Raw genomic sequence first — 56494 nt, 5'->3', positions numbered from 1 at the left:
GCTTTGCTGATGAGCAACACCGTATTGACGATCATCAACTATATTAATCACCGGAACAGAAGCAGACGGAAAAAATGAGCAGCTATCGCATCCAGGGCGCAACCGGCGAGTGGGAGGTCGTGATCGGCCTGGAAGTCCATGCGCAGGTGACGTCGAACGCCAAGCTCTTCTCCGGCGCCGCCACGGCCTTTGGAGCGGAACCGAACACGCAGGTCAGCCTGGTCGACGCGGCCATGCCCGGCATGTTGCCCGTGCCCAATCAGGAATGCATTCGTCAGGCGGTGCGCACCGGCATGGCGATCGACGCGCAGATCAACAAATGGTCGCGCTTCGACCGCAAGAATTATTTCTACGCCGATCTGCCGCAGGGCTATCAGATCAGCCAGCTCTATCACCCGATCGTGGGCGAAGGGCAGGTCGAGATCGTGCTGGACGAAAAGAACCCCGACACCAGCACCAAGGTCATCGGTGTCGAGCGCATCCATGTCGAGCAGGATGCCGGCAAGCTGATGCATGACCAGCATCCCACCAGTAGCTATGTCGACCTCAACCGGTCGGGCGTGGCGCTGATGGAAATCGTGTCGAAGCCCGACATGCGTTCACCCGCCGAAGCCGGGGCGTATCTGGCGAAGCTGCGGACGATCCTGCGCTATGTGGGTAGCTGCGACGGCAATATGGACCAGGGGTCGATGCGCGCCGACGTCAACGTGTCCGTGCGCAAGCCCGGCGAGGAATTTGGCACCCGCACGGAGACGAAGAACGTCAACTCGGTGCGCTTCGTGATGGCCGTGGTCGAGCATGAGGCGAACCGCCAGGTGGACGTGCTGGAAGCGGGCGGCAAGATCGTGCAGGAAACGCGGCTGTATGATCCCGACCGCAACGAGACGCGGTCGATGCGGTCGAAGGAAGATGCGCATGATTATCGCTACTTCCCCGATCCCGACCTGCTGCCGCTGGAACTGGACGATGCGTTTCTTGAGGCGTGCCGGGCTTCGTTGCCCGAACTGCCCGACGTCAAGCGCAAGCGGTACGAGCAGGCGCTTGGCCTGTCCGCCTATAACGCCGCGACGCTGACCGCGGACGCCGACACGGCGCGCTGGTTCGAGACGCTGGTGAGCGAGGCCGCGCGCATCCAGGGCAAGGGCGAGAGCGACGTCGCCAAGGCGTCGGCCAACTGGCTATTGTCAGAACTCTATGGCGCGCTCAACCGGCTGGGCAAGACGTTGGACACCAGCCCGGTCGGCCCGACCGACGGCGCGGAACTGCTGGCGCTGGTCGCCGATGGCACGATCAGCGGCACGATCGCCAAGCAGGTGTTCGAGATCATGCTCGAAACCGGCGACAAGCCCGGCAAGATCGTCGAGGAAAAGGGGCTGAAGCAGACGTCCGACACTGGCGCGATCGAGGCGGCGGTGGCTGAGGTGCTTGCCCGGAATGGCGACAAGGTCGAGCAGTATCGCGGCGGCAAGGAAGCGCTGTTCGGCTTCTTCGTGGGACAGACGATGAAGGCGATGCAGGGCAAGGCGAACCCACAGGTCGTCAACGAACTGGTGAAGAAGGCGCTGGCGGGCTGATGCTCCGGCGTCGCACCGCCACATTCTGACTTGAGTAGACGCTGAAATTGGCTTTCATGGTCCTGGGCGCGGAGGGACCATGAAATTTCTATCATGCTTAGCATCGGTCGCGCTGGTTCATGCTGCAAGCGTGGAAGCGCGACCTAATTCGGCCGAAGGGGATACGGTTTCGGCGTCAGCCGATGCTGCCTTGAAATCCGGGCACGTCGATAGTGGAACCATCACGACATCTATCGATTTTCCGCTTGAATCTGCAGTTGGTCCGGTTCGCGCCGGTCTGTTGTGTCTTCCCAAAGGCACGGTACGCGGCAAGGATTTCGTACGATCACAGCGAGATCTGGCGAGGATGGTGCGACAGGCCGCGTCCGAACAGGATGGCACCGGCCGGGCGTTTGCCGATTTGCAAATCCATTTCCAGGGACTTCGGGTCCAGCTGTGCGCCAAGTCATGGGGTGTCTTTGGTATGGGCGATACTCAGGCGCTTTCGGGCAAGGCGGATTTTGTTTTCGCTTGGTCGCGCGGACCCGGCACGCCTGCTGAAAAACAGGTCTTCCGGCTTCAAATCGACCTTAGCAAGAATGACGCGATGCCGCCTGACGACATCATGCGGGAAGCGCTGAACCGGCTTCTGCTCCAGATCAGCCAAGGTTCGCAGTAGCCGCCCACAGAAAAGGGGCGCCGCCGGGGGGCCGGCGACGCCCCTCTTTTATGTCCGGCGCCCTTGGGGAGGGATATTGCCGGAGCGGAAGGGACGGACCGGGAGGGTCTGTGGGGTGTGGCCCGTCCTTTCCTGTTCAAGACGTCACAGGACGAAGTTAACCGTCGCCCGAAATGAGATGGCGACGTGATTTTGTTGTTCTTCCGCGCCGAATTCACCGCCCACGCGGAACGTGTCGGTGCCGCCATAGAGGCGCGCGCGGCCGGTCCAGCCATTGGTGCGGTCTTCGGCGACCAGGGTGAACTGGTCGCCATCCTTGAAGGACGCGCTGGTGTCGCCCAGCGACCCGCCCACGATCTGTCGACGCCCGCCTTCCAGTTCCAGCCGGACCCAGCCATCCGCCTTGTCGAGGCTGCCGAAGTCGTAGCCTGCGGTCACTGTGCCGTTGGCGGTCAGTTCGTCGCTGGTGCGGCCCAGAACGGTCAGGTTGAACGCATCGCCGCCGCCGCTTTCGCTATAGCCATTCTCCTTGAGCCGGTAATAGTCGATGCCGACCGCGGGACGCAGGCCGAAACGGCCCATCTGCCACTGATAGGAAGCCCCGGCCGTGCCGGACAGCAGCGTGCCGTTCCAGTTGCCGTCCGCCGTGCGCACGACATCGCCGCTTTCGAAATGGCGGCTGCCGTCGAACTTGATGCGCGCTGCCGACAGGCGGGCGAAGCTGAGCAGCGGACCCCATTGGCCGCGCCAGTGCGCCGCCAGTTCGAACTGGTCGGAATCGACCGCATTGTTGGAACTGCCGCTGCTGTCGCTGCCATGGATATAGGCGAAGGAACCGCCGAACGCGCCAATGTCGCTCAGATATTCCAGGCCGCCGCCCGCGCCCCAGCCGTTGATGTCGTAGGAGGCGGTGCTGCCCACGCTTTTGGCGCTGCCAAAGGCGACCTGTTGCAGCCAGAAGCCCAGACGGCCGTCCTTGGTGCGGTAGATGCCATTGGGGTCGGACAGGATGCGGGCGGTCGCGCGCGATCCCGACGTAACGGCTTCGAAGGTGCCGCCGGCATGGTCGGGCAGCATCTGGCGCAGATTGGCGGTCAGCGTCGATCCGTCGGTCACCGCCAGATAGGCATCGGCCACGTCGGCGTCATTGTCCAGCGCGTTGAAGATCGCCGAATAGGCGCTGGCGGTCGATCCGCTCAGGCCCAGTTCCGATACTGTCTTGGCCGCGATCGACAATGTGACGGTGCCAGCCGTGCTGTCCCCCGCGACGCTGCCCTTGAACATATAGGGCAGCAGCGTGGTGGCGCCGAGCGTCGGCGATCCGGTGAGCGATCCGGCGCGCACGATGACATAGTCGCCGGCCGATCCGCCCACTTCGGTCAGGTTGACCTTCACCTGCGAGCCGGTGGCGAATCTGGCCGCGCCGGCGACGTCATAGACGGTGTTGACGCCGGTGGCGGCGTCGATGGTGACGCCGATCGTGGAGGTGCCGCTGGCGGCGAGCGAAGCGAGCGCCACGGCGCCGCTATTGGTGGCGTTCAGCGTGCCGCCGTTCAGCACTGCCGCCATATTGCCCCCATTGCTGATCGCGCCCGTCAGCGACGAGGCGCCGCCCAGCGTCAGCGTGCCCGCGCCGCCGCCGAAATCGACGCCCCCGGTGACGGCGGCGGCGTCCGCCAGCGTCAGATTGGCATTGCCCGCGCCAAAGGCGATGTCGCCGGTCAGGCTGGACGTGCCCGACAGCGAGACGCTGTCATTCCCCGCGCCCAGGCTGAGGTCGCCGGTGATCGCGCCGGCCGATACGGTCAGCACGTCGTTACCCGATCCCAGGCGGATGTCGCCGATGATGCTGGGGGCGGTGGCGGTGGAGGAGGCCAGCGCCTGCGTCACGGTGACGCCGCTGCCATTGGCGCTCAGATCGATCGCGATATTGGTCGCGCCGCCGTCGGCGGATATCGCGCCTGTATTGCTGAGGCTGGATAGGGTGCCGGACGAATCGAGAATGGCGATGGCTGTACCATCCTCGTCGCTCGACGCGCTCGCGCCGACCGTACCGCTGACCTTGATCGCATCCACCGAAGCGCCGGCGTCGATCACGATGCCGCGCGCGCTGGTGTTTTCCAGCGCCGATCCGGTGGCGCCCACCGCGCCGCTCACCTCGATCGTGCCGGTGCTGGCGCCCGATCCGAGCCGCAGCGCGGTGGCGTTGCTGTCATAGGATATCGCCGCGACCGTGCCATCGACCAATATGCCCTTGGCGATGGTCACGTCGCCGCCCAGGCCGCCCACGACCAGGCCGTTGGCGTCTACGCCGTCATAGATGCCATAGCCGGCGATCGCGCCATTGACAATCAGGCCATAGCCTGAACTGTCGGCCGCCACCGCGCCGATCGTCGTGGCGCTGTCGGCCGCGCCGACCTGCACCGCTGCGGCCGATCCATAGGTGACGACGGACGCGGCGCCTTCGGTGCTGTCGGTCAGGCCGTCATCATCGATGTCGGTATCGTCCTCGTCATCATCGTCGCTGGCGGTCGGCGGCACGTCGAAAATGACGCCGCCGGTGACATTGCCGGCAATGACCACGGCCGATCCGCCCTGGAGCAGGTCGTCGGCGTCCAGATCGTCCGTATCGGTCGGCCGGGTGGTGCTGCGATAGCCGGTGCTGACGATCGTGCCCTGGATCTTGAGCGCGCCGTCGATATCGCCCAGCAGCGCCGCGCCGATGCTGTTGGCGCCCAACACCGACGTCGATCCACGCAACGTCACGTCGCCGGTGACGTCATTGGCCAATACGCCATGGCTGTTGTCGCCAACGACCGAAATGGCGCCGCTGGTGGACAGGTCGCCCGTCAGTGCGCCGTCCAGGCGGATGCCCGCCGACTGGTTGCCCTCGATCGTGATTGTCCCGCTATGGGCGATGTCGCCGATATGGCCTGCGCCGGACTGGATCCAGATGCCCTTCTTGTTGGCGCCTTCGGCGAACGCGCCGTCGATATCGCCATCGTCGTCTTCATCCTCTGCGCTATAGTCTTCCGTCAGCGTGATGGTGCCGCTGTTGGTGATATTGCCGGTCGTTCCCGGCGCGATCAGGATGCCGGTCACATTATCGGCGTCGTTGATGGTGATGGCGCCGGTGTTCGACACGTCATTGTCGCTGTCGACCGTGACGGCGGCGCCGCTGGTGAGCGTGATGGAGCCGGCCGAACCGATGGTGATGTCGTCGGCCGCGCCGCTGGCTATGGTGGAGGTCTTGACGGCGGTCGTGGTGGCGGTGCTGATGGTGGTCTCTGCTGCCGCGTCGGCCACGGTAAGGGCCACGAGCACGGGCGCGATCGCCGTGCAGGCCAATAGATGTCGCATGATGTCTCCTCTGCGTGTCGCGCTGTATCAAGTGCGCGCGTGCGCATGGGACGACGCCAGACCGTGGCTTCCGTCAGGCGATGCGATGAATGGTTGTTCAGAAAGCGAAATCGACCCCGACACGGATGGTGCGCGGGCGCAGCGGCGTATAATAGTCAGTGCGCAGGTCGAACGGCGTGCCTAATGAAAAGCGATTGCCATTGCTATCGAGCAGGTTGGTCAGCGACAGGGAATATTGCACGGGACCGCGCGTCAGGCTGGCGGACAGGCTGGTGTCCACATAATCGCCCTGGGTCTGACCCAATATCGGGCCGACACCCAGCCGCGACTTGCCGACATAGCGGGCCGAACCGGACAGATGGAAGCGCATGGCGTCGCCCACTTGCGCATTATAATCGACAGCGATCCGGCCGCCCAGATTGGCGACATTGGGCAGGGTCAGCGACCGGCCGTCATAGGATAGCGCGCGAATATAGTCGTTGGGCTGGGTCAGGCGACTGTCATTATAGATGATGCTGCCGTCGAGCGTGATCGCCGGGGTCGGCCGCACGACGATGCGCCCTTCGACCGTATAGATGCGCCCGTCGCCGATATTGGCCGTGGTGGGCAGGCCGATGCGGTCGGTGACGTCGGCCTGGATGTTGCGCCAGTCGGTATAGGCGATGTTGGCGCTCGCGGCGAAGAGGTCGCGGCCCGGCACGCCCTTGCGCGCGCCGATCTCCACGGTGGACACGCGGTCGTTCTGGAATCGGCGCACCCGCTGGTCGTCGACGGCCAGGCCGCCGGGGCGAAAGCCCTGCTGAAAGCGGGCGTAGAGCGTCACGTCGGGGATGGCGTCGGTCAGAATCGAGGCCGAGGGCAGGAAGATCGTTTCGCTGCGGTCGGCCTGCGCCTCCGCCCGCGCCAGTTCGCTGTCGGAAAGCGCGGCGACCGGATCGAGCGCCTCGCCCGACAGGCGGCTGTTGGTCAGGCGCCCGCCAAAGGTCGCGATCAGCCCCTTGACCGGCTCGAAGGAGGCTTCGCCGAACAGGGTCGCTTCCTTGACCATGTTGCGCACGCCGGTCGCCGGTGCGGCCATGCCGCGGCCGAACATCGCGACGCCGGGGATGATGACGGGCTGCATCTCGGCGGTGCCGAAGGAGGTGAGCGATCGATTGAGGTCGGACGTGCTTTGCAGATAGGAGGCGCCCAATATCCAGCCCAGCCCATTGTCCAGGTCACGCACCAGCCGGTTTTCGGTCGTGAAGATGGCGACCTTGTTGCGCTGGCGGAACAGGGCGGGTGGCCCGCCCGGCTGGGTCGCGTCATAGCTTTCGGCCAGGACATGGCGGACATAGCCGGTGGACGACACGAAGCGGAGATTGTCCCACTGTTTCTCGATCCGCAGGTTGCCGAGCAGATAGTCCGATTGATATGGCTGGGCGACGGCGGAGGCGCGTTGCAGACGCCCGACCGACCGGGTCGCATATTGGGCGTCGTCGCCGTCTATATGCTGGTAGACGCCATTCAGGTCGATGGTCCAGTCGGCGTCGGGCGCGAAGCGCAACGCGGCGCGGCCGCCATAGGTCCGGGTGCGGTTGACGTCATCCTTGCCGCGATTGACGTCGTCGATATAGCCGCCATCCTGCACCCCATAGCCCACGACGCGCAGCGCCAGCTTTTCCGACACGATCGGCAGGTTGAGCGTCGCACTGATGTCGCCGCCCGGATCGCCATGCTGGGTGGCGGACAGGCCGGCCGACATTTGTCCGCCATATTGGGCCAGATTGGGGGCGTTGGGCATGACGCGAATGATGCCGCCCAACGATCCCGCGCCATAGAGCGTACCCTGCGGCCCCTCCAGCACCTCGACCCGGCCGACATCATAGAGCTTCAGGTCCGGGTCGGGCGCGGCATAGTTCAGGCGCATGTCGCCCAGATATTGGCCGGTGGTCGCCTGGGTCGGTCCGGCGACCCCCGAATCCGCGATGGCGCGGATGAACAGCTTGTTGCGGCCCGCGCCCGCATGGGTGGAACTCAGGCTCGCGACGCGCGCCAGCAAAGTGGCGGTGCCGCCCGCCGCCTCCGCCGCGCTGAACAGGCCGCCATCCAGCGCCTCCACCATGCCGGCATAGCGGGGCAGGGGCGTGTCGCGCTTGGAGGCGGTGACGATGATTTCTGCGGCGGGCTGTTCGGCGACCGGGGCGGCCTGGATCGGGGCGGGCGCGGCGGATGGCGAGGGGCGCACGACGCGGGCGCGCACGATGCGCCAGCCATTGTCGCCAATCCGCTGCGCCTTCGCGCCGCTGCCCTTTAGTAGCTGTTTCAGCGCGGCTTCCGCGCTCATCCGGCCCTGCACGGCGGGGGTGCGGATGCCGGCCAGCGACTGGTCCGACATGCCGATGCTGGCGCCGGTTTGACGGCCGAGCGCTATCGCCGCCTCGCCCAACCTGCCGGGGGCGATGCTGATAGCCTGTCTTTCCGCCCCGGATGCGGGCGTTGCCGTCGCTAAGACGATCGCGATTGCGGGGGCGGTGACGATAAGGAGGTCAGCTCTGCGGCCCATTCCCTTCCTTAGTCGGCCCTTCCTGCAAGAGCCAGCCATCGCCCCGCCGCACGGCGGTCAGCCCCATCAGCGGCGCGGCCTGCGCAAAGAACAGCGCCGGATCGCGGTCCAGCCGGATCGTGCCGGTAAAGCGCATCGCCCGCGCGCCCGGCGTCGCGGTCAGCGTGACGCCCAGCGATCGGCCGATATCCTGGCTGATGTCGCCCACGGCGGCATTGGCATAGACCAGCCGGCCCTGGCGCCAACTGGCGACCGCGGCGGGGGCGATGTCCATGACGCGCAGGCCCTGCGCATCTTCCGCCAGCGCGCGGCCGGCGGGCAGGGCGATCGCTTCGGCCTGCGGATTGTAGATCACTTTGCCTTCGGACACGCCGATGCGGGTCGCGGCGTCGGTATGGACGATGTTGAATATCGTGCCGGCATCTTCGAACACCGTATCGCCCACGGTCACGCGGAACGGGTTGGCGGCGTCATGGCGCACGGTGAAGGCGGCCTCGCCCGTGTCGAGCGCGGCGAAACGCGCATCCTTGCGATCGAAGCGCATCGTCGTGCCGCCATTGAGTGCGACGCTGGTGCCGTCGTCCAGTGCGATGACGCGGGTTTCGCCGGGGCGGGTGGTGACGCTGTAGATATCGCTGCGGTTGAGGACAGCGATCGAGACAGTTGCAACCAGTGCGGCGGCAATCGCGCCGCCGCCGATCCAGCGCAGGGGACGGCGCGTGCGCACGCCCGGATCGTTCGCCGCGACCGGCATTACGACGGGTTCGGGCGGCAGGATGCTGTCCAACTCGCTGTCGGCCAGCATCATCGCGTCATAGGCCGACGCATGGGCAGGATCAGCCTCCAGCCATGCGGTGAAGCCGTCCCAATCGGCAAAGTCGGGATCGCGCGTGCGGACGACCCAGCCCAGCGCTTCCTCGTTCATCATGGCTCCAGCCCCGTTTCTTTTGCGCCCCGTACTAGGGCAGACGCCGCCAGCCTGCTCATTCCGTATCCAGTGTCTGCTTGAGCGTCAGCATCGCCCGATAGGCCTTTTGCAAGTCCTTCTCCACCGTGGTCAGGCTAACCCCCAGTTCGTCGGCGATCAGGCGCTGGCCGACTCCCTCGATCCGGAAGCGGCGGAACACCATTTCGACCCGCGGCCCCAGGTCGCGCAGCACCGCGCGGGCCTGGTCGAGTTGTTCGTTGAGGACCATGCGGTCGTCGACGGCGATATCTTCGGTCGGGTCGGCCATCACGCCGCCCGCGCCCTCCGCCCAATCCTGTTCGCGCCGCTCGCGCCGGGTGGCGGAGCGATAACGGTCCAGCATCAGATTATTGGCCATGCGATAGAGATAGGGCAGCGGATCGGACACCGGGCCAAGATCCTTGGCCTCCAGCTTCATCCACATATCCTGCAACAGATCCTCGGCATCTTCGCCCGCCCCACGCGCGCGCAGAAAGCGGAGCAGGGCGGCGCGGTTGGCCATGAAGATTGCGGAGAGGCCGGTGGCCATGCCTGTGGTGGTCCAGTGTAAGCGGTTCTGGCGCGTTGCCATAGAGGGGCGGGTGGGGTCTTGGCAACGGCCAAGCTGTTTACCTGTCGGCGTCGCTGGGTTAGCGCGGACCGGCACGACAAGAGGATCGGCATGACGGATGGTGTAGACAGGGCGGCGTGTCAGGCCGCGGGGATGGACGCCAACAGGCTGGAGGCGCTGGTCGGCTTTCTGGACCGCACCTATCTGGCGACCGGCAAGCTGCCGCACATGCAATTGTTGTTGTCGCGCGACGAACGGCCGCTGGTGGCGGTGACGCGCGGCGCGGCGCGGGCGACCGGCGAACCGCTGCGCGACGACGCGCTGTTTCGCATCGCGTCGATGACCAAGCCGGTCACGTCCGTGGCCTTCATGATGCTGGTGGAGTCCGGGAGGGTCGCGCTCGATACGCCCGTCACCGACGTCATCCCCGAATTTGCCGACCTGCGCGTGGGGCAGGCCAATCGCGCCAGGCCCAAACGGGCGATGCTGATGATCGACCTGCTGCGGCATACGTCGGGCCTCACCTATGGCCTGCAACGCCAGACCCCGATCGACGCGCGCTATCGCAAGCTGGGCCTGGACGAGTTCCAGCAGAAGCGGACCTCCGACCAGTTCGTCGCGGACCTTTCCACCCTGCCGCTGGAATTTTCGCCGGGCGAGCGTTGGAATTATTCGGTGTCGAGCGACGTGCTGGGCGTGGTGGTCGAGCGACTGTCGGGCATGGATCTGGAGACGATGTTCCGCACCCGCATCTTCGATCCGCTGGCCATGGTCGATACGACTTTCGTCCTGCCCGATGACAAGGCGGACCGTATGACGGACGCCTGGCGGCTGGACGAGGCGGGCGGCCTTGCCATCGCGGACATCGGCGCGCGCAGCGGCTGGCGGCGGACGGGGCGTTTCCTGTCGGGCGGCGGCGGGCTGGTCTCGTCGGCGGCGGACTATCATCGCTTCGCCCGCATGTTGCTGCGCGGCGGCGAGTTGGACGGCGTGCGGCTGCTGGCGGCGGAGACGGTGGAGCAGATGCGCAGCAACCAGTTGCCGGGCGGTGGCGACCTGTCCACCATGTCCAGCGCGATGTTCAGCGAAGCGGATTATCAGGACGTCGGCTTTGGCCTGGGCTTCGCCATGGGCATGGAAAGCCAGGAATATTATTGGGGCGGCGTCTTTTCGACCTATTTCTGGATCGATCCCCTCGCACGGCTGATCGGCATTTTCATGACCCAGCATCTGCCATCCAGCACCTATCCGGTGCGCGCCGAACTGCGCGTCGGTGTGGCAGGGGCGGTTCTACGGCGATAACGGCGCAAGGTTCCAGCGAAAACGGCTGAAAACAGCCGATATTTCTTGCTGCGCTGCAAAAATGTGCATGGCGCGGCGCGGGGGGCTGTGTCATCATCGGGTCCGACTCAGCGAAGGGGGACCGCGCCTGTGAATCTCAAGGGCCAGACCAAGCTTCCCATACCCGCACCGCGGCAGGTGGACCCGGAAGTCCTGGCCCATGAAATTGTCGAGCGCCTGACCTATCGCATCGGCAAGAATGCGGCCGCGGCCAAGCCGCATGACTGGCTCCACGCCGTCATCCTGGCGATCCGTGATCGGGTGATCGACGCCTGGATCACCTCGACCCAAAAAACCTATGAGGAAGAAGGACGGCGGGTTTATTATCTGTCCCTGGAATTTCTGATCGGCCGGCTGATGCGCGATGCGGCGTCCAACATGGAAATGCTGGATGACATGCAGGCGGCGCTTGCCTCTCTGGGGGTCGATATCGACATCATCGCCGCGCTGGAACCGGACGCGGCGCTGGGCAATGGCGGGCTGGGGCGGCTGGCGGCCTGCTTCATGGAAAGCATGGCGACAGTCGACGTGCCGGCCTATGGCTATGGCATCCGCTATGTGAACGGCATGTTCCGGCAGGAGATCAGCGACGGCTGGCAGGTCGAACTGCCAGAAAACTGGCTGGCGCACGGCAATCCGTGGGAGTTTGAGCGGCGCGAGGCGAGTTACGAGATCGGCTTTGGCGGACGGGTCGATCCGGCCGAGGGCGAGGATGCCGGGCCGCACCAGATGCGCTGGCGGCCGGCCGAGCGCGTCATCGCCACCCCCTATGACACGCCGATCGCGGGCTGGCGCGGCAAGCGCATCAATACGCTGCGCCTCTGGGAAGCGCAGCCGATCGATCCTATCCTGCTCGACAAGTTCAATGCCGGCGACCATATGGGCGCGCTGGCCGAGAGCAACCGGGCGGAATCGCTGACCCGCGTCCTCTATCCCGCCGACAGTTCCGCGGCGGGGCAGGAATTGCGGCTGCGGCAGGAATATTTCTTCTCCTCCGCCTCGTTGCAGGACATCGTCCGGCGGCACATCCAATATTTCGGTAGCATCCTGACCCTCCCGGACAAGGCGGCGATCCAGCTCAACGACACCCATCCCGCAGTGGCGGTGGCGGAGCTGATGCGCATCCTGCTGGACGATCATGGCGTGGATTTCGCCGAGGCGTGGGACATCACCCGGCGCACCTTCAGCTACACCAACCACACCTTGCTGCCCGAAGCGCTGGAAAGCTGGCCGGTGCCGCTGTTCGAACGACTGCTGCCCCGGCATATGCAGATCGTCTATGCGATCAACAGCCGCCTGCTGGGGGAGGCCCGGCGATCCGGGCAGTTCACCGACGATGCGATCGGCACGATATCGCTGATCGACGAAGGCGGCGACCGGCGCGTGCGCATGGGCAACCTCGCCTTCGCCGGGTCGCACAGCGTCAATGGCGTGTCGGCGCTGCATACCGATCTGATGAAGGTCACGGTCTTTGCCGACCTGCACACACTCTATCCCACGCGGATCAACAACAAGACCAACGGCGTCACTTTCCGCCGCTGGCTGATGCAGTGCAATCCAGGTCTGACCGGCCTCATCCGCGAGGCGATCGGCGACCGTTTCCTGGACGACGCGCAAGCGCTGCGCGATCTGGACGCCTTCGCCGACGACAGAGCGTTTCAGGAGAAGTTTCTGGCGGTGAAGCGCGCCAACAAGGGCTCCCTGTCGGACTTGCTGCGCAAGCGGTTCAATGCCCGGATCGACCCCGCCGCGCTGTTCGACATCCAGATCAAGCGCATCCACGAATATAAGCGGCAGTTGCTCAACATCGTGGAAGCCGTGTCGCTCTACGACCAGATCCGGTCGCACCCGGAAAAGGACTGGGTGCCGCGGGTCAAGCTGTTTGGCGGCAAGGCGGCGTCCAGCTATCATAATGCGAAGCTCATCATCAAACTGGCGGGTGACGTCGCCCGCGCGGTTAATCACGACCCGGCGGTCCAGGGGCTGCTCAAGCTGCAATTCGTGCCCAATTATAATGTGTCCATGGCGGAGGTGATGATCCCAGCCGCCGACCTTTCCGAACAGATTTCGACCGCGGGCATGGAAGCGTCCGGCACCGGCAACATGAAGTTCGCGGTCAATGGCGCGCTGACCATCGGCACGCTGGACGGCGCCAATGTCGAAATGCGCGATCATGTGGGCGCGGATAATATCATCATCTTCGGCCTGACGGCGCAGGAGGTGAACGACCAGCGCGCCAGCGGCTATGTCCCGCGCGATGTGATCGGTCAGAGCCGCGAACTGGGGCAGGCGCTCGATGCGATCGCCAGCGGCGTCTTTTCGCCCGACGACCCGGACCGCTACAAGGGGTTGGTGCAGGGATTATATGATCATGACTGGTTCATGGTCGCGGCCGATTTCGACAGCTATTCCGCGGCCCAGCGGCAGGTCGATGCGCTCTGGATGGACCAGTCGCTCTGGGCGAAGAAGGCCATTCACAATGTCGCGCGCATGGGATGGTTCTCGTCCGACCGCACGATCCGCGAATATGCGGCCGACATCTGGAAGATCACGTCATGAGCGTAAGCGAGGGATAGGGTGGCGTTGACGCCGGAACAGATCGACCGGCTGGTCACGGGCCTTGACGACGATCCCTTCGCCACGCTTGGCGTGCATCCGGCGAACAAAGATTTCACCGCCTGCCTGTTGATGCCCGAAGCGGTCAGCGTGACGGCGCAGACGCTGGACCGCAAACCGGTCGGCGATCTGGCGCAGGTCCATGGCGACGGGCTGTTCTTCGGCAAGGTCGCGATCCGCAAGCGCCAGCCGCTGCGCTATGTCGCCACCTTTGGGGATGGCGGCAGCTATGCGTTGGTCGATCCTTATGGCTTCGGGCCGGTGCTGGGGCCGATGGACGATCATTATCTGGCGCAAGGATCGCACGGCCGCCTGTTCGACAAGTTGGGCGCCCATTTCATGACTCATGAGGGGGTCGAGGGCACGCATTTCGCGGTCTGGGCGCCCAATGCGCGGCGCGTGTCGGTGGTGGGCGACTTCAACCGCTGGGATGGGCGGCGCGGTCTGATGCGTCGTCGCGTCGATGCGGGCCTGTGGGAGATTTTCCTGCCCGAAGTTGGGCCTGGCAGCGCGTACAAGTTCGAAATCATCGGCGCGGACGGCGTGCGCCTGCCGCTCAAGGCCGATCCCTATGCCTTCCAGAGCGAATTGCGGCCCTCCACCGCATCGATCGTCGCGCCGCCGCTGGATCACAAATGGGGCGACGACCGGCATCGCCAACATTGGCGCACCACCGACGCGCGTCGTCAGCCCGTGTCGATCTACGAAGTCCATGCCGGGTCATGGCAGCGCGACGACGCGGGCGATTTTCTCAGTTGGGACGAACTGGCCAACCGCCTGATCCCCTATGTCGTCGGCATGGGCTTCACTCATATCGAATTTCTGCCGATCAGCGAATATCCCTATGATCCCAGTTGGGGATATCAGACGCTGGGCCTGTATGCGCCGACTGCGCGGTTCGGCGATCCGGCGGGGTTCGCGCGCTTTGTGGACGGGGCGCATCGGGCGGGGGTCGGCGTCATTCTGGACTGGGTGCCGGCGCATTTCCCGACCGACGAACATGGGCTGGCGCATTTCGACGGGACAGCGCTCTACGAACATGCCGACCCGCGCAAGGGGTTCCACCCCGACTGGAACACCGCCATCTATAATTTCGGCAGGCGCGAAGTATCGCAATATCTGGTCAACAATGCGCTGTTCTGGGCCGAACGCTATCATGTCGATGGCCTGCGCGTCGACGCGGTCGCCTCGATGCTCTACCTCGATTATTCGCGCAAGCCCGGCGAATGGGTGCCCAACGACCATGGCGGCCGGGAAAATGTGGAGGCGGTGGCCTTCCTTCAGCAGATGAACAAGGCGCTGTATGGCGCGCAGCCCGGCATCGTGACCATTGCGGAGGAATCGACCAGCTGGCCCGGCGTGTCGAAACCCGTCCACACCGGCGGGCTGGGCTTCGGCTTCAAATGGAATATGGGCTTCATGCACGACACGCTGCGCTATCTGCAGCGCGACCCGGTGCATCGCGCCCATCATCATGACGATATCACCTTCGGTCTGCTCTACGCCTTTACCGAAAATTTCGTGCTCGCGCTGAGCCATGACGAGGTGGTGCATGGCAAGGCCTCGCTGTTGCACAAGATGCCGGGCGACGATGCCCAGAAATTCGCGACGCTGCGGGCCTATTATGGCTTTATGTGGGGCTATCCCGGCAAGAAGCTGCTGTTCATGGGGCAGGAATTCGCCCAGCGCGACGAATGGAGCGAGGAGCGCCCGCTCGACTGGGATCTGCTCGACCATGGCCCGCATCTGGGCGTGCAGCGGCTGGTGAGCGATCTCAACCATCTCTACCGCTCCCGCCCGGCGCTGCATGAGCGCGATTGTGAGCCGGAAGGGTTCGAATGGGTGCTGGTGGATGGCGCGGCGGATTCGATCTTCGCCTGGCAACGGCGCGCGCCCGGCGTCCGGCCGATCGTCATCATCAGCCATTTCACCCCGATGCTCCGCCATGGCTATCGCATACGCCTGCCGTCGGGCGGGCGCTGGCGGGAAATAGTGAACAGCGACGCGGCCGATTATGGCGGCGGCGGCGCGGGCAATATGGGACAGGTGCAGGCGGACGAGGAAGGATGGGCGAACATCACCATCCCGCCCTTTGCAACCTTGATGCTGGAATTGGATTATTGAACACGGACGGCGCGTGCAGGCAGTCATGTGCAGGCGATAGCGGGCAACGCAAGGAGAGGCTTAATGCAGACGAGACATCAGCCGATCGCGCGTGACGCCATGGCCTATGTGCTGGCCGGCGGACGTGGCAGCCGGTTGGCGGAACTGACCGACAAGCGCGCGAAACCCGCCGTCCATTTCGGCGGCAAGGCGCGGATCATCGATTTCGCTTTGTCCAATGCGCTCAACAGCGGCATCCGCCGCATCGGCGTTGCGACCCAATATAAGGCCCATTCGCTGATCCGGCATCTGCAACGCGGCTGGAACTTCCTGCGCCCTGAACGCAATGAAAGCTTCGACATCTTGCCCGCCAGCCAGCGCGTGTCGGAAAGCCAGTGGTATGAAGGCACCGCCGATGCGGTGTTCCAGAATATCGACATCATCGAAAGCTATGCGCCCGAATATATGGTGCTGCTGGCCGGCGACCATGTCTACAAGATGGACTATGAGCTGATGCTGCAACAGCATGTCGACAGTGGCGCGGACGTCACCGTCGGATGCCTGGAGGTGCCACGGATGGAGGCGGTCGGCTTTGGCGTCATGCATGTCGATGAGAAGGACGTCATCACCGACTTCATCGAAAAGCCCAAAAACCCGCCGGGCATTCCCGGCCAGCCGGACATGGCGCTGGCGTCGATGGGCATCTACGTCTTCCAGACCAAATTCCTGATCGAACAGCTTCGCCGCGACGCCGATGATCCCAAGAGCAAGCGCGATTTCGGCGGCGACATCATCCCCTATATCGTCAAGCATGGCAAAGCGGTGGCGCATCGCTTCTCCAGCAGCTGCGTCCGCGCCGAAAGCGAGCTGGAGCCTTACTGGCGCGATGTCGGCACGATCGACGCCTATTGGCAGGCGAGCGTCGACCTGACCGACGTAGTGCCCAGCCTGGACCTCTATGATCGCAGCTGGCCGCTCTGGACCTATTCGGAAGTCACGCCGCCGGCCAAGTTCGTCCATAACGAAGATGGTCGCCGGGGTTCGGCCACATCCTCGCTGGTGGCGGGCGGGTGTATCGTGTCCGGCTCCTCGCTGCATCGCAGCCTGCTGTTTTCGGGGGTGCGCACCCACAGCTTCTCGTCGGTGACGGAAAGCGTCATCATGCCCGATTGCGAGATCGGGCGCGGGGCGCGGCTGCATAAATGCGTGCTCGACTCCGGGATCATCATCCCGCCGGGGCTCATCATCGGCGAACATCCCGAAGAGGATGCGCAGCGTTTCCGCCGCACCGACAGCGGCATATGCCTGGTGACGCAGCCGATGATCGACCGGCTGGTCGCCTGACCCGCGCCATGACGATCAAGCTGCTGTCGGTCGCATCCGAAATCTATCCGCTGATCAAGACCGGGGGGCTGGCCGATGTCGCGGGCGCGCTGCCCGGCGCGCTGGCGGGGCAGGGGGTGCAGGTACGCACGCTGGTGCCCGGCTATCCTGCTGTCATCGCCCGGCTGGGCAAGGCGAAAGCGGTGCGCCGCTACGACGCCCTGTTCGGCGCGCGCGCCAGCGTGCTGGCCGCGACGGTCGATGGCTTGGATTTGCTGGTGCTGGACGCGCCGGACTTTTTCGCGCGCGAAGGTGGCCCCTATGGCGATCACGGCGGCAATGACTGGAACGACAATTGGCGGCGCTTCGCCGCGCTGTCGCGCGCAGGGGCGGACATCGCGGCGGACGGGGTGAAGGGCTGGCGGCCCGACATCGTCCATGTCCATGACTGGCAGGCGGCGATGACCGCCGCCTATATGCGTTTCGGCCCGGCGGCGCAGGTGCCCAAGGTCGTGACGATCCACAATTTGGCCTTTCAGGGGCGATATAGCGCGGGCATCTTCCCCGACCTTGGTCTGCCGCCCGAAGCCTGGGGCGTGGACGGCGTCGAATATTATGGCGGCACCGGCTATCTGAAAGCGGGCCTTGTTTCGGCCGACGCGATCACCACGGTCAGCCCAACCTATGCACAGGAAATCCGGTCCGCGGTCCATGGCATGGGGCTGGATGGCCTGATCAACGGCCGGGTCGACCGGCTGCACGGCATATTGAATGGCGTCGATACCGACATCTGGAACCCGGCGACCGACGGCCTGATCGCCAAGCCGTACAGCGCGCGCGCACTGGGCGGCCGGGCGGCGAACCGCCGCGCGCTCGAACGGCGCTTTGGGCTGGACCATGACGGCGCGCCGATCTGCATCATCGTCAGTCGCCTGACCTGGCAGAAGGGCATGGACATGATGATCGACGCGGCCGAACATCTGGTCGCGATGGGCGGCAAGCTGGCCGTGCTGGGATCGGGCGATCATCCGCTGGAAGGCGCGCTGCTGGGCGCGGCGGACCGGCATCGGGGGCGGATCGGCGTGCAGATCGGCTATGACGAGCCGCTGTCGCACCTGATGCAGGCGGGTGGCGACGCTATATTGATCCCCTCGCGCTTCGAACCGTGCGGCCTGACCCAGTTGTATGCGCTACGCTATGGCTGCGTGCCGGTGGTGGCGCGGGTCGGTGGGCTGGCGGACACGGTGATCGACGCCAATGAGGCCGCGGTGGGCGCAGGCGCGGCGACGGGCATCGTCTTCATGCCGTCCGATCCGCTGGCGCTGCATGGCGCGATCAACCGGCTGATCGATCTGCACGGCGACAAGCTGGCGTGGCAGGCGATGCAGCGCGCCGGAATGCGCGCCGACTTCTCCTGGCGCCATAGCGCGGCGAAATATGCCGACCTTTATCGTGCGCTGATGGCGGAGGCGGCGTGAAGCCGGGCGTGTTGGTGGGGCCAAGCGGCACCCGTTTTTGCGTCTGGTCCCCCGACGCGGCCCAATTGTGGCTTTGCCTGTTCGATAGCGACGATGGCGAGGTCCGCCTGCCGATGCTGCGCGATGCCGATGGCTGCTGGCATGTCGAAGCGGCCCACGTGGGCGCGGGCGCGCGCTATGGCTTGCGCGCCGATGGTCCCTATGATCCGGGCGCGGGCCTGTGGTTCGATCCCGACAAGCTGCTGCTCGATCCCTATGCGCCGGCGATCGACCGGGCGTTCCATTATGATCCGGCGCTGGGCGCGCGGCGTGGGCAGGGGGGCGACACCGCGCCGCTGGTGCCCAAGGGCGTCGTGGCGGCGGCCGTCGAGCCGCCGCCTCCGGAACCGCCCCGCTTCGCGTCAGGCGGGCTGATCTACGAAGTGCAGGTGCGCGGCTTCACCATGCTGCATCCCGATGTGCCGGAAGCGCAGCGCGGCACCATCGCCGCGCTCGCCCATCCGGCGGTGATCGCGCATCTCCAAAGCCTGCATGTGTCGGCGATCGAGCTGATGCCGATCAATGCCTGGATCGACGAGCGGCATCTGGGGCCGCTCGGCCTCACCAACGCCTGGGGCTATAATCCGGTCAGCTATTTCGCGATCGATCCGCGGTTGGCGCCGGGCGGCATGGCGGAGTTGCGTGGAGCCGTGGCGGCGCTGCATCAGGCCGGGATCGGCGTGATCCTCGACATGGTCTATAATCATGACGGCGAAAGCGACTGCCAAGGGCCGACCCTGTCGCTGCGCGGGCTGGATGCGCGCGGTTATTTCCGCCATGAAGCCGATGGGCGGCTGGTCAACGACACCGGCACGGGTAACAGTATCGCCTGCAACGCGCCGGTTGCGCGCCGCCTGATCCTCGATTCGCTGCGCTACTTCGTGGCGCAGGCCGGGATCGACGGTTTCCGTTTCGACCTTGGCCCTGCGCTGGGGCGGATGGCGGACGGCTTCGATCCCCACGCTCCGCTGCTAGATGAGATGCGCGCAGATCCATTGCTGGCGGACCGCATAATGATCGCCGAACCCTGGGACATCGGGCCGGGCGGCTATCAACTGGGTAATTTCGGCGAGGGGTGGCTGGAATGGAATGACCGTTATCGCGACGACATGCGTCGTTTCTGGCGCGGCGATGGGGGAACGCTGGGGGCATTCGCGACGCGGTTGGCTGGGTCATCAGACATTTTCAGCGATGGCGCGACCCGCAGCGTCAATTTCCTGGCGGCCCATGACGGCTTCACCCTGGCCGACCTGACCGCCTATGAACAGCGGCGCAACGACGCCAATGGCGAGCAGAATCGCGATGGCCATGGCGAGAATTTCAGCTGGAATAATGGCGTGGAGGGACCGAGCGACGACCCGGCGGTGCAGGCCGCGCGGATCCGCGACGGCAAGGCGCTGCTGTCCACTTTGTTCGCATCACGCGGTATGATCATGCTGACCGCAGGTGACGAGTTTGGCCGCAGCCAGCACGGCAACAACAACGCCTATGCGCAGGATAATGCGATCGGATGGATCGATTGGGACGGGCGCAATCGCGATCTGGAGGCGCATAGCTTCGCGCTGGCGGCGCTGCGAGCGCAGCTGACCGATCTGCGCGGCGTGGTGCTATTGTCCGACGCTGACGTCGAATGGCTGGACGAAGATGGGCGGGCGCTGACCGTCGGCCAGTGGGAAGACCCCTCACGCCGCCGCCTGACGCTGCGCTATCGCGCGAGCGGGGTCGCGATCTGCGTCAATGGCGCCGCGCAACCCTGCCGCTTCCATTTGCCCGATGATGCGGTCGAAGTGGCGGCGCGCGCGGTGGTGATCAGGCGACCGGCACGCTGAACAGGTCCGGTCGCCGCAGCCGCAACGCCATCAGCGTGATCGCCAGCTTGCCGTCGCCGATCCGCTTGTCGGCGAACCGCGTCCAAAGATCGTCCAGCGGCAGTTCGTGGACGGTGATATGTTCCTGCTCCTCGGCCAGCCCGCCGCCCGCGGCGATACGGTCCTCCGCGCGATATTCGGCCAGATAATAGTCGATCTTCTCGGTCACGACGCTGGGAATGCTCCAGATTTGTCCGAGATGAAAGAGATCGCCCAGCCGGACGCCCGCTTCCTCCAGCGCCTCGCGCCGGGCGCAATTGGCGGGTTCATCCTCCAATATGCCGGCGATCGGCTCCAGCATGTCGGGCAATCCCGCCAGCATGACCGGGGTGCGCGGCATCGACACGACCAGCGCGACCCGGCGATCGGGATCATAGGGCAATATGGCGACGGCGCGGCGCATCTCCACGACATGCCGATCGAACGCCGCGCCATCGGGTGCTCGCATCGCCACCAGCAGCAGGTTGAGCCAGCCCTGATAGATCGGTGTTGTCGAAAGGATGATGGTCATCGGCGCGCTCCGGTTCCGCCTCGCCTTAATACAGCGGCGGCAGGGCGCCAATGAAGATGCGCCCATCACGGGAAATGGTGAGTCCAGCTGGGTTCGAACCAGCGACCTACTGATTAAAAGTCAGTTGCTCTACCGACTGAGCTATGGACCCCCGAAGCGGTGGAGGCTGCCCTAAAGGCGGCGGGGCGGATGGTCAACACTTTGGCGCGGCTTTTTGCAGTCGCGCATGAAGATGGCGGACGGTGATCGCCAGATGCGGGTCGCGCCAGTCCGGTGCCACCGCCAGCAGCGGGGTCAGGACGAAGCTGCGGGTGCGATAGGCGGCATGGGGTATGGTCAGCGTCCGGCTGCGCCATCGGCCGCCCGACCAGAGGATGATGTCGATATCGAGGCTGCGCGCGCCCCAGCGGCGATAGCGGCGGCGGCCCAGCCTGTTTTCTATGCGCTGAAGCATTGCCAGCATCGCGGGCGGGGACAGCGCGCTTTCGACCAGAATCGCACTATTGGCGAAGCGGCGGGCCGATGGGCCGAGCGGCGGGGTGGAGAGCGTGGGCGCGATGCGCAGCACCCGCGCCTGTTCGCCGATCAGCGCTATCGCCTCCGCCAGCAGCCGCGCGGGCGCGCGGCGGGAGGACAGCGGCCGGTTCGATCCCAGCGCCAGCACATAGAGGTGGCGCGCGTCTATCGAACGCCATCCCTGGCCTGCGCCTTCATCTGGGCATAGGCGGTCTCGCGCGCGTCGCTGGGTAGGGACAGCAGATAGAGCGCCGCATCCTTATAGCGGAGGAAGGGGCGATCGTCCGCCATGACCGGGACGGTCCGCCCATTATATAAGCGCTTCAGCAGCCTCTTTTGCGGCCGGCTGAGATCGTCAGGCTGATCGATCGCATCCATTCAGATATCCTGCGCGATCCGGCCGTAAAGCTCCGGCCGACGATCGCGGAAGAAGCCCATGCCGGCGCGGTGGGTGCGCGCCTTGGCCAGGTCCAGCGTCGCCACCAGCGCGCCCTGATCCTTTGCGTCCGCTTCGGCGGCGAAATCGCCCCATTCGTCGGTGATGAAGCTGTGGCCGTAGAAGAGCTGGCCTTCCTCGTCCCCGATGCGGTTGGCGGCGATCACCGGCATACAGTTGCTGACCGCATGGCCGATCATCGCCCGGCGCCACATGCGGCTGGTGTCCAGATCGCTGTCATAGGGTTCGGAGCCGATCGCGGTGGGGTAGAAGAGCATCTCCGCCCCCATCAGCGCCATGCAGCGCGCGGTTTCGGGATACCATTGGTCCCAGCAGATGCCGACGCCGATGGTGCCATATTTGGTCGACCACACCTTGAACCCCGTATTGCCGGGGCGGAAATAATATTTTTCCTCATAGCCCGGACCGTCGGGAATATGGCTCTTGCGATAGACGCCCATAATCTCGCCCGCGTCATCGATCATCGCGAGCGAGTTGTAATGATGATGGCCGTCGCGCTCGAAAAAGCTGGTGGGGATATAGACGCCCAGTTCCTTCGCCAGCTTGCGCATTTCCTGCACCGCGGGATGGGTGTCGGTCGGCTGGGCGCTGGCGAACAGCGCTTCGTCTTCAACCCGGCAGAAATACGGCCCTTCGAACAGTTCGGGCGGCAGGATGATCTTCGCGCCGCGGCTGGCGGCCTTGCGCACATGGTCCGCAACCTTGGCGATATTCTCGCCCATATCGTCGGAAAAGCTGAGTTGCAGCGCGGCTACGGTCACTTTGGTCATGTCTGTCCCTGAATCTATCAGACGGATGGCATTTGCTGGCTGCAACAATGGAAGCTGCCGCCGCCGGACAATATGGCGTCACTGCGCAGCCCGACAATATCCCGGCCCGGAAAGAAAGGGCGGAAGGCATCGAGCGCAGCCTGATCATTGGGCTGGCCATAGATCGGCACGATGACGGCGGCGTTGCCGACATAGAAATTCATGTAGCTGGCCGGGATCGCCTCCCCATCCACCAGCACCAGGCCGGGGGAGGGGACGTCCACCACGTCGACGCCATGCGCCTTCGCGCGGCCGCGGGCGTCGGCGTAGAGGGCGGCGTTGGGATCGTCATCGGTCGTCGCGATCGGCAGCGCCAGCTTGCCCGGCGCGACGAAGCGGGCAAGATTGTCGACATGGCCGTCGGTATGATCGTTCAGCAAACCGTCGCCCAGCCACAGCATGTCCGACAGGCCCAGCGCGCCGGCAAGCAGCGTCTCGATCTTGCCGCGGTCCAGGTCCGGGTTGCGATTGGGATTGAGCAGGCATTGTTCGGTCGTCACGAACAGGCCGGTGCCGTCGGTGTCGATCGCGCCGCCTTCGAACACCCAATGCTGGGTGGAAACGGGCATATCGGTGGTCGCAGCCAGCCGCGCGCCGATATCCTCGTCGCCCGGCATCCGGTACTTGCCGCCCCAGCCGTTGAAGCCGAAATCGACCAGTGCGCGACTTCCTGCGCCGTTCAGCACCGCGATCGGCGCGGTGTCGCGCAGCCATACGTCGCCCAGCCTGTGGACGATGACCGATACGCCCGGCGCCACCAACGCGCGAGCGGCGATCGCGTCGGCTTCATTGGCGACGACCAGGCGCACCTCCTCGCCCTTGCCGTCGGCATGGAGGGCGCTGGCGAAGGCGGCGATCTGTTCGCGCGCCTCCTCCAACGCGCCGGGCCATTCGGCGGGGTTGGTCGGAAAGCCGATCCAGGTCCAGTCATGCGGCGCCCATTCGGCGGGCATACGGAAAGTCATGGCGTTTATCCTTGCTCGGCAGGGCGCCGATCCGTGATAGCGGGGGTTGCGCGCGCTCCATAGCGTGCCAGATAGCGTGTGGACAGAGGGCGAAGATCATGAAGAGACAAGTTTCGATCCTTGCCGCGGCGCTGCTGCTGGTGCTGCCGACCATTAGCAATTCGGGTGAGTTGCCCGACTGGCTGACCGGCGAATGGCTGCAACAGAGAGACGATCGCTGGACCGAGGAGGTGTGGACCCTGCCGCGTGGCGGCACGATGATCGGCGTCGGGCGAACAGGGCGCGGGGAAACGCTGCGCTCTTGGGAGGTCATGCGCATCGTGCGCGCGGCCGACGGATCGCTGGCTTTCCACGGTGCGCCCGAAGGCGGGCCAGCAACGATCTTCCCGGTCGTCGCGGAAGGGGTGCGGGATATAAGCTTCGCCAACCCGAACCATGATTATCCCCAGCGCATCCGCTACTGGCGCGAGGGGCGGCTGCTGATGGCGGAAACCGCCAGGATGGATGGCAGCCAGGCGCAGAATTGGACCTATTCCCCGGCCGGGGAATAGGTCGCTTCCCTCTACTTCCCCACGCGATCCTTGTCGCGAATGGCGCGGAATTCGTCGCCGTCCACCCAGTTGGGCCAGTCGGTCGTGGTCGCCAGGTCGCGACCTACGCTGTAATAGAGCTTCAGGTCCGCCAGCACCCCGGTCCAGTCCCAATTGGGATCATATTCGTCCTTGGGGCCATGATAGCGGTTCTTGGTATAATCCTCCGCCGCGGCCAATCCCGCAGCGGCGCCGCCCTTCACCAGATCCTCGCCGCCCTCGAAATAGAGCATCGGCAAGCCGTGCTTGGCGAAGCTGAAATGGTCGGAACGATAGTAGAAGCCCTTTTCCGGGGTAGGCTCCAGCGTCGATACCCGGCCTTGCGCGCTCAACGCCCGGTCCAGATAGGCGTCAAGCTGCGACTTGCCCTTGCCGATCACCACGACATTCCTGGCGAGGCCCGCGACGCTCAAGGCGTCCATGTTCACGCCGCCCACCGTCTTGGCGAAGGGGAAGACCGGATTGTTGCCATAATATGCCGATCCCAGCAGCCCCGATTCCTCGGCCGTCACCGCCAGGAACACCTGGCTGCGGTCGGTCGGCCCGGCCTGCACATTGGCCTGCGCCAGCGCCACCAGTGCCGCCGTGCCGGTGGCATTGTCCACCGCGCCATTGCAGATGTCGTCGCCGTCGGGCGCCGCCTGGCAATGGCCGAGGTGATCCCAATGCGCGCTGTAGAGGACATATTCGTCCGGCCGCGTCTTGCCCGGCAGCAACGCCACGACATTTTTCGACATATGTTTGCGCAGGTCGTTGTCGAAGGACACATTGGCCTTCACGCCCGTCAGCGACACCGCCTTGAAGCCCGGCTTTTTCGCCGCAGCCATCTGCGCGTCCAGGTTCAGGCCCGCGCTGGCGAACAGGGCGGCGGCCTTTTCCTTCTGAATCCAGCCGATCGCCTGGCTCTGTCCGGCATTGCCGTTGGCGCTGTCGGCGACATGCTGCGCTCCGGTCCAGCTCGATTGCACGACATTCCAGCCATAGGCGGCCGGCACAGTGTCATGCACGATGATCGCGGCGGCCGCGCCCTGCCGCGCGGCTTCCTCATATTTATAGGTCCAGCGGCCATAATAGGTCATCGCCCGGCCATTGAACGGGCCGGACAACCCCGGCGTCTCATAATCGGGATCATTGACCAGGATGATGACCGTCTTGCCCTTCACATCCAGCCCGGCATAGTCGTTCCACCCCTTTTCGGGCGCGTTGATGCCATAGCCCACGAACACCACCGGGCTGTCCTTGATCGCGATCTTCGGCTGGGTGGTGCGATAGGTGCCGATCACCATTTCCGGGCCATAGGCGGCGGTGACGGCGCTCTTGCCCCCGGTGAAGCTGAGCGGCGAGACATTCTTCGCATTGATCTCGACCAGCGGCACGTCCTGAAACCAGCTGCCCTTGTTGCCGGGCTTGAGGCCCAGCTTGCCGAATTCCGCGGCCAGCAGCGCCAGCGTTTTCTCCTCGCCGGGCGAACCTGGCGCGCGGCCCTCATAGGCGTCGGAGGACAGCTCTTGCACCAGTCGCTTCATCGTATCGATCGACGGTTCTGCGGTAGCTGCGGCAGGCGGCGTGGCGGATGCCGCGGTGGGCGGGGTGTCGGCGCCGTCGGTCGCGCAGGCCGACAGGGCAAGAACGGCGGCGATCGCCGCGATGGAGCTACGCATGGAAGTCACCCTTTATTGTACGAATGATCAAGTGATGCCACCGCGCGGGAAGAAGGGCAAGCAAGGTGGTTGCTAATGCAAGCTGGAGGGCGCGGCAAGCGCAGCCAACTCGTCATCTATGACGGATTGGAGCATAGCCTGGTCGACAGCGACGCACGCGCGGACATGCTGCAGAAGAGCGCCGACTTCCTGCTGGCGGCCGGAAATGACGGGCAACGGGGGCGACCTTTTCCCTTGTAGCGTTAGGGCAAAGAAGAAGGGCGGCTCCTTTGCAGGGCCGCCCTTCTTTGTAGCTATGCTCGGAAAACCGATTAACGCGAATAGAATTCGACGACCAGGTTCGGTTCCATCTTCACCGGGTAAGGCACTTCGTCCAGCGTGGGCACGCGGACATAGCTGACCTTGGCGGCGCCGTCGGGGGCGACATAGTCGGGGATGTCACGCTCAGGCAGGTTCTGCGCTTCCAGAACCAGCGCCATTTCCTGCGCCTTCTTGCCCAGGGTGATTTCATCGCCCGGCTTCACCAGACGCGACGCGATGTTGCACTTCACGCCGTTCACATAGATGTGGCCGTGGGACACGATCTGACGGGCCGAGAAAATGGTCGGCGCGAACTTGGCGCGGTACACGACGGCGTCCAGGCGACGCTCCAGCAGGCCGATCAGGTTCTGGCCGGTGTCGCCCTTCATGCGGCTGGCTTCGAAATAGTTCTTCTTGAACTGCTTCTCGGTGATGTCGCCATAATAGCCCTTGAGCTTCTGCTTGGCGCGCAGCTGGATGCCGTAGTCGGACATCTTGCCCTTGCGGCGCTGGCCGTGTTGACCGGGACCATATTCGCGCTTGTTGACAGGCGACTTGGGGCGGCCCCAGATATTCTCGCCCATGCGACGGTCGAGCTTGTACTTGGCGCTGGTGCGCTTCGTCATAGATAATTCCTAGTAATTGCTAACAACGTGATTCCCGGTATCGCCTACGTCCGTTTTGCGTTTGATCGCTCAGGGGCAGGGCCACCGCTTCACCGGGATGCGGAGCCAATTGCGAAGGCGCGCCTATGACCAGAAGAGGCCGGCGAGTCAAGTCTCGACACGATGGCGGCGGCAGCTTAATTCCGCAGGCATGACTCCCGAACATTTTTCCACCATGGCGCAGGTGCGCGCCGGCGTCGACAATCTCGATCGCCAGATCGTCGCCCTGCTGGCCCAGCGCTTCGCCCATATGCGCGCCGCCGCCCGGATAAAGCCGAACCGCAGCGCCGTGCGCGACGAAGCGCGCAAGGCGGAGGTGATCGCCAATGCCTGCGCCGAGGCGGAGGCTTTGGGCGTGCCCTGCGACCTGATCGCGGGGATGTGGGAAGAGCTGGTCGAAGCGTCTATCGCTTATGAAATGGCGGAGTTTGACCGGACGCGGGGGTAAACTGCCCGGAAGGGGGGCATTCAGCGTTCGCGTGGCCGGTTCAAATGCGACAGCACGCCACGCAGCGTCCGTACCTCCAGATGGTTCCAGCCCGGCTTGGTCAGCAGGTTGCGCAGCGTCAGTCGGGTCGCGCCGGCGCGGTCGGGCGGGAAGAAATAGCCGACCTTCACCAGCAGCGCATCGAGCTGCTCGATCATGCCCTCCAGTTCCGCCTGTGGCGCAGGTTCGCCCAGATCGGTGATGGTGGGCTGTGCCAGATCGGCTTGTTTCGACCATTCATAGGCGCACAGGATCACCGCCTGCGCCAGATTGAGCGACCCGAATTCCGGGTTGATCGGCACGGTCAGGATCTTGCGCGCGACCGCGACATCCTCCGTCTCCAGTCCCGACCGCTCCGGCCCGAAGACATAGGCGGCGCGGCCCTGCGCTGTATGGATTTCGCGCGCGGCCTCCTCCGGTGTCACGACCGGCTTGGTCACGCCGCGCTTGCGGACCGTGGTGGCATAGACATGCGCGCAGTCCGCGACCGCATCGGCCAGCGTTTCGAACACCTGCGCCTTATCGAGGATGAAGTCCGCGCCGGCCGCCGCCGGGCCGGCATCGGGATTGGGCCAGCCGTCGCGCGGGGTCACCAGCCGCATGTCGGTCAGCCCGAAATTCAGCATCGCGCGCGCGGCCTTCCCGATATTCTCGCCCAGTTGCGGGCGGACCAGAACGATGACGGGGGGGACGATGACGGGGGGGAGGGGGGCAACTTCGTTCATATTTCCGTTCATCCTGAGTAGGGGCTGAGCTTGTCGAAGCCCCGTATCGAAGGATTTGCGCGCCGCCTGTCGGATTGCGTCCCAATCCCCGACGATCAACGCTTCCTTCTTTTTTCGCGACCAGCCCTTAATTTGTTGTTCGGCGGAAAGCGCTTCGTCTCGTGTGCCGAAATCCTGGCTCCAGACCAGAGCGACCGGGCGACGGCTCTGCGTATATCCAGGAATGTCCCCTGAATGGTGCTGTGCGACACGTTGCTCCAGATTATCTGTATGCCCCAGATAATAGCTGCCGTCTGCGCATCGCAACATATAGGCATGGAACGTCATTCTATGGTCCTTCGATACGCCATTTCGACTTCGCTCAATGGCTACTCAGGACGAACGGCGGAGGGAAGAGAAGCCTTCGACTTCGTTCGAACCGAACGGAGAGGGATCAGGTAGGAGCTGCTATTCCCGCCCGACTTCCTTCACCGTTCCTGCAAATTCCTCGAAATCCTTGGCGTCGGTGAAGTCCTTATAGACGCTGGCGAAGCGGATATAGGCGACGCTGTCGAGGCGTTTGAGCCCTTCCATCACCATTTCGCCGATCGCGCGGGCGGGGACTTCGCTGTCGCCGCTGGTTTCCAACTGGCGCTGGATGCCGGAGATCAGCTTTTCCAGGCGGCTAGGGTCGATCGGCCGCTTGCGGCAGGCGATGCCGATGGAGCGGGCCAGCTTGTCGCGCTCGAACGCTTCCTTGCGCCCCTCGCTCTTCACCACCCAGATGTCGCGCAACTGGATGCGCTCGAAGGTGGTGAAGCGCGCGCCGCAGGCTTCGCACTGGCGGCGGCGGCGGATGGCGTTGCCATCTTCCGTCGGCCGGCTGTCCTTCACCTGGCTGTCTTCATGGGCGCAGAAAGGGCAGCGCATGGGATTATATCACTCCGTTCGGGCTGAGCCTGTCGAAGCCGTCGCCTGAGCGAAGCGAAGGTACTTCACTTCGTTCAGTGAAGCCCTTCGACTTCGCTCAGGGCGAACGGTGTGTGGGTCAATAAATCGGGAAGCGCGCGGTCAGGCCCAGCACCTTTTCCCGCACATGCTGCTCGACCTGGCCATCGCCTTCGTCGCCATTGCGCTTGAGGCCTTCCACGACCTCGGCGATCAGGCGGCCGATTTCGCGGAATTCTTCCTCGCGGAAGCCGCGCGTCGTGCCCGCTGGCGTACCCAAACGGACACCCGACGTGACGAACGGGCTGGCCGTGTCGAACGGGACGTTATTCTTGTTGCAGGTGATATAGGCGCGATCGAGCGCCTTTTCCGCGGCCTTGCCGGTGGTGTTCTTGGCGCGCAGGTCGACCAGCATCAGATGATTGTCGGTGCCGCCCGACACGATCGACAGGCCGGCATCGGCCAGCGTCTCGCTCAGCGCGCGGGCGTTGGCGACGATCTGATGGGCATAGGCTTTGAATTCGGGCGTCAGCGCTTCCTTGAACGCCACCGCCTTGGCCGCGATGATGTGCATCAGCGGGCCGCCCTGCATACCGGGGAAGATGGCGCTGTTGATCTTCTTGGCGATCGCTTCGTCATTGGTCAGGACGATGCCTGAACGCGGGCCACGCAGCGACTTGTGCGTCGTGGTGGTGGTGACATGGGCGTAAGGGACGGGCGAGGGATGCGCGCCGCCCGCGACCAGGCCGGAGAAGTGCGACATGTCGGCCAGCAGATAGGCGCCAACCTCGTCGGCGATTTCGCGGAAGCGCTTGAAGTCCCACACGCGCGAATAGGCCGTGCCGCCGCAGATGATGAGCTTTGGCTTGCATTCGCGCGCTATGCGGGCGACCTCGTCCATATCGATCAGATGATCGTCCGCGCGCACGCCATAGGCGACCGGCTTGAACCACTTGCCCGACATGTTGACCGGCGACCCGTGCGTCAAATGGCCGCCCGACGACAGGTCGAGGCCCATGAAGGTGTCGCCCGGCTGGAGCAGCGCCAGGAACACCGCTTGGTTCATCTGGCTGCCGCTATTGGGCTGGACGTTGGCGAAGTTGGCGCCGAACAGCTCTTTCGCGCGTTCGATCGCCAGCGTCTCGACCACATCGGCATATTCGCAGCCGCCATAATAGCGCTTGCCCGGATAGCCTTCGGCATATTTGTTGGTGAAGATGGAACCGGCCGCTTCCAGCACCGCCTTCGACACGATGTTCTCGGACGCGATCAGTTCGATCTTGTCCTGCTGGCGCTTCAGCTCATTGCGACAAGCGCCGAAGATTTCCGGGTCCGCGCTGGCGAGGGCTTCGCTGAAGAAGCCGTCCTGGCGGATGGCGGGGGCGAGGGTGTCTGTGCTCATCGAAACTTCCTTTCAGAGCGCGGGCTGGGACAGTTTTTCGACGCGGCCGGCATGGCGGCCACCGCCGAAATCAGTGGTGAGGAAGGCGGTGACGCAGGCTTTCGCCATGTCCACGCCGGTCAGGCGGGCGCCCATGGCGAGGACATTGGCGTCATTATGTTCGCGCGACAGGGCGGCCGACAGCGGCTCGCCCACCAGCGCGCAGCGGCAGGCCGGGTTGCGGTTGACCGCGATCGATATGCCGATGCCCGATCCGCACAGCGCGATGCCGCGCTCCGCCGCGCCGGACGCGACCGCTGTCGCGAGCTTGTAACCATAATCGGGATAATCGACGCGATCGGCGGTCGCGGGGCCAAGGTCGGCGACCGCATGGCCCTCGTCGCGCAGCCATTGGGCAAGCTCCGCCTTCAGGTCGGTGGCGGCATGATCGGAAGCGATGGCGATTTTCATAAGGCGCGGCCCCTGCGTTCCTGGGGTGATTCGTTCTGCGCGCCTCATAGGGGGACAGGACGGCAATTGCCACCGTCGAGCTTGGCGCTTAAGGCAACGCCCATGGCTGGCACGATTTTATCCATATTGATGCTCGCGGGCATGTTGCTGACGGGCGGCGGCGTTTACGCGATCGTGAAGAAAGGCGACCGCAAGCGCGGCGGCCTGATGATTCTTGCGGGGATGGTCATGTTCGGCAACGTCGCGATCAGCGCTATTCCGGGGCCGGACCTGTCGGCGCTGGAGCAGAAATAGAGCGCTGCGCCAGCGACGCCAGCAGGTCGGTCTGCGTCACCAGTCCTTGTAATCTCTGGTCGGCATCCACGACGATGGCGGCATGGCGCGCGCCGCTGCTCAGGGGGCCGATGAGCCGCGCGACCGGCGTGTCGGCATGGACCAGCAGCGCGCGGCGGGCGATGTCGCCGGCGCGCTCACCCTCTCGGCTCAGGTCCAGCGCGCCGATGATTCCCTGCACCCGCCCTGCATCGTCCAGCACCGGCAGCGACAACAGGCCACGCATAAGCATCAGCGCACGCACCTGGCGCAGCGGCTGGCTGGCGGGCACATGGATCACGTCGCGCGCCATGATCTGCGCGCAGGGCACCGCGCCATGCAGCCGTTCGGCCGCGCGCAGTTCGGCGTCCGCCAGCAACTGGCGCAGGTCCGCCTGGTCCACGTCCAGCGCATCGCCATAGCCCTGCACCGCGTCGGCCACGTCCTGCGCGCTCGGACCGGCGCGCAGCAGCGGCGCGGGATCGGCGGTGCCGTGCGGGGCGGGCGCTTTGGGCGGCACATGGGGATAATTGTGACCGGCGATGCGATGGAACAGGACCGCCACGACCAGCAGCAGCAGGGTGTTCACCCCCACCGGCACCAGCGCGAACAGATAGCTGCTCGCCACCCCCTTTACGCCCAGCGCGGCGGACAGCGCCACCGCGCCGCCGGGCGGGTGGAGGCAGCGGAGCAGCGACATGATGGCGATCGCCGCGCCCACCGCCAGCGCGGCGGCGAAGGTGGGATCGGGAACGGCCTTCGCCACGAAGATACCGACCAGCGCGGAAATGACGTTGCCGCCCAGCACCGGCCAGGGCTGGGCCAGCGGACTGGCGGGAACCGCGAACAGCAGCACCGCCGACGCGCCCATCGGTGCGACCAGCAGCGGATGGGCCAGACCATTGCCCAGCATCAGCCCGCACAGCAGCCCGGTCACCGCGATCCCCCCGATCGCCCCACTCGCCGCCTTTAGCCGCTCAAGGAAGCCCGGTCCCGGCGGACCGGCGGGGATGAAGGCGCTGTAATAGCGGCTCCAGATCAGGCGAACGTCATGTTTCGGCGCATCGGACATGGCGCAAGCCGCTATCGTCAGCCGGACGGCGCGCCAAGCGGGAAATTATGGGCCGGGGTAAAGGGCGCTTTGGGCGGTGGCTGGGCGCGGCTTGCGCTACCCGGTATCCTGCGTCCTGCATGTCTGGTAGGATCGAGGCCATGCTCAACCGATCGGCCTCGACCATCCTGACAGCGCTTGGCTGCCTGATTGCGACCTCCAGCCTTGCCGCCCCAGGCTATGCTGCGCCGCCAGCGCCGCCGCCGGCCGTTTCGCCCGTGCCGCCTGCTCCGGCGGAGATCCGCGGCCTGTCCTGTACCGCCGACGACCGATCCGTGCGGGAAATCGTGATCGATTTCACCGCTGGCCGGTGGCGCGAAGGCGGCCAGGGCTGGACCAAGATCGCGGCGCAGGACGATGCGACGATCACCCTGGTCCAGCAGGGCGGAGGGATGTTCAGCGGCCTCCTCAGCGACATGCGGCGGCTGGAGCGGCTGGACCGGTCGACCCTGGTCCTGTCGACCGAACTGCACACCGGCCTGATCGACGAAGTGCGCGCCTACCGCTGCAAGATCGTCGCGCCCTTCGATGCCAAGCGGCAGATATAGGGGAGGACGTAAAAGCGGTTGGCCGCAATCGACCAGCATCGGACATCTTCCCCCTCCCGCTGGCGGGAGGGGAATGGCGGAAATCCACCCCTCCCAGCCTCACATGACACAAAAAAAAGGCCGCCTAGCGGGCGGCCTTTCTCGTTCGTCGACTTCCCGATCGCTCAGCGGATCGGGGAGTCCGGTGACAGACGCATGTCGAGATAATTGTCGACCGATTTCATCAACTGGTCGAGTTCATGCTCGAAGAAATGGTTCGCGCCGCGAATTTCGTCATGATGGATGGTGATGCCCTTTTGCGTGCGCAGCTTGTCGACCAGCTTCTGCACCGCGCTGGCGGTCACCACTTCGTCAGACGTGCCCTGCACGATGATGCCCGACGAGGGGCAGGGCGCGAGGAAGGAGAAATCGTACATGTTGGCGGGCGGCGCGACCGAGATGAAGCCGCGGATTTCCGGGCGGCGCATCAGCAATTGCATACCGATCCATGCGCCGAATGACATGCCCGCGATCCAGGTGGTCTGGGCTTCGGGATGAAAACTCTGCACCCAATCGAGCGCGGCCGCCGCGTCGGACAATTCGCCGATGCCATTGTCGAATGTGCCCTGGCTGCGGCCGACGCCGCGGAAGTTGAAGCGCAACACGGCGAAGCCGCGCTTCACGAAGGTCTTGTAGAGCGCCTGGGTGATGCGGTCGTTCATCGTGCCGCCGGCCTGCGGATGGGGGTGCAGGATCATGGCGACCGGCGCGCGCGGGCGGGGCGGGGGGCTGAAGCGGCCTTCGAGGCGGCCTTCGGGTCCGGGGAAAATGACGTCGGGCATGGCACCTGTTATCGTTCTGGGCCACCATGCCCGGATAGGCTGGCGGCGAATGGATGCGGATCGCACAGACAGTCGCATAGGCAAATGCTATTGCTGGCGCTGCGCGGCAGACCGCCTATATAGAAGCCGCCGCCATTTCCGCAATCAATGAGTAACGCCGCTTGGCCGCCGACCGCCTTTATCTCGATCATGCCGCGACCACGCCGATGCTGCCCGCCGCGCGCGACGTGATGATGGAAGCGATGGCGAACTGGGCCAACCCGTCCAGCCCCCATGCCGACGGCCGCGCCGCCCGCGCCAAGCTGGAGGATGCGCGTGCGCGCATCGCCGCGGCGCTGGGCTGGAATGGCCATGTGATCTTCACCTCCGGCGCGAGCGAGGCGATCGCCATCGGCCTGCTGCGCGCGAAGGCCGGGCGGGTCGTCACATCGCCGGTCGAACATGACGCGGTGCTGCGCGTGACGAAGGGCGCGGATCGGCTGGCGGTCACTTCAGCTGGTCTCGCCCTTTCTCTTCGTCATTCCCGCCTTCGCGGGCATGACGATCAAGCAAGGGTAGGAACACTCCTCGCCATCCAGCACGTCAACAATGAAACCGGCGTCATCCAGCCGCTCGACCGGATTGATCGCGACGGCGCGATCCTGTTCGCCGATTGCGCCCAGAGCGCGGGCAAACTGCCGCTGCCCGACGCGGACATGATCGCGATCAGCGCGCATAAATTCGGCGGTCCGCCCGGCATCGGCGCGCTGCTGATCCGCGACCTGGCGCTGATCGAGCCGAGCGGCGGGCAGGAACAGGGCTATCGCGCCGGGACCGAAAATCTGCCCGCCATCCTTGCCATGGCGGCGGCGCTGGAGGCGCGGGAGGACTGGCTGCCCCGCGCAGCCGCCCTGCGCGCCCGGCTGGACGCAGGGATAGAGGCGGCGGGCGGCATCATCGTGGCGCCCGATGCGCCGCGCCTGCCCGTCATTGCCAGCTACCGTATGCCCGGCCTGTCGGCCCGTGCGCAGTTGATCCAGTTCGACCTGGCCGGCATTTCCGTCTCAGCAGGCAGCGCCTGTTCGTCCGGCTCGCTCAAGACCAGCCATGTGCTGGGTGCGATGGGCTGGGACGAGGCGGCCGCGGCGGAGGTCGTGCGCGTCAGCTTCGGCCCGCAAACATGCGACAGCGACATGGACAGGTTTATCGCAGTCTGGAAAAGTATGGCGGAACGGGCAAGTCAATGATTTACCTGGATTATCAGGCGACTACCCCACTCGCGCCCGAAGCCTTTGACGCGATGGCGCCGTTGCTGCGCGACCAGTTCGCCAACCCGCACAGCGCCCATCGATTGGGCCGCGCCGCTGCCGCGCAGGTGGAGGCGGCCCGCAACGCAATCGCCGGGCTGCTGCCGCCCGGCGGCCAATTGATCTTCACCTCCGGCGCGACCGAGGCGCTCAACATCGCGATCCAGGGCGCGCCGCCGGGCGGCATGGTCACCATCGCGACCGAACATGCCGCGGTGCTGGATACGGCAGAGGCGATGCGCCGGACCGGGCGGGATGTGACCGTCCTGCCGGTCGGGCCGGACGGCATCGTCGATCTGGAGGCCGCCGCCCGCGCCATCGTTCCAGGTGTCGCACTCGTTGTCGCCATGCTGGTCAATAACGAGATCGGCGTGATCCAGCCGGTCGCCGCCCTCGCCGACCTGGCGCACCGCGCGGGTGCGCTGTTCCTGTGCGATGCGGTGCAGGGCTATGGCCGCATCCCGATCCCGTCCGTCTGCGATATGGTCGCAATCAGCGCGCACAAGATCCATGGTCCCAAGGGCGTGGGCGCGCTCTGGCTGCGCGACGGTGTGCGGCCCACGTCCTTGATCCATGGCGGCGGACAGGAAGGCGGGCTGCGGTCCGGCACGCTATCGCCTGCGCTCTGCGCCGGATTCGGCGTTGCGGCGCGGTTGATGCGCGAGCGGGCGGACAGCGACCGCGCCCATGTGGAAAGCCTCGCCGCGCTGGCCGCCACATTGTTTGCGGACTGGACGCTCAACGGGTCGCAAACGGCGCGTTATCGCGGAAATCTGAACCTGCGCCGCGACGGCATAGATGGCGCGCGGCTGTTGTCGGATTGCCGCAATGTTGCTTTTTCGCTCGGTAGCGCTTGCGCAAGCGGGTCCGGGCGGCCTAGCCATGTCCTGCGCGCGCTGGGGCTGACCGATGCCCAGGCGCGCGGATCGGTGCGGATCGGCTTTGGCCGCTACACAAGCCGGGAAGAGTTGGAGAGGGCGGCAGAAGCATTGAATGAGGCGGCAGCCGCACAAGCGGCGCCGTAAAAGGGAGCGCACGCATTAGCATGACCAGGGTCACCTTCATCAGCGCCGATGGCGAGAGACGACAGGAGGTTGACGCGCCCGCCGGATCGGTGCTGCTCGATATCGCCCAGGCCGCAGGTCAGCCGCTGGAGGGCACATGCGAAGGGCAGATGGCCTGTTCAACCTGCCATGTCGTCGTCGATGCAGAGGATTTCGCGCGCCTGCCGCGCGCCAGCGAGGATGAAGAGGATATGCTCGACCTCGCCGCCGCCGCCACCCGGACCAGCCGCCTGTCCTGCCAGATCATCATTGACGACAAGATGGACCGGCTGACGGTCCGTATTCCCGGTGAATTCAACAATATGCAGGGCATGTGACCGTGAAGAATTTGACTGCTCTGGCGACGCTGGCCTTGCTGGCGGCGCCTTCGATCGCCGCTGATAAGAAGACGACGTCCGCCAAGCCGCCCGAACCGACCGGACGGCTCGATTCTCTGTTGCCGCCTGCGCCGCGCTATCTGGTGCCGCAATCGGCGCTGACGTCGGTGCGCAACCCGGCGGAGATCGAGAAGGAGACGGGCGGTCGGCTGGGCGTCGCGCTGGTCGATCGGAGTGGCGCGCTGCTGCTGGGCTTCAACCGCGACGAGCGGTTCGCCATGTGCTCGACCTTCAAGGCGCCGCTGGCCGCCGCCGTGCTGATCGGCGCGGAAGGCGGCAAGTTCGGGCTGGAAGGCGAAATCCCCTTCAGTGGCGACGACATCCTCGATTACGCTCCGGTGGTGAAGAAGAACAAGAAGCGCGGCCGCATGAGCATGGGTGAACTGGCCCAGGCCGCGGTCGAGGTGAGCGACAACAGCGCCGCCAACCTGCTGCTGCCGATGCTGGGCGGGCCGGAGGGGCTGACGGCGTTCATGCGCGCCCATGGCGACGCCACGACCCGGCTCGACCGCACCGAACCGACGCTGAATGAAAATGCGGAGGGTGATCCACGCGACACCACCACGCCGGCCGCCATGGCCGGACTGATGGGCCGGCTGTTCTTCCGCGACATGAAGCCGACCAGCGTCGACAAGCTGCGCAGCTGGTTCAACGCCAGCAGCACCGGCGACAAGCGGATCAAGGCGGGGCTGCCCGCAGGCTGGACGTCGGGCAGCAAGACCGGGACATGCGGCACCGCCTATAATGACGTGGCGCTGGTGAAGGCGCCCAATGGCGACGAATATGTCCTGGCCATCTATCTCGACCGGCCAACGGTGGACGCGAAGAAGGCCGAGGCCGCGATCGCCGAAACCGCGCGCGCCGCGCTCGATTTCGTGGGCAAGGCGCAGAAGAGCGGGCTGGAATAATATGTGGCATGTTCCCGCGAAGGCGGGAACATGTATAGCCTAAGCCCCCTTGCCATCCCGGTCCCCTTTCGCCATATGCCGCGCCGGGAGTCGGGCGGACGTGATCGTCGCGAACCTGGTCAGGTCCTGACGGAAGCAGCCACAGTGATTTCGTCACGGGTCGTTCCGGCTCCCACCCTCCACCTTCATCCAGCTTCGACAATAGCCACCCGAACGGCTAGACGATGACTATGTCCGATTCCCCGCAGCCCTATCGCGTCCTGGCGCGCAAATATCGACCGCGCAGTTTCCGTGAACTGATCGGGCAGGATGCGATGGTCCAGACGCTGGGCAATGCGATCAGGCGCGGCCGGCTGGCCCACGCCTTCCTGATGACCGGCGTGCGCGGGGTGGGGAAGACCTCCACCGCGCGGCTGATCGCCAAGGCGTTGAATTGCATCGGCCCGGACGGGCAGGGCGGGCCGACCATCGACCCCTGCGGTGTGTGCGAACCTTGCGTCGCCATTGCCGAGGGTCGGCATATCGACGTGGTCGAAATGGACGCCGCCAGCCACACCGGCGTGGACGATGTGCGCGAGATTATCGAGGCGGTGCGCTATGCCGCCGTGTCGGCGCGCTACAAAATCTACATCATCGACGAAGTCCATATGCTCTCCAAAAACGCCTTCAACGCGCTGTTGAAGACGCTGGAGGAGCCGCCCGCCCATGTGAAATTCCTGTTCGCCACGACCGAGGTGAACAAGGTGCCGGTGACGGTGCTGTCGCGCTGCCAGCGCTTCGACCTGCGCCGCATCCCGGCGGAATTGCTCGCGGGCCATTTCGCGCATGTGGTCGAGGCGGAAAGCGTCGCGGCGGAACCCGATGCGCTGGCGCTGATCGCGCAGGCGGCCGAAGGGTCCGCGCGCGACGGCCTGTCGATCCTCGACCAGGCGATCGCCCATGCGGAAATGGGGGACGGCGATCCCATGGTCAGCGCCGCGCAGGTGCGCGACATGCTGGGCCTTTCGGACCGCGGATCGGTGCGCCGGCTGCTGGGCCTGCTGCTGGAAGGCGATACGGGCGCGTTGCTGGGCGCGGTGCGCGACCAATATGCGCTGGGCGTCGAGCCGCTCGCGCTGATGCGCGGGCTGATGGAGCTGGTCCATGCCGTGACCCTGGCGAAGGCCGGTCGCGACATCGCCAGCCCCGGCCAGTCGGCCGAGGAGCGGGAGGCGCTGGCCGATTGGGCGGCGCAACTGGGCTTCGCGCCGCTGCATCGCCTGTGGCAATTGCTGCTCAAGGGGCATGACGAGGTGGCCAGCGCCGTCCTGCCGATCGAAAGCTGCGAAATGGCGCTGCTGCGCGTCATGCACGCCGCGACCATGCCCGATCCGGGCGAACTGGCGCGGATGCTGCGGGAGGGGGCGCCCGCCATGGTTGCGCCTGCTTCCGGTGGAACGCCTGCCGCGCCGTCCTCCGCGCCCGCCGCGCGGCTGCCCGCTACGATGCAGGAAATCGTCGCGCTGATCGACCGGCAGAAGCCGTTGCTGGCCAATCATCTCAATGATTGCGCCGCGCTCGTCTCCCTTAGCCCGCCTGATATCGCCCTTCGCCTGACCCATGCCTGGACGCATGGCGACTTCAAGCGTGACCTGGAGCAGGCGCTGAACGCCGCGACATCCGGAACGCGATGGGTCGTGACGCTGGCGGAGAGCGGCGGCGATCAGACGCTGTTGGAGCAGGAGCAGGCGGGCAAGGCTGCGGCGCGCGCCGAGATATTGGAAACCCCGGTGGTCAAGGCGGCGATCGCCGCCTTCCCCGAAGCGGAGTTGGTCGAAACCGACCGGCCCGAACAATGGAGTGCAGGACAATGAAGGACTTGAACGAAATACTGGGCATGGCGAGCCGTGTTCAGGAGGAATTGCAGCGTGCGCAGGACAATCTCGACAAGCTGGAGGTCGAGGGCGCAGCCGGTGGCGGCTTGGTCAAGGTGCGGGCGTCGGCCAAGGGCCGCATCCTGGGCGTGTCGATCGACGACACGTTGATGGCTCCATCCGAAAAGCCGATATTGGAAGACCTTGTCACCGCTGCGTTCAATGATGCGCGCAAGAAGGCGGACGAGATCAGCAATGCCGAAATGGGCAAAATGACCGCCGGCCTGCCGCTGCCCCCCGGCTTCAAGCTGCCGTTCTGATGCCGGACGCGATGGATCGATCACCTGCGGTTCATCGTTTCGTCATTATGACAGCTCGCAATTGATTGCTGCGACGGGCGTCCCCATAAAGGCGATGAACCGTAGAGAGGCCGCTTCCTTCGGCCCCGGAGATTGAATGACTGTGCAATATCCCCTTCTGCCGCTGCGCGACATCGTCGTCTTCCCGCAGATGATCGTTCCGCTCTTCGTCGGTCGCGACAAGAGCGTCGCTGCGCTCGAAGCGGCGATGGAAGGTTCGAAGGAAATCTTCCTCGTGTCGCAGCTCGATCCGGCGGAGGACGATCCGGGCCGTGATTCGCTCTACGACACCGGCGTCGTCGCGGTCGTACTCCAGTTGCTCAAGCTGCCCGACGGCACGGTCCGCGTGCTGGTGGAAGGCAAGCACCGCGCCCAGCTGGATTCGATGGAGGCGCACGAAACCTACCTCGTCGCCAATGTCGATGATGTGGAAGAGATCGTCGCGGAAGGGCCGGAAGCCTCCGCGCTGATGCGGTCGGTCGCCGAACAGTTTGAAAATTACGCCAAGCTCAACAAGAAGCTGCCGGCCGAGACGCCGGTGCAGCTGCGCGAGATCGAGGATGCCGGTCGCCTGGCCGACGCCGTGTCGGCGAACATCAACGTCAAGGTGTCCGACAAGCAGTCGCTGCTGGTCGAGGCGGATCCGGTCAAGCGCCTCGAAATGGTCTTCGCCTTCATGGAAGGCGAACTGGGCGTGCTCCAGGTCGAAAAGAAGATTCGTGGCCGCGTGAAGCGCCAGATGGAAAAGACCCAGCGCGAATATTATCTCAACGAGCAGCTAAAGGCGATCCAGCGCGAACTGGGCAACGGCGAGGGTGAGGAGGGCGACGAACTCGCCGAACTGACCGAGAAGATCGCCAAGACCAAGCTGAGCAAGGAAGCGCGGTCAAAGGCCACGGCGGAGCTGAAGAAGCTCAAGGGTATGCAGCCCATGTCGGCCGAAGCGACCGTTGTGCGCAACTATCTCGACGTGCTGCTGGGGCTGCCCTGGGGCAAGAAGGGCAAGGTCAAGAACGACCTTAAGAAGGCGCAGGACATCCTCGACGAGGATCATTTCGCGCTGGAGAAGGTCAAGGACCGGATCATCGAATATCTCGCCGTGCAGGCGCGCACCAATAAATTGAAAGGCCCGATCCTGTGCCTCGTCGGTCCGCCGGGCGTCGGCAAGACCTCGCTCGGCCGTTCGATCGCCAAGGCGACCGGGCGCGAGTTCGTGCGCCAGTCGCTGGGGGGCGTGCGCGACGAGGCCGAAATTCGCGGCCACCGCCGCACCTATATCGGCTCGCTGCCGGGCAAGATCGTCACCAACCTCAAGAAAGCGGGGACGATGAACCCGCTCTTCCTGCTGGACGAGATCGACAAGCTGGGCCAGGATTTCCGCGGCGATCCGGCTTCTGCCCTGCTCGAAGTGCTGGACCCCGAACAGAATAGCAAGTTCCAGGACCATTATCTGGAAATCGACGTCGATCTTTCGGACATCATGTTCGTGACGACCGCCAACTCGCTGAATTTGCCGCAGCCTCTGCTCGACCGCATGGAGATCATCCGGCTGGAAGGCTATACCGAGGACGAAAAGGTCGAGATCGCCCAGCGTCACCTGATCGCCAAGCAGATCGACGCCCATGGCCTCAAGGGCGACGAGTTCGTGGTGACGGAGGACGCCGTGCGCGACCTCATCCGCTATTATACCCGCGAAGCCGGCGTCCGCACGCTGGAGCGCGAAATTGCGCGTCTCGCCCGCAAGGCGCTGCGCAAGATATTGGAGGGCGCTTATGACAAGGTCGTCATCACGCCCGACAATCTGGCCGATTATGCCGGCGTGCGGAAATTCCGTCATGGCATGGGCGAGGACGAGGATCAGATCGGCGCGGTGACGGGCTTGGCCTGGACCGAGGTGGGCGGCGAATTGCTGACGATCGAGGCGGTGACAGTGCCCGGCAAGGGCATGATCAAGACCACCGGCAAGCTGGGCGAGGTCATGAACGAATCGATCCAGGCGGCCTTTTCCTATGTCCGGGCGCGTTCACCCGGCTATGGGATCAAGCCCAGCGTTTTCAACCGCAAGGACATCCATATCCATCTGCCCGAAGGCGCAGTGCCCAAAGATGGTCCGTCGGCCGGCATCGGCATGGTGACCTGCATCGTATCTACCCTGACCGGGATTCCCGTCCACAAGGACGTAGCAATGACCGGCGAGGTGACGTTGCGCGGGCGCGTGCTGCCGATCGGTGGCCTCAAGGAGAAGCTGCTGGCCGCGCTGCGCGGCGGCATCAAGACGGTGCTGATCCCACAGGAAAACGAGAAAGACCTAGCGGAAATTCCCGCCAACATCCGCGACGGGCTGGAAATCGTGCCGGTCAGCCATGTGGATGAGGTGCTGGCGCGTGCGCTGGCGTCTGTTCCCGAAGCGATCGCCTGGACCGAGGAGGACGACCTCGCCGCCCAGCCGAGCAATGCGCCCGGCCGCGACAGCGATCCCGCGCTCCGTCACTAAGCCAATCCGAAACCGGCGGTTTGCCGTCGGTTTCGGCATATTTCGCGCAGGTGGGCGCAAATTTCTATCGAAGCGGAGGGCTTTGTCGCTTTCCCTTTGACAGGCGCAGAAATCCGCGCCTTATTGCGCCGCCTACGCCGCGATTCCTAATCAACCAACAGCACAAGGGGGTTCCCAAGGCATGAACAAGCAGGATTTGATCAGCGCAGTCGCTGAAAGCAGCGGCCTCAGCAAGAATGACGCGACGAAGGCTGTGGAAGGCGTGTTCGACGCCATCACCGGCGCTCTGAAGAAGGGCGACGAAGTGCGCCTCGTCGGTTTCGGCACTTTCTCGGTTTCGCAGCGCAAGGCTTCGACCGGCCGCAATCCGCGCACCGGCGAGACGATGACCATCAAGGCTTCGGCGCAGCCGAAGTTCAAGGCCGGCAAGGGCCTGAAGGATTCGGTCAACTAACGGACGTGGCGCCTGTCATCTGGCGGGCGCCCACCGTTTGACGACCTACCGGCATCGCGGCCGGAAAGTTTTTCAGGAGAGTGATGCGGCGACAGGAAGCGATCTTCCGCGACGCAAGATGCCGTAAGGTGAAGGGACGAAGAGGCGCCATGCCTTTTTGTCCCTTTCTTTTTGCCCACCCGGCCTCGACCCGCTCGTCTGCCGACGATAGGAAGGCCGCATGACGGGACGCGCGGGCAGATATATCTGGATCATTTGCGGGCTTGCGATGCTCTCCGCCTGCGCCGGCGGCGACTATCGGCCGGTGCGCGATACGCCGGTCAGGATCGGCCCGCCCTACAAGGTGCGCGGCACGACCTATGTCCCGGCGGCGGAACCGACCTATGACATGCTGGGCTACGCCAGTTGGTATGGTTCGGAATCGGGCAATCGCACCGCCAATGGCGAACGATTCCGCGCCAAATGGATCACCGCCGCGCACACCAGCCTGCCGCTGCCCAGCTATGTCGAGGTGACCGCGCTCGATACCGGCCGGACCATCCTGGTTCGCGTCAACGATCGCGGCCCCTTCGCCGGGCGCGGGCGGGTGATCGACCTGTCGCGCGGCGCGGCCGAACAACTGGGCATCCGCGCCCAGGGCCATGCCGCTGTGCGCGTCCGCTTCGTCGATCCACCCGAAAAGGATAGGGAACGGCTGCGCAAGGGGAAACCCGCGTCGGATCGGCCAAGGGTTGCGGAGAGGACGCTGGTCAATTTGAGAGCGCAGTTGCGCGCTGTCGGCCTTTGACGGCAGGTAAAAATTGCCTGCGGCATTTGTTCGCTTGACGGCCGGTAATGGGCCGCATATGTGGCCAACTCTCGCGGGCCGGAAGGCCCTGTGGCGATCGTAGCTCAGTTGGTTAGAGCGCCGGTTTGTGGTACCGGAGGTCGCGGGTTCGGATCCCGTCGATCGCCCCATTTTCTGATTTTCCCCCTGATCCGAGGGGATCGTCTCGCGCCGGGACGGTCATGCCTTTCCTATCATCGGATACGCAAAAGCGGTTCCCACTTGTCCGCGCGATGCTCTATAGCGCCCCCATGACCGATGCGCGCGACAAGGGGCTGACCCTTAATCCCAAATATGACGATCATGGCCTGATCACCGCTGTCGTGACCGACGCGGCCGACGGTGAAGTGCTGATGGTCGCACATATGAATGCGCAGGCGCTGGCGCTGACGGTCGAAACCGGCCTCGCCCATTTCTGGTCGCGCAGCCGCCAGGCGCTGTGGAAGAAGGGCGAGACGTCCGGCCATATGCTGGCGGTGCGCGACATCCGCATTGATTGCGATCAGGACGCGGTCTGGGTGAAAGCGGTCCCGGCCGGCCCGACCTGCCACACCGGCGCGCGGTCCTGCTTTTTCCGTCGGGTCGGGCCGGATGGCCTGACGCCCGTCGATCTTGCGGCTGATCCGTCCATCAATGCCGCGGGCTAGCCTCGCGCTGCTTTTTCTGCTGGCGGCGTGCCAGCGCGCGCCGACGGCCGCCAACGCAGCCGCATCGGATGCTGGTGGTGCGCCGGCGTCCGGGCTGGAACGGGCCGCGATCGAAAGCGGGGCGATCACCGACACGGGCAAGACGTCGCCCGTAGGCCTATACCAGCGCAGCCATGAGGCAGGGCGCGACCTGCTTTGCGTCATGCCGGCCAAGGATGCGGCCTTCCGCTTCGGGCTACAGGCCAATTTCGGCGAGGACCAGAGCTGCCGCGGGCAGGGGACGGCGCGGCGGGCAGGCGACAAGCTGATCCTGCATTTCAAGGGCGGCGACCGCTGCATTGTGGTGGCCCAATATGATGGCGACCAGGTGGCGCTGCCGGGCGTGGTCGACATGGCCTGTGCGGACCTGTGCAAGGGCCGCGGTACGCTGGAGGGAGTTAGCTTCCCACGCATCGCCAATGACGCCGCCAGCGCCCTGCGCGCGCGCGACAGCGACGGCAAGGCGCTCTGCGAGGGATAGCGGCCTTGGAGCGATTGCTAATCCGATGGAATCATCTGATGACTCGGACATCGCGTAAATCCAATAATCTGGAGTGGCTGGTCCGATGCAATCGGACCGCGAACCGCTCTAGTGGCCGATATAACGCCCCGGCCGGTGGTTGACGATCAGCACCGCATTGATGGCGGCGGCGGACAGGATCGACAGGCCGAACCGCTCCACGCTCAGGATCGGCAAGGACGCCAGCAGGATCGCGATGTCGCACAGCATTTGCGTCCGCCCCGCATTCCAGCCGCGCGACCGTTGCAGGATCAGCGCGACGACCCCGACGCCGCCCACGCCCGCGCCATGGCGGGCGATCGCCAATATGCCGAAGCCGATGATCGACCCGCCGAACAGGGCGGCGAAGAAGGGGCTGATTCGCGCGATGTGCAGCGCCGCCGGCATGGCCAGCCCCACGCCCATGATCGCGACATTGGCGAACAGCGTCTTCAACCCGAACGCCACCCCCATCGCCCGGCCCGCGAAGAGAAAGAAGGGAATGTTGATGAGCAGGAACAGGAGCGCGGGCGACCAGTGGAGCAGATAGGATAGCAGCAGCGCGATCCCCGCCATCCCGCCGGTCACCAGATTGGCGGCCTTCAGCATCATCAGCCCCAGCGCGATGAAGGCGCAGCCGATGGCGATGGCATAGCCGTCCTCGGCCAGGCTGTGGGGGCGGGGAGAAGGGGCAGTGATGGTCATGTGGGCAAGGTTCCTGGGATCATGCCCGGCCATCCTCTTGCCCATTTTTCGGCGTCATATGTGCTTATGCGCCGCTGATAGCGGGACGGCGCGTCCCGTTCAACCGCCGGTATCGACCTGCGCCGGCCCAAAGGCGTCGATCGCCTGGAACAGCCGAGTCAGCGCCTCGCGCTCTTCCGCGTGGATCTCCGGCCGCCACACTTCGAACAGCAACACGACGCGGGTGTCGGCGCTGCGGTTCCACGCCTCATGCTCGACGCTGTCGTCGAAGATCAGCATCTCGCCCTGGCGCCAGTTGCGCGTCTCCGCGCCGACGCGCAGCGTGCAATCGGGTGGCGTCAGCAGCGGCAGGTGGCAGATCAGCCGGGTGTTGAGCAGGCCATGATGCGGCCGGATATGGGTGCCGGGCTTGAGCAGCGACCATAATGCCATCGGCGATCGGCCTGCGATCACCGGCATGGGCGCCAGCGCCAGTGCCTCCATCACCGCGGGGCAGCGCGGCGCATTTTCCGCGACCGGCGCGCCGCCCTGCCAGAAATAGAGCGCGCCCCAACTGGGATCGTCGCGCAGCGGATTGTTGGGCGCAGGCCTGTTGGTGGCGGTCTGCACATAGGGGGCGAAATCCGCCTCTTGCGCGCGCACGGCGTGCAGTTCCGCGACGATCGCATCGGTCATCGCCTCCATCGGCGCGACCCAGTCGAACTCCTTCCGTTCGTAGAAGGCGCGCTGGGGCAGGCCGGGGAAATAGAACATGCTGGGTTGTTGTAGATAGACGTCGCGCTTGCCCAGCAGCAGGTCGGTGGCGTGGGCGATGCGGGGCAGGGGCGGCAGGTCGGCAATCGCGGCGGTCAGATGATCCTCGAACCGCTGGCTCGACCGGGCGACGTTGGCCTGCGCCTGTTGCAACAGCGGTTGGAGCTGCGGCGGCGCGCCGGTTGCGGCCGCCTGCGCCAGCGCCGCGCGGAACCAGCTTATCGATCCGCGCTCGTCGTCGCGCCGCAGCGCATTCCGCCCCATGGCGAGCAGCGCCGGCAGGTTGCGCAGATCGCCGTCCAATATGCGCCGCAGCGCCGCCGCTTCGCCGTCCAGATCTCCGGCGCGACTATGCGCCTGCGCCAGCAGCATCGCGGGCGGATCGCCCATCTCGCGCAGCGTCGCCAATGCGCCATCGGCATCGCCGCGGCGCAGGGCGGCCACCGCCGCCTCCTGCAGTCTCGTCTCTCTCGCCGGATCATTCATGCCACCGCCATATCCGGCGGCGATGCGGCGCGAAAGCGGCTTATTCGGCGGCGGCGGGGATCAGGCCCGGTGCGCGCCGTTCCAGCATGATCGCCAGCAGGAAGACGGCGAGGCCGCCCAGCGCCAGCGCGGCGCCGATCCAGCCCGTCGAAACGAGGCCATAGCCTGCCGCGATCGACAGGCCGCCCAGCCACGGTCCCAATGCATTGGCCATATTGAAGGCGCTATGGTGCAACGCCGCCGCCAGCGTCTGCGCTTCGCCCGCCACGTCCATCAGCCGCGCCTGCAACGGCGTGCCCAGCCCCCCGCCGATGCCGATCAGGAAGATGTTGAGGCTGAGCGTCCAGATATTGCCGGCCATTAGCGGGAACAGCGCCAGTGACGCGGCGCTCCACAGCAACACGCCGATGACGGTGCGGTTGCGCGCCTTGTCCGCCAGCCAGGCGACGACCAGATTGCCCAATGTCATGCCTATGCCGAAGATCGCCAGGATCAGCGGCACGTAGCTTTCCGACACATGGGTGACCTCCATCATGGTCGAGGCGACATAGGTATAGACGGCGAACAGACCGCCAAAGCCGATCGCGCCGGTCAGCAGGGTCAGCCAGACCTGCCCCCTGGCCAGCGCCGTCAACTCGCGCATCGGGCTGGCTTTTGTGTCGCCAGCGTCGCGCGGGGCGTAGAGCGCCACGAGAGTCACCGTCGCCACGGCCAGCGCCGCCACGACGAAAAAGCCGGAGCGCCAGCCCAGCACTTGCCCCATCCAGTTGGCGACGGGCACGCCGATCACCGTGGCCACGGTCAGGCCCGACATGACCTTGGCGATCGCCAGCGTGCGCTGTTCGATCGGCACCAGATTGGCGGCGACCAGCGCCGCGACGCCGAAATAGGCGCCATGCGGCACGCCGCTCAGGAACCGGAACAGCAGCATCCAATGATAGCTGGGCGAAAGGGCGGACAAGCCGTTGGCGAGCGCGAACATCGCCATCAGGCCGATCAGCAGCGTCCGCCGCGGCAGGCGTGCGCCCAGGGCGGCGATCACCGGCGCGCCCGCGACCACGCCCAGGGCATAGGCGCTGATCGCATGGCCGGCGGTCGGCAGGTCGATGCCCAGATCGCGGGCGAAGAAGGGCAGCAGGCTCATCGACGCGAATTCGGTGGTGCCGATGGCGAACGCGCCGACCGCCAGGGCGAACAGGACAAGCGCGGGATGCGTCTGATGGGGAAGCGCGGTCTGGGAAGCGCCCATGGCAAGCTCCATGCTGCAATGCAAAAATGTACGGAAGCATCGCAAATGGGCCTAGTGACAGCGCTGGTCAACCCTGCATTCGTATGAGTTTTCTGCATCTGCGTCGCCGGTTGGCGCAATTGGTGCGGCGGTGCGCAAGCCGCTCGCCTGACGCGATGGATCGTCTATAGGCTCCGTACATGGACAGACATGACGGACAGGACGGCGACAGGGCGGCGCTGCTGGGGGCGGGGGCGGTGCTCGCGTCGCTCATCTCGGTCAATTTCGGCGCGGCCTTCGCCAAGACGATATTTCCGCTGCTCGGCGCGGCCGGCGTCGCGGCGCTGCGCATCAGTCTGGCGGCGGTCTTGCTGTGGCTGTTGCGCAGGCCGTGGCGGTGGTCCGTGCCTGTGGGCGCAGGTTGGTGGCTGGCCGGCTATGGCGCGACGCTGGGTCTGATGAACCTGTGCATCTATCTGGCGTTCGAGCGCATACCGCTGGGTGTGGCCATCGCGATCGAGGTGGTGGGGCCGCTGGCGGTCGTGCTGTTCGGGGCGCGGCGGCCGCGCGATTTCTGCTGGCTGGCGGCGGCGGTGGCCGGCCTGCTGCTGTTGCTGCCGCTGCGCAGCGACGCCCCGCTCGATCCGGTCGGCGTCGCCTTCGCCTGCGCGGCCGGCCTGTGCTGGGCACTCTATATCGTGGCGGGCAAGCGGGTGTCGGGCGTCGTTGGCGGGGATGCCGTCGCCTGGGGGATGCTGGCCGCGGCGATCCTCGTCCTGCCGCTGGGCGTCGCCCATGCAGGCGCGGCGCTGCTGTCGCCCGGCGTCCTGCTCGTCGGACTGGTCATCGCCATCCTGTCGAGCGCCTTGCCCTATTCGCTGGAGATGGAGGCTATGCGGCGCCTGCCCGCCCATGTCTTCGGGCTGCTGGTCAGCGCGTCGCCGGCCGTCGGGGCGCTGGCCGGCTTCATCATATTGGACGAGCGGTTGACCCCGCTCCAGTGGATCGCGATCCTCTGCGTCATGGCGGCGTCAGCCGGGAGCGCCCTGACGGTCGGGCACAAGCCCGCCATCGAAGACGCGCCGCAATAAGCGGGTTTACCCGCTCACCTGCGCCTGGCTGACGTCCAGCATCTTGCCATCAGTAATCACCACCATGTCGCCCAGCTTCGTTACGCCGAACAGCTTTTCGGCGAACTCTTTGGGCACGCCGATGCAGCCATGGGTGCCGCGGCCCCATTGCACGTCGCTGCCGTGGATGAAGACGCCGTCGCTGGTCAGCCGCTGCGCGAAGGGCATGGGCGCATTGTCATAGGTGCGCGAAAAATAATCGGCATGTTTCGCCATGATCGGGAAAGCGCCCTTGGGGCTGGGCTTGTCGGTCGCGCCGTAGAGGATCACCGCCGCGCCGATCTCATAGCCGGCGCGGAACACCGACAGGGTCTGCGCGCGCAGGTCGACGGTGATGATGACGGGGCCGGTCGCCGGCGCGCCCTGTTCGTCCCAGGCATAGTCGCCATGGCGGAACGGCCCGTCGATTTTGAGCACGCGCTTGACCCGCAACGCGCCCGGATCGACCGCCATGCCCTGGTCGCTGCGCCGCTCGATCGGCTTGGCGGGGGCAGGGACGGAGGGAGGGGAGGGTGTAGCGGCGGGCGCGGCCGCCGTTTCGGACGACGCATGGCCTTCCAGCGCCGGCCGATCGATCGACGCGAACACAACCAGGCCGGTCAACGCCACTATCCCGCCGATCGCCAGCTTCGGCCCGACCTGTTTCAGGAAACCCGCCATCTCTATCCTCATGCCTCCATGCCCGGCCAGCATAGGCGCCAAAGGTTAATCCTAGCCTTCCCGCGCCACTTCCGCCGCTGCGATCGCGGTCAGGTTCAGGATGCCGCGCGAGGTGACGCCGGGCGTCAGCACATGGATCGGCTTGCTCAGGCCCATCAGCATCGGCCCGACCGTGGGCGAACTGGAGGAGGCCGACAGCGCGGTCAGCGTGATGTTCGCCGCGTCGAGGTTCGGCATGACCAGCAAATTGGCCGGCCCCTCGAACCGCGAATCGGGGATCAGCCGTTCGCGCAAGGCCTGGCTGAGCGCCGCGTCGGCATGCATTTCCCCATCCACCGCCAGTTCGGGCGCGGCGTCGCGCACGATCTTGAACGCCTTGCGCATCTTGCGCGCGCTGTCGGTGTGCGACGCGCCGAAATTGGAGTGGGACAGCAAAGCCGCCCGCGGCGTCAGCCCGAAATGCTGGATCTCCGTCGCCGCCAGCAACGTCATTTCGGCGATCTGTTCCGGCGTCGGGTCCGGCACCATATGGGTGTCGGTGATGAACAGCGCGCCCGCGTCCAGGATCAGGCCCGACAACGCATAGACGCGGCTGTGGCCGGGCGTGCGGTCGATGATGCGCAGCACATGTTCGACCTGCCCCCAATATTCGGACCGCCCGCCGACCAGCGCGGCGTCGACCCGCCCGGTCTGCAACAGCATCGCGGCGGTGATGGTGGGGCGGCGATAGACGTGGCGCAATATTTCGTCGGCCGGCACGCCGCGGCGCGACGCGACCGTGCGATAGGCCTCGACCAGTTCGCCCATCACCAGATGGTCGGTTTCCGGATCGATCACCTCGACATCGCGGTCCAGGTCGAAGCTCAGCCCCAGTTCGGGCAGCTTCTGCGCCAGGATGCGGCGGCGCGCGACGATGGTCGGGCGGACGATGCCTTCGTCCAGCGCGTCGCGAATGGCGCGCAGCACGCGATCGTCCTCGCCCTCGCCATAGGCGATGCGGCATCCGGTGCCGCGCGCGGCTTCGAACACCGGCAGCATCAACTGGCCCGACCGCGCGCTCTGGCGCGACAGGCTGCGCTTGTAATCCTCTAGGTCCAGCGTCTTCTTCGCGACGCCGCTCTCCATCGCCGCGCGGGCCACCGCGACCGCTATCTCGCCGATCAGGCGCGGGTCGAAGGGGGTGGGGATGATATAGTCGGCGCCGAACACCAGCCTGCGCCCGCCATAGGCTTGCGCGACGCTGTCATGGGCGGGCATCCGGGCGAGGTTTGCGATGGCGTCGGCCGCGGCGACCTTCATCGCCTCGTTGATCTGCGTCGCGCCGCAATCCAGCGCGCCGCGGAAAATATAGGGAAAGCACAGGACGTTGTTGACCTGGTTGGGATAGTCCGACCGGCCGGTGGCGATGATCGCGTCGGGACGCACTTCGCGCGCGGCCTCCGGGCGGATTTCCGGTTCCGGGTTGGCGAGCGCGAAGATCAGCGGATTGGCGGCCATCAGCGGCAGCCATTCCGGCTTCAGCACGCCGGGCGCGGACAGGCCCAGGAACAGGTTCGCGCCCGGCAGCACGTCGGGCAGGGCGCGCGCATTGGTGGTGCGGGCATAACGCGCCATGTTGGGCAACATGCCCTCACGTCCCGAATGGATGACGCCATCCTTGTCGGTCATGGTGACGTTTTCGATCGGCAGCCCCATCGACACCAGCAGGTCGACGCAGGCCAGCGCCGCTGCACCCGCGCCCGACGTCACCAGCTTTGCGTCGGCCAGCGTTTTGCCCTGCAGCACCAGAGCGTTGCGCACGGCGGCGGCGACGACGATGGCGGTGCCATGCTGATCGTCATGAAAGACCGGGATGTTCATCCGTTCCTTCAGCCGCGCTTCGATCGCGAAACATTCGGGCGCCTTGATGTCTTCCAGGTTGATGCCGCCGAAGGTCGGCTCCATCAGTGCCACGGCTTCCACGAACTTGTCCGGGTCGGTCGTATCCAGTTCGATGTCGAACACGTCGATATCGGCGAATTTCTTGAACAGGACGGCCTTGCCCTCCATCACCGGCTTGGACGCCAGCGCGCCGATCGCGCCCAGACCCAATACGGCGGTGCCGTTGGAGATGACGGCGACCAGATTGCCGCGCGCGGTATAGTCCATCGCCTTGTCGGGATCGGCGGCGATCTCCACACAGGGCGCGGCGACGCCGGGCGAATAGGCCAGCGCCAGATCGCGCTGGTTCACCATGCGCTTGGTCGGCTCTATGCGGAGCTTACCGGGCTGGGGATAGCGATGATAGTCGAGAGCGGCGCGGCGGGTGTTATCGTCCATGGAAATGCGCCTTAGTGACTGCGTTTCGCTAGGGCAACCGCCGATAGCTCCCAAGGGGGGATGGGGGCGTATAGTCCGACAAGAAAATCGACGAAGGCAGTGATGGCGCGCGGCGGATTGGCTTGCGGTAATTGCACCGCGAACAGTGCGACCTCGTTCGACCCTTCATGCGTCGGCACGATCTGGCGCAGTTCGCCCTGCGCCAGCGCCGCGCTGATATCCCAGAGCGATCGCAGCGCGATGCCGCCGCCCGCCAGCGCCAGTTCGCGCACCAGTTCGCTGCTGTTGGTGCGCACATGGCTGTGTTCCTCGACCACCACTGGCCCCTTCGGTCCGACCAGCCGCCAAGGCATTTGTCCGTCTGCGGCCAGCAGGCGATGGCCTTTCAGATCCGCAATCGTCTCCGGCACGCCGAACCGGTCCAGATAGGCGGGCGCGGCGCACAAGATGCGGCGATTGGTCGCCAGTTGGCGCGCGGTCAGGGCGGCCCCCGGATCGGCCGTGATGCGGATGGCCAGGTCCGCGCGGCTTTCGATCAGGTCGCTGAAATCATCCGACAGGTCGATGCTGAGTTCCACCCTGGGATGCGCGTCGATGAAGCGCTGAAGATAGGGCGCCAGGTGCATCCGCCCGAAGGATGTTGGTGCGGTGATGCGCAGCGGCCCGCTCGCCACCGCCGACGCGCCCGACACGCGCCGCTCCGCCTCGTCCAGCGCCGCCAATATGCCGCGCAGGTCGGCATGGAGCCGCTCGCCCGTCGGCGTCAGCGCCAGCCGCCGCGTAGTGCGATGCACCAGCTTGGCGCCCAGCCGCTCCTCCAGCCGCGCCAGCCGCTTGGACATCATCGCGGGCGAGACATGCAGCCGCCGTCCAGCCGCCGCCAGTCCGCCCTCGTCCACCACGCATACGAACAGTTCATGATCGGGATCCATCATATTCGTTCACCACAGGAATGACTGTATTCGTATAATAGCGTATACACGGCATAATGGGAAAGGTCTATCAAGGCGGCCAATCAAGGAGTGGACATATGAACGACCGCATGATCGACAAGGCCGGCCTGCATGTCGCGCAATCGCTGGCCGATTTCATCGACAGCCGCGCGCTGCCGGGCACCGGCCTCACGCCCGACGCCTTTTGGACTGGCGCTGCCGCCATCTTCGCCCGCTTCACGCCGGACAACGCCGCCCTCCTGCGCAAGCGCGACACGTTGCAGGCGCAGATCGATAGCTGGCACGAACAGCGCCGGGGCCAGCCGCATGACGCCGCCGCCTATCAGGCGTTTCTGGGCGAGATCGGTTATCTGGTCCCCGAACCCGCGCCTTTCGCCATCGGCAGCGAGAATGTCGATGATGAGGTCGCGCGCCTGGCCGGGCCGCAACTGGTCGTCCCGATCCTCAACGCCCGCTTCCTGCTCAACGCCGCCAATGCGCGCTGGGGCAGCCTCTATGACGCGCTCTACGGCACCGACGCGATACCGGGTGCGGCCTCCGGTAAAGGCTATGACGCCGCGCGCGGCGCACAGGTCATCGCCTGGGCCAAGGCGTTCTTGGACGATGCGATCCCGCTGGCGAGTGGTAGCTGGGCCGACCTGTCCAGCGACGCCATCATCCTGCGCGATCCGACCCAATATGTCGGCGCCAGCGAGAAGGGCCGCCTGTTCCGCCACAATGGTCTGCACATCGAAATCGTCTTCGATGCCACGCATCCGATCGGCGCGACCGATCCGGCCGGCATAGCCGACGTCATCCTCGAATCCGCGCTGACCGCGATCTGCGACCTTGAAGACTCCGTCGCCGCCGTCGATGCGCAGGACAAGGTCGCGGCCTATGCCAACTGGCTGGGCCTGATGCGCGGCGACCTGACCGAGACGTTCGAGAAGGGCGGCGCGACCATGACCCGCGCGCTCAACCCCGACCGCGCCTATACCGCGCCCGACGGCGGCAGCTTCACCCTGCCGGGGCGCAGCCTGTTGTTCGTCCGCAATGTCGGCCATCTGATGACCAGCCCGGCGATCCGCCTGCCCGATGGCGACGAAGCGCCCGAAGGCATATTGGACGGCATCATCACCAGCCTGATCGCGCTCCACGATTTGAAGCGCGACGGCGGCAACAGCCGCGCCGGCAGCGTCTATATCGTCAAGCCCAAGATGCACGGGCCGGAGGAAGCGGCTTTCACCAACCGCCTGTTCGACGGAATCGAGGATATGCTGGGCCTCGCCCGCCACACCATCAAGGTCGGCGTCATGGACGAGGAGCGCCGCACCTCGGCCAATCTCGCCGCCTGTATCGAGGCTGTCCGCGACCGCATCGTCTTCATCAACACTGGCTTCCTCGATCGCACGGGGGACGAGATGCACACGTCGATGCAGGCCGGTCCGATGATCCGCAAGGGCGAGATGAAGACGAGCGACTGGATCGCCGCCTATGAGGATCGCAACGTCCAGATCGGCCTGGCCTGTGGTCTGTCGGGCCGGGCGCAGATCGGCAAGGGCATGTGGGCCGCGCCCGATCGCATGGCCGACATGCTGGAGCAGAAGGCGTCGCACCCAAAGAGCGGCGCGAACACAGCCTGGGTTCCCTCGCCGACCGCAGCGACGCTGCACGCGACCCATTATCACCGCATCGACGTCTTCGCCCGCCAGGCGGAGCGCAAGGCGGAGGGGATCGCGCCGCTGGACAAGTTGCTGACCATCCCCGTCGCGGTGGGCCGCAACTTCTCGGACGAGGAGATCGCGCAGGAACTGGATAATAATGCGCAGGGCATATTGGGCTATGTCGTCCGCTGGGTCGATCAGGGCGTCGGCTGTTCCAAGGTGCCCGATATCCACGATATCGGCCTGATGGAGGACCGCGCGACGCTGCGCATTTCCTCGCAGCATATGGCCAACTGGCTGTTGCACGGCGTCTGCACGGCGGAGCAGGTCGATGCCGCGCTCCAACGCATGGCCGCCAAGGTCGACGCCCAGAACGCCGGCGATCCGCTCTATCAGCCGATGAGCGGCCGCGAAGCCGAAAGCCTGGCCTATCAGGCCGCCCGCGCCCTGGTGTTCGAAGGGGTCGAACAGCCCAGCGGCTATACCGAACCTTTGCTCCACGCCTTCCGCGCGGAACAGAAGGCGGAGGCGCTGGAGGACGCATAACATTTCCAAACCTGTTGTGGCGGTTCCCATGCTGCGTTACGCCCTCACCGGCGGGCAGCATGGGAGCCATCATGACGATCCTCGTCCACCACCTCAATAACAGCCGATCGCAGCGCATCCTCTGGCTGCTGGAGGAACTGGGCGAACCTTATGAAGTCCGCCGCTATGAGCGCGACCGCAAGACGATGCGCGCGCCCGAAAGCCTGCGCGCCATCCACCCGCTCGGCCGTTCGCCGGTGGTGGAGGTGGACGGCCATCGCCTGATCGAAACCGGCGCGATCATGGAGCATCTTGTCGCCCGCGCCGGCAACCGCTTCGGCCCGCCCGCCGATGCGGACGGCGCGATCCGCTATCGCCAATATATGCACTATGCCGAAGGATCGATGATGCCGCCGCTGCTGGCGTTGCTCATCATCGGCAAGCTCGGCCTGTTCGGCCGCCCTGCGCGACCGACGGTGCAAAGGATGCTGGACGATCATCTCGACTGGCTCGAAACGGAACTGGCGAGCCGTCCCTATTTCGCTGGCGACGCCTTCACCGCCGCCGACATGATGATGAGCTTTCCGCTGGAAGCGTCGCGTGCACGCGGCGGCCTTGACAGCAGCCGTCCGCATCTGATCCGCTGGCTGGAAGACATGCAGGCGCGGCCTGCCTACACGGCCGCGCTGGCAGCCGGCGGCCCCTATGCCTATGCCTGACCCTATTGTCTCTTCAGCATGATATTCAGTTTCCGCTCGAAGGTGGCGGGATCTATTTCGAAATGGCGCTCGCCCTTTATGCTGGGATCGAAGCTGATCGGGCCTTCGCGCGGCAATATATAGCCGACCCGCTGCTTGCGGAAATTGCCGATGCGCGACTGGCATTCGGTGATGTAGTTCATCGCCATCACCCGGCATCCGGCGGGCGAAAAGATGCTGTTGTGCAGCGCACTGGAAAATTCGCCGATCACATCGTCGGCCGACGCGAAGAGCGCGATCTGCTGTTCCAGCGTCAGATTTTCCGGGCTGATACTTTCAAAGCCGTAACTGGCCGCGATATCCTGTAGCGCCTGGCTATTGGCCAGAATACGATAGGACTGGACGCGCCGGTCCACGAAGATGCGCTTTCGAGGGATCCCTTCCTGGCGATAGGGCGTCGTCAGCAATTCCAGTTCGTCTTGGACGACATCGGAATAGACGAAGCGACTGCCCCAGCCGGGGATCAGCAGCCGGCGCACGGTCAGCACATCCTGTAGCGCCTTCGTTTCGACGTGGAAGTCGGGCAGCAGCAGGCTGATCCATTTGAGCGCATAGGAAGGCGCGTTGGAGGGCAGGATGATCGGGATGGCGGCCAGCGATGGATTGTCACGGTGCGCCGCGCGCATGACCAGCAGGCGGGGCATCACCTCCAGCAGGAAATGGCCGTAAATGACGCAATTATAGTTCCAGACCGTCCAGGCGGTGTCGATCGTCCTATGCTCTCGGTCGTGTCCCAGGAGGTGGTGTAGGAACCGTCAATCCACGGCAGGATCGGGATCGGGTTCGGGTCAGGCAGCCAGAGCTGGCAGGCTGACAATGGGGTTATGGCTCACCGCGCCGATTGTTTCC

At 65.4% G+C, this 56494-nt stretch carries 52 protein-coding genes, 2 tRNA genes and 1 other RNA gene (1 of these 55 cut by a window edge); 30 read left to right on the top strand and 25 right to left on the bottom strand.

Translation table 11 applies throughout. The features are described 5' to 3' along the window. From EWH12_RS08575 to EWH12_RS08565, 3 genes are all read left to right on the top strand, one after another. On the top strand, positions 1 to 78 hold the final stretch of the coding sequence (locus tag EWH12_RS08575) for a hypothetical protein (protein WP_129926317.1). Its footprint begins 348 nt before the window's first position; 78 of the gene's 426 nt are visible here — the last part of the coding sequence; the start codon falls outside the window, past its left edge; it ends in the stop codon at positions 76 to 78. Beyond that, entirely contained in the window at positions 75 to 1574 is a 1500-nt protein-coding gene (gatB, locus tag EWH12_RS08570; protein WP_129926316.1) for an Asp-tRNA(Asn)/Glu-tRNA(Gln) amidotransferase subunit GatB, read from the top strand. Before EWH12_RS08575 ends, gatB begins: the two co-directional genes overlap by 4 nt. 79 nt (positions 1575 to 1653) lie before the next feature. Further along, positions 1654 to 2232 carry a hypothetical protein gene (locus EWH12_RS08565; protein ID WP_129926315.1) on the top strand — a complete coding sequence of 193 codons (579 nt, stop codon included), beginning with the start codon at positions 1654 to 1656 and terminating at the stop codon, positions 2230 to 2232. A 144-nt stretch (positions 2233 to 2376) separates the two neighbouring features. Here EWH12_RS08565 and EWH12_RS08560 read toward each other — a convergent pair whose 3' ends face one another. The 4 genes from EWH12_RS08560 to EWH12_RS08545 all read right to left on the bottom strand — a co-directional run bounded on the left by EWH12_RS08560 (position 2377) and on the right by EWH12_RS08545 (position 9633). Beyond that, positions 2377 to 5592, bottom strand: a complete 3216-nt coding sequence (locus EWH12_RS08560) for an autotransporter outer membrane beta-barrel domain-containing protein (protein WP_129926314.1) — start codon at positions 5590 to 5592, stop codon at positions 2377 to 2379. 97 nt (positions 5593 to 5689) lie between these two features. Beyond that, entirely contained in the window at positions 5690 to 8137 is a 2448-nt protein-coding gene (locus tag EWH12_RS08555; protein ID WP_129926313.1) for a TonB-dependent receptor, read from the bottom strand. After that, entirely contained in the window at positions 8121 to 9065 is a 945-nt protein-coding gene (locus EWH12_RS08550) for a FecR family protein (RefSeq protein ID WP_129926312.1), read from the bottom strand. The genes EWH12_RS08555 and EWH12_RS08550 overlap by 17 nt, the downstream gene beginning before the upstream one ends. A gap of 55 nt (positions 9066 to 9120) precedes the next feature. Beyond that, positions 9121 to 9633, bottom strand: a complete 513-nt coding sequence (locus tag EWH12_RS08545) for an RNA polymerase sigma factor (protein ID WP_066603067.1) — start codon at positions 9631 to 9633, stop codon at positions 9121 to 9123. 132 nt (positions 9634 to 9765) lie between these two features. Here EWH12_RS08545 and EWH12_RS08540 point away from each other — a divergent pair, with 132 nt between their 5' ends. The 6 genes from EWH12_RS08540 (at position 9766) to glgX (ending at position 20383) form a co-directional block, all read left to right on the top strand. Next, positions 9766 to 10956: a serine hydrolase domain-containing protein gene (locus EWH12_RS08540; RefSeq protein WP_129926311.1), complete on the top strand. Its 1191-nt coding sequence runs from the start codon at positions 9766 to 9768 to the stop codon at positions 10954 to 10956. Between the two features lie 129 nt (positions 10957 to 11085). Further along, positions 11086 to 13554, top strand: coding sequence for a glycogen/starch/alpha-glucan phosphorylase (locus EWH12_RS08535; protein WP_129926310.1), 2469 nt, complete (start codon positions 11086 to 11088; stop codon positions 13552 to 13554). A gap of 18 nt (positions 13555 to 13572) precedes the next feature. Next, entirely contained in the window at positions 13573 to 15735 is a 2163-nt protein-coding gene (glgB, locus tag EWH12_RS08530) for a 1,4-alpha-glucan branching protein GlgB (RefSeq protein WP_129926309.1), read from the top strand. A 63-nt stretch (positions 15736 to 15798) separates the two neighbouring features. Continuing rightward, on the top strand, positions 15799 to 17058 hold the full coding sequence (gene glgC, locus EWH12_RS08525) for a glucose-1-phosphate adenylyltransferase (RefSeq protein ID WP_066603060.1): 1260 nt from the start codon (positions 15799 to 15801) through the stop codon (positions 17056 to 17058). Positions 17059 to 17066: 8 nt separating this feature from the next. After that, a complete protein-coding gene (gene glgA / locus EWH12_RS08520; RefSeq protein ID WP_129926308.1) occupies positions 17067 to 18515 on the top strand; it encodes a glycogen synthase GlgA in 1449 nt (482 codons plus the stop codon). Beyond that, complete coding sequence (gene glgX / locus EWH12_RS08515) at positions 18512 to 20383, top strand: glycogen debranching protein GlgX (RefSeq protein ID WP_242495994.1); 1872 nt, start codon at positions 18512 to 18514, stop codon at positions 20381 to 20383. The genes glgA and glgX overlap by 4 nt, the downstream gene beginning before the upstream one ends. Here glgX and EWH12_RS08510 read toward each other — a convergent pair. The 6 genes from EWH12_RS08510 to EWH12_RS08485 all read right to left on the bottom strand — a co-directional run bounded on the left by EWH12_RS08510 (position 20364) and on the right by EWH12_RS08485 (position 23680). After that, the gene (locus tag EWH12_RS08510; RefSeq protein WP_066603053.1) at positions 20364 to 20933 is read right to left on the bottom strand and encodes an NUDIX domain-containing protein; all 570 of its coding nucleotides are present in this window, start codon (positions 20931 to 20933) and stop codon (positions 20364 to 20366) included. The two genes, glgX and EWH12_RS08510, sit on opposite strands and share 20 nt — an antisense overlap. A gap of 75 nt (positions 20934 to 21008) precedes the next feature. After that, positions 21009 to 21084: transfer RNA gene (locus tag EWH12_RS08505), tRNA-Lys, on the bottom strand. A 42-nt stretch (positions 21085 to 21126) separates the two neighbouring features. Next, positions 21127 to 21597: a 2-amino-4-hydroxy-6-hydroxymethyldihydropteridine diphosphokinase gene (gene folK, locus EWH12_RS08500; RefSeq protein ID WP_242495993.1), complete on the bottom strand. Its 471-nt coding sequence runs from the start codon at positions 21595 to 21597 to the stop codon at positions 21127 to 21129. A gap of 17 nt (positions 21598 to 21614) precedes the next feature. Continuing rightward, on the bottom strand, positions 21615 to 21827 hold the full coding sequence (locus EWH12_RS08495; protein WP_129926306.1) for a hypothetical protein: 213 nt from the start codon (positions 21825 to 21827) through the stop codon (positions 21615 to 21617). Next, a complete protein-coding gene (aguB, locus tag EWH12_RS08490; protein WP_129926305.1) occupies positions 21828 to 22676 on the bottom strand; it encodes an N-carbamoylputrescine amidase in 849 nt (282 codons plus the stop codon). A gap of 17 nt (positions 22677 to 22693) precedes the next feature. After that, complete coding sequence (locus EWH12_RS08485; protein ID WP_129926304.1) at positions 22694 to 23680, bottom strand: agmatine deiminase family protein; 987 nt, start codon at positions 23678 to 23680, stop codon at positions 22694 to 22696. Between the two features lie 98 nt (positions 23681 to 23778). Here EWH12_RS08485 and EWH12_RS08480 point away from each other — a divergent pair, with 98 nt between their 5' ends. Then, positions 23779 to 24231, top strand: coding sequence for a DUF6265 family protein (locus tag EWH12_RS08480; RefSeq protein ID WP_066603033.1), 453 nt, complete (start codon positions 23779 to 23781; stop codon positions 24229 to 24231). Between the two features lie 11 nt (positions 24232 to 24242). Here EWH12_RS08480 and EWH12_RS08475 read toward each other — a convergent pair whose 3' ends face one another. Further along, the gene (locus tag EWH12_RS08475) at positions 24243 to 25931 is read right to left on the bottom strand and encodes a M28 family peptidase (protein WP_129926303.1); all 1689 of its coding nucleotides are present in this window, start codon (positions 25929 to 25931) and stop codon (positions 24243 to 24245) included. A 75-nt stretch (positions 25932 to 26006) separates the two neighbouring features. Between EWH12_RS08475 and EWH12_RS08470 the strand changes: the two genes are divergently transcribed. Beyond that, a complete protein-coding gene (locus EWH12_RS08470; protein ID WP_330219415.1) occupies positions 26007 to 26171 on the top strand; it encodes a hypothetical protein in 165 nt (54 codons plus the stop codon). 71 nt (positions 26172 to 26242) lie between these two features. Here EWH12_RS08470 and rpsD read toward each other — a convergent pair whose 3' ends face one another. Beyond that, the gene (gene rpsD, locus EWH12_RS08465) at positions 26243 to 26857 is read right to left on the bottom strand and encodes a 30S ribosomal protein S4 (protein ID WP_066603027.1); all 615 of its coding nucleotides are present in this window, start codon (positions 26855 to 26857) and stop codon (positions 26243 to 26245) included. 190 nt (positions 26858 to 27047) lie between these two features. Between rpsD and EWH12_RS08460 the strand changes: the two genes are divergently transcribed. Continuing rightward, complete coding sequence (locus EWH12_RS08460; protein WP_129926302.1) at positions 27048 to 27344, top strand: chorismate mutase; 297 nt, start codon at positions 27048 to 27050, stop codon at positions 27342 to 27344. A 20-nt stretch (positions 27345 to 27364) separates the two neighbouring features. Here EWH12_RS08460 and EWH12_RS08455 read toward each other — a convergent pair whose 3' ends face one another. The 4 genes from EWH12_RS08455 to rpiB all read right to left on the bottom strand — a co-directional run bounded on the left by EWH12_RS08455 (position 27365) and on the right by rpiB (position 30887). Continuing rightward, complete coding sequence (locus EWH12_RS08455; RefSeq protein ID WP_129926301.1) at positions 27365 to 28435, bottom strand: TrmH family RNA methyltransferase; 1071 nt, start codon at positions 28433 to 28435, stop codon at positions 27365 to 27367. A 120-nt stretch (positions 28436 to 28555) separates the two neighbouring features. After that, a complete protein-coding gene (nrdR, locus tag EWH12_RS08450; protein WP_056681966.1) occupies positions 28556 to 29017 on the bottom strand; it encodes a transcriptional regulator NrdR in 462 nt (153 codons plus the stop codon). 118 nt (positions 29018 to 29135) lie between these two features. Further along, a complete protein-coding gene (glyA, locus tag EWH12_RS08445; protein WP_066603023.1) occupies positions 29136 to 30437 on the bottom strand; it encodes a serine hydroxymethyltransferase in 1302 nt (433 codons plus the stop codon). 12 nt (positions 30438 to 30449) lie between these two features. Next, positions 30450 to 30887, bottom strand: a complete 438-nt coding sequence (gene rpiB, locus EWH12_RS08440) for a ribose 5-phosphate isomerase B (RefSeq protein ID WP_066603021.1) — start codon at positions 30885 to 30887, stop codon at positions 30450 to 30452. Between the two features lie 102 nt (positions 30888 to 30989). Between rpiB and EWH12_RS08435 the strand changes: the two genes are divergently transcribed. Continuing rightward, entirely contained in the window at positions 30990 to 31181 is a 192-nt protein-coding gene (locus EWH12_RS08435; RefSeq protein WP_129926300.1) for a hypothetical protein, read from the top strand. Here the strand turns inward: EWH12_RS08435 and EWH12_RS08430 are convergent. Next, positions 31141 to 32271 (bottom strand): HPP family protein, encoded by a 1131-nt coding sequence (locus tag EWH12_RS08430; protein WP_129926299.1) that lies wholly within the window; start codon positions 32269 to 32271, stop codon positions 31141 to 31143. The two genes, EWH12_RS08435 and EWH12_RS08430, sit on opposite strands and share 41 nt — an antisense overlap. Positions 32272 to 32411: 140 nt before the next feature. Between EWH12_RS08430 and EWH12_RS08425 the strand changes: the two genes are divergently transcribed. Further along, a complete protein-coding gene (locus EWH12_RS08425; protein WP_129926298.1) occupies positions 32412 to 32858 on the top strand; it encodes a hypothetical protein in 447 nt (148 codons plus the stop codon). A gap of 164 nt (positions 32859 to 33022) precedes the next feature. Here the strand turns inward: EWH12_RS08425 and EWH12_RS08420 are convergent, their stop codons facing one another. Next, on the bottom strand, positions 33023 to 33679 hold the full coding sequence (locus EWH12_RS08420) for an alpha/beta hydrolase (RefSeq protein WP_066603011.1): 657 nt from the start codon (positions 33677 to 33679) through the stop codon (positions 33023 to 33025). 161 nt (positions 33680 to 33840) lie between these two features. On the opposite strand from EWH12_RS08420, the gene EWH12_RS08415 reads away from it, so the two are divergent. The 13 genes from EWH12_RS08415 (at position 33841) to EWH12_RS08355 (ending at position 44467) form a co-directional block, all read left to right on the top strand. After that, positions 33841 to 34905, top strand: coding sequence for a cysteine desulfurase family protein (locus tag EWH12_RS08415; protein WP_129926297.1), 1065 nt, complete (start codon positions 33841 to 33843; stop codon positions 34903 to 34905). Beyond that, the gene (locus EWH12_RS08410) at positions 34902 to 35990 is read left to right on the top strand and encodes a cysteine desulfurase family protein (RefSeq protein WP_129926296.1); all 1089 of its coding nucleotides are present in this window, start codon (positions 34902 to 34904) and stop codon (positions 35988 to 35990) included. The genes EWH12_RS08415 and EWH12_RS08410 overlap by 4 nt, the downstream gene beginning before the upstream one ends. A gap of 20 nt (positions 35991 to 36010) precedes the next feature. Next, a complete protein-coding gene (locus EWH12_RS08405) occupies positions 36011 to 36346 on the top strand; it encodes a 2Fe-2S iron-sulfur cluster-binding protein (protein ID WP_066603001.1) in 336 nt (111 codons plus the stop codon). Positions 36347 to 36348: 2 nt separating this feature from the next. Next, complete coding sequence (gene blaSGM, locus EWH12_RS08400; RefSeq protein ID WP_129926295.1) at positions 36349 to 37314, top strand: SGM family class A beta-lactamase; 966 nt, start codon at positions 36349 to 36351, stop codon at positions 37312 to 37314. A gap of 82 nt (positions 37315 to 37396) precedes the next feature. After that, positions 37397 to 37494: signal recognition particle sRNA small type (ffs, locus tag EWH12_RS08395), an RNA gene on the top strand. Positions 37495 to 37544: 50 nt separating this feature from the next. Then, positions 37545 to 39167: a DNA polymerase III subunit gamma/tau gene (locus tag EWH12_RS08390; RefSeq protein ID WP_129926294.1), complete on the top strand. Its 1623-nt coding sequence runs from the start codon at positions 37545 to 37547 to the stop codon at positions 39165 to 39167. Then, positions 39164 to 39487, top strand: a complete 324-nt coding sequence (locus EWH12_RS08385) for a YbaB/EbfC family nucleoid-associated protein (protein WP_066602991.1) — start codon at positions 39164 to 39166, stop codon at positions 39485 to 39487. Before EWH12_RS08390 ends, EWH12_RS08385 begins: the two co-directional genes overlap by 4 nt. A gap of 136 nt (positions 39488 to 39623) precedes the next feature. Beyond that, positions 39624 to 42020 carry an endopeptidase La gene (gene lon / locus EWH12_RS08380; protein WP_129926293.1) on the top strand — a complete coding sequence of 799 codons (2397 nt, stop codon included), beginning with the start codon at positions 39624 to 39626 and terminating at the stop codon, positions 42018 to 42020. A gap of 181 nt (positions 42021 to 42201) precedes the next feature. Continuing rightward, a complete protein-coding gene (locus EWH12_RS08375) occupies positions 42202 to 42474 on the top strand; it encodes an HU family DNA-binding protein (protein WP_024019962.1) in 273 nt (90 codons plus the stop codon). A 220-nt stretch (positions 42475 to 42694) separates the two neighbouring features. Beyond that, entirely contained in the window at positions 42695 to 43261 is a 567-nt protein-coding gene (locus EWH12_RS08370; protein WP_082679052.1) for a septal ring lytic transglycosylase RlpA family protein, read from the top strand. A 93-nt stretch (positions 43262 to 43354) separates the two neighbouring features. Further along, a tRNA-His gene (locus EWH12_RS08365) sits at positions 43355 to 43431 on the top strand. A gap of 120 nt (positions 43432 to 43551) precedes the next feature. After that, complete coding sequence (gene hisI, locus EWH12_RS08360; protein ID WP_129926292.1) at positions 43552 to 43947, top strand: phosphoribosyl-AMP cyclohydrolase; 396 nt, start codon at positions 43552 to 43554, stop codon at positions 43945 to 43947. Continuing rightward, on the top strand, positions 43934 to 44467 hold the full coding sequence (locus tag EWH12_RS08355) for a hypothetical protein (RefSeq protein ID WP_129926291.1): 534 nt from the start codon (positions 43934 to 43936) through the stop codon (positions 44465 to 44467). Before hisI ends, EWH12_RS08355 begins: the two co-directional genes overlap by 14 nt. Positions 44468 to 44575: 108 nt before the next feature. Here the strand turns inward: EWH12_RS08355 and EWH12_RS08350 are convergent, their stop codons facing one another. From EWH12_RS08350 to EWH12_RS08340, 3 genes are all read right to left on the bottom strand, one after another. Next, positions 44576 to 45190, bottom strand: a complete 615-nt coding sequence (locus tag EWH12_RS08350; RefSeq protein WP_066602978.1) for a YitT family protein — start codon at positions 45188 to 45190, stop codon at positions 44576 to 44578. 99 nt (positions 45191 to 45289) lie between these two features. Continuing rightward, positions 45290 to 46429 (bottom strand): aspartyl/asparaginyl beta-hydroxylase domain-containing protein, encoded by a 1140-nt coding sequence (locus EWH12_RS08345; protein WP_129926289.1) that lies wholly within the window; start codon positions 46427 to 46429, stop codon positions 45290 to 45292. 40 nt (positions 46430 to 46469) lie between these two features. After that, complete coding sequence (locus EWH12_RS08340) at positions 46470 to 47678, bottom strand: MFS transporter (protein WP_129926288.1); 1209 nt, start codon at positions 47676 to 47678, stop codon at positions 46470 to 46472. 179 nt (positions 47679 to 47857) lie between these two features. On the opposite strand from EWH12_RS08340, the gene EWH12_RS08335 reads away from it, so the two are divergent. After that, positions 47858 to 48748, top strand: coding sequence for an EamA family transporter (locus EWH12_RS08335; RefSeq protein ID WP_129926287.1), 891 nt, complete (start codon positions 47858 to 47860; stop codon positions 48746 to 48748). 6 nt (positions 48749 to 48754) lie between these two features. Here EWH12_RS08335 and EWH12_RS08330 read toward each other — a convergent pair whose 3' ends face one another. From EWH12_RS08330 to EWH12_RS08320, 3 genes are read right to left on the bottom strand one after another with little or no spacing between them, the layout of a single operon-like run. Next, positions 48755 to 49459 (bottom strand): L,D-transpeptidase family protein, encoded by a 705-nt coding sequence (locus EWH12_RS08330; RefSeq protein ID WP_422917720.1) that lies wholly within the window; start codon positions 49457 to 49459, stop codon positions 48755 to 48757. Between the two features lie 39 nt (positions 49460 to 49498). Then, entirely contained in the window at positions 49499 to 51766 is a 2268-nt protein-coding gene (locus tag EWH12_RS08325; protein ID WP_129926286.1) for an NADP-dependent malic enzyme, read from the bottom strand. Positions 51767 to 51777: 11 nt separating this feature from the next. Then, a complete protein-coding gene (locus EWH12_RS08320; RefSeq protein WP_129926285.1) occupies positions 51778 to 52701 on the bottom strand; it encodes a LysR family transcriptional regulator in 924 nt (307 codons plus the stop codon). Between the two features lie 95 nt (positions 52702 to 52796). On the opposite strand from EWH12_RS08320, the gene EWH12_RS08315 reads away from it, so the two are divergent. Then, complete coding sequence (locus EWH12_RS08315) at positions 52797 to 54908, top strand: malate synthase G (protein WP_129926284.1); 2112 nt, start codon at positions 52797 to 52799, stop codon at positions 54906 to 54908. A 71-nt stretch (positions 54909 to 54979) separates the two neighbouring features. Next, positions 54980 to 55606, top strand: a complete 627-nt coding sequence (locus EWH12_RS08310) for a glutathione S-transferase family protein (protein ID WP_129926283.1) — start codon at positions 54980 to 54982, stop codon at positions 55604 to 55606. Between the two features lie 2 nt (positions 55607 to 55608). On the opposite strand, the gene EWH12_RS08305 is transcribed toward EWH12_RS08310, so the two are convergent. Then, on the bottom strand, positions 55609 to 56301 hold the full coding sequence (locus EWH12_RS08305; protein WP_277986017.1) for a glycosyltransferase family 61 protein: 693 nt from the start codon (positions 56299 to 56301) through the stop codon (positions 55609 to 55611). Positions 56302 to 56494 lie beyond the last annotated feature (193 nt).

It is taken from the genome of Sphingobium cupriresistens (genome assembly GCF_004152865.1).
Classification (GTDB): Bacteria; Pseudomonadota; Alphaproteobacteria; order Sphingomonadales; family Sphingomonadaceae; genus Sphingobium; species Sphingobium cupriresistens.
Note: the sequence above shows the minus strand (reverse complement) of the source record. Positions and strands in the feature narration are given on the sequence as shown.

Excerpts from the sequence above, each read along its gene's own strand:
- aguB (WP_129926305.1), bottom strand. The coding sequence starts at position 22,676 with ATGACCAAAGTGACCGTAGCCGCGCTGCAACTCAGCTTTTCCGACGAT.
- EWH12_RS08330 (WP_422917720.1), bottom strand. The coding sequence starts at position 49,459 with ATGAGGATAGAGATGGCGGGTTTCCTGAAACAGGTCGGGCCGAAGCTG.
- EWH12_RS08540 (WP_129926311.1), top strand. The coding sequence starts at position 9,766 with ATGACGGATGGTGTAGACAGGGCGGCGTGTCAGGCCGCGGGGATGGAC.
- rpiB (WP_066603021.1), bottom strand. The coding sequence starts at position 30,887 with ATGAAAATCGCCATCGCTTCCGATCATGCCGCCACCGACCTGAAGGCG.
- EWH12_RS08405 (WP_066603001.1), top strand. The coding sequence starts at position 36,011 with ATGACCAGGGTCACCTTCATCAGCGCCGATGGCGAGAGACGACAGGAG.
- EWH12_RS08315 (WP_129926284.1), top strand. The coding sequence starts at position 52,797 with ATGAACGACCGCATGATCGACAAGGCCGGCCTGCATGTCGCGCAATCG.
- glyA (WP_066603023.1), bottom strand. The coding sequence starts at position 30,437 with ATGAGCACAGACACCCTCGCCCCCGCCATCCGCCAGGACGGCTTCTTC.
- rpsD (WP_066603027.1), bottom strand. The coding sequence starts at position 26,857 with ATGACGAAGCGCACCAGCGCCAAGTACAAGCTCGACCGTCGCATGGGC.
- EWH12_RS08375 (WP_024019962.1), top strand. The coding sequence starts at position 42,202 with ATGAACAAGCAGGATTTGATCAGCGCAGTCGCTGAAAGCAGCGGCCTC.
- EWH12_RS08345 (WP_129926289.1), bottom strand. The coding sequence starts at position 46,429 with ATGAATGATCCGGCGAGAGAGACGAGACTGCAGGAGGCGGCGGTGGCC.
- EWH12_RS08565 (WP_129926315.1), top strand. The coding sequence starts at position 1,654 with ATGAAATTTCTATCATGCTTAGCATCGGTCGCGCTGGTTCATGCTGCA.
- gatB (WP_129926316.1), top strand. The coding sequence starts at position 75 with ATGAGCAGCTATCGCATCCAGGGCGCAACCGGCGAGTGGGAGGTCGTG.
- EWH12_RS08420 (WP_066603011.1), bottom strand. The coding sequence starts at position 33,679 with ATGCCCGACGTCATTTTCCCCGGACCCGAAGGCCGCCTCGAAGGCCGC.
- EWH12_RS08435 (WP_129926300.1), top strand. The coding sequence starts at position 30,990 with ATGGCTGGCACGATTTTATCCATATTGATGCTCGCGGGCATGTTGCTG.
- EWH12_RS08455 (WP_129926301.1), bottom strand. The coding sequence starts at position 28,435 with ATGACGTTCCATGCCTATATGTTGCGATGCGCAGACGGCAGCTATTAT.
- EWH12_RS08370 (WP_082679052.1), top strand. The coding sequence starts at position 42,695 with ATGACGGGACGCGCGGGCAGATATATCTGGATCATTTGCGGGCTTGCG.
- EWH12_RS08385 (WP_066602991.1), top strand. The coding sequence starts at position 39,164 with ATGAAGGACTTGAACGAAATACTGGGCATGGCGAGCCGTGTTCAGGAG.
- EWH12_RS08485 (WP_129926304.1), bottom strand. The coding sequence starts at position 23,680 with ATGACTTTCCGTATGCCCGCCGAATGGGCGCCGCATGACTGGACCTGG.
- EWH12_RS08320 (WP_129926285.1), bottom strand. The coding sequence starts at position 52,701 with ATGATGGATCCCGATCATGAACTGTTCGTATGCGTGGTGGACGAGGGC.
- EWH12_RS08340 (WP_129926288.1), bottom strand. The coding sequence starts at position 47,678 with ATGGGCGCTTCCCAGACCGCGCTTCCCCATCAGACGCATCCCGCGCTT.
- EWH12_RS08430 (WP_129926299.1), bottom strand. The coding sequence starts at position 32,271 with ATGTCCGATGCGCCGAAACATGACGTTCGCCTGATCTGGAGCCGCTAT.
- EWH12_RS08545 (WP_066603067.1), bottom strand. The coding sequence starts at position 9,633 with ATGGCCACCGGCCTCTCCGCAATCTTCATGGCCAACCGCGCCGCCCTG.
- EWH12_RS08550 (WP_129926312.1), bottom strand. The coding sequence starts at position 9,065 with ATGATGAACGAGGAAGCGCTGGGCTGGGTCGTCCGCACGCGCGATCCC.
- EWH12_RS08390 (WP_129926294.1), top strand. The coding sequence starts at position 37,545 with ATGTCCGATTCCCCGCAGCCCTATCGCGTCCTGGCGCGCAAATATCGA.
- EWH12_RS08510 (WP_066603053.1), bottom strand. The coding sequence starts at position 20,933 with ATGACCATCATCCTTTCGACAACACCGATCTATCAGGGCTGGCTCAAC.
- hisI (WP_129926292.1), top strand. The coding sequence starts at position 43,552 with ATGACCGATGCGCGCGACAAGGGGCTGACCCTTAATCCCAAATATGAC.
- EWH12_RS08470 (WP_330219415.1), top strand. The coding sequence starts at position 26,007 with ATGCAAGCTGGAGGGCGCGGCAAGCGCAGCCAACTCGTCATCTATGAC.
- EWH12_RS08350 (WP_066602978.1), bottom strand. The coding sequence starts at position 45,190 with ATGACCATCACTGCCCCTTCTCCCCGCCCCCACAGCCTGGCCGAGGAC.
- nrdR (WP_056681966.1), bottom strand. The coding sequence starts at position 29,017 with ATGCGCTGCCCTTTCTGCGCCCATGAAGACAGCCAGGTGAAGGACAGC.
- glgC (WP_066603060.1), top strand. The coding sequence starts at position 15,799 with ATGCAGACGAGACATCAGCCGATCGCGCGTGACGCCATGGCCTATGTG.
- EWH12_RS08310 (WP_129926283.1), top strand. The coding sequence starts at position 54,980 with ATGACGATCCTCGTCCACCACCTCAATAACAGCCGATCGCAGCGCATC.
- EWH12_RS08325 (WP_129926286.1), bottom strand. The coding sequence starts at position 51,766 with ATGGACGATAACACCCGCCGCGCCGCTCTCGACTATCATCGCTATCCC.
- EWH12_RS08560 (WP_129926314.1), bottom strand. The coding sequence starts at position 5,592 with ATGCGACATCTATTGGCCTGCACGGCGATCGCGCCCGTGCTCGTGGCC.
- EWH12_RS08425 (WP_129926298.1), top strand. The coding sequence starts at position 32,412 with ATGCTCAACCGATCGGCCTCGACCATCCTGACAGCGCTTGGCTGCCTG.
- lon (WP_129926293.1), top strand. The coding sequence starts at position 39,624 with ATGACTGTGCAATATCCCCTTCTGCCGCTGCGCGACATCGTCGTCTTC.
- EWH12_RS08335 (WP_129926287.1), top strand. The coding sequence starts at position 47,858 with ATGGACAGACATGACGGACAGGACGGCGACAGGGCGGCGCTGCTGGGG.
- glgA (WP_129926308.1), top strand. The coding sequence starts at position 17,067 with ATGACGATCAAGCTGCTGTCGGTCGCATCCGAAATCTATCCGCTGATC.
- EWH12_RS08410 (WP_129926296.1), top strand. The coding sequence starts at position 34,902 with ATGATTTACCTGGATTATCAGGCGACTACCCCACTCGCGCCCGAAGCC.
- EWH12_RS08475 (WP_129926303.1), bottom strand. The coding sequence starts at position 25,931 with ATGCGTAGCTCCATCGCGGCGATCGCCGCCGTTCTTGCCCTGTCGGCC.
- EWH12_RS08355 (WP_129926291.1), top strand. The coding sequence starts at position 43,934 with ATGCCGCGGGCTAGCCTCGCGCTGCTTTTTCTGCTGGCGGCGTGCCAG.
- EWH12_RS08555 (WP_129926313.1), bottom strand. The coding sequence starts at position 8,137 with ATGGGCCGCAGAGCTGACCTCCTTATCGTCACCGCCCCCGCAATCGCG.
- EWH12_RS08495 (WP_129926306.1), bottom strand. The coding sequence starts at position 21,827 with ATGGATGCGATCGATCAGCCTGACGATCTCAGCCGGCCGCAAAAGAGG.
- EWH12_RS08460 (WP_129926302.1), top strand. The coding sequence starts at position 27,048 with ATGACTCCCGAACATTTTTCCACCATGGCGCAGGTGCGCGCCGGCGTC.
- EWH12_RS08480 (WP_066603033.1), top strand. The coding sequence starts at position 23,779 with ATGAAGAGACAAGTTTCGATCCTTGCCGCGGCGCTGCTGCTGGTGCTG.